Source organism: Rhodobacter sp., from assembly GCA_020637515.1.
Taxonomy (GTDB): domain Bacteria; phylum Pseudomonadota; class Alphaproteobacteria; order Rhodobacterales; family Rhodobacteraceae; genus Pararhodobacter.
On the sequence record JACKKG010000001.1, the window covers coordinates 168,311 to 224,364 of the forward strand.

General features: G+C 69.5%; 54 protein-coding genes and 1 tRNA gene (1 of these 55 cut by a window edge). 39 read left to right on the forward strand and 16 right to left on the reverse strand.

Going from position 1 to position 56,054, the window contains the following annotated elements; all coding sequences use genetic code 11:
* Window positions 1-181: 181 nt before the first annotated feature.
* A complete protein-coding gene (locus tag H6900_00835; GenBank protein MCC0071810.1) occupies window positions 182-1,213 on the reverse strand; it encodes a porin in 1,032 nt (343 codons plus the stop codon).
* Window positions 1,214-1,719: 506 nt separating this feature from the next.
* Between H6900_00835 and H6900_00840 the strand changes: the two genes are divergently transcribed.
* From H6900_00840 to H6900_00860, 5 genes are all read left to right on the forward strand, one after another.
* Complete coding sequence (locus H6900_00840; protein MCC0071811.1) at window positions 1,720-2,226, forward strand: DUF3576 domain-containing protein; 507 nt, start codon at window positions 1,720-1,722, stop codon at window positions 2,224-2,226.
* A gap of 99 nt (window positions 2,227-2,325) precedes the next feature.
* Complete coding sequence (locus tag H6900_00845) at window positions 2,326-4,884, forward strand: leucine--tRNA ligase (protein ID MCC0071812.1); 2,559 nt, start codon at window positions 2,326-2,328, stop codon at window positions 4,882-4,884.
* Complete coding sequence (locus H6900_00850; protein MCC0071813.1) at window positions 4,871-5,362, forward strand: hypothetical protein; 492 nt, start codon at window positions 4,871-4,873, stop codon at window positions 5,360-5,362. The genes H6900_00845 and H6900_00850 overlap by 14 nt, the downstream gene beginning before the upstream one ends.
* The gene (locus H6900_00855; protein ID MCC0071814.1) at window positions 5,359-6,384 is read left to right on the forward strand and encodes a DNA polymerase III subunit delta; all 1,026 of its coding nucleotides are present in this window, start codon (window positions 5,359-5,361) and stop codon (window positions 6,382-6,384) included. Before H6900_00850 ends, H6900_00855 begins: the two co-directional genes overlap by 4 nt.
* Window positions 6,385-6,548: 164 nt before the next feature.
* Complete coding sequence (locus tag H6900_00860) at window positions 6,549-7,145, forward strand: glutathione S-transferase family protein (protein MCC0071815.1); 597 nt, start codon at window positions 6,549-6,551, stop codon at window positions 7,143-7,145.
* A gap of 6 nt (window positions 7,146-7,151) precedes the next feature.
* On the opposite strand, the gene H6900_00865 is transcribed toward H6900_00860, so the two are convergent.
* Together H6900_00865 and H6900_00870 are read right to left on the reverse strand one after the other, a co-directional pair.
* Window positions 7,152-11,057, reverse strand: coding sequence for a translocation/assembly module TamB domain-containing protein (locus tag H6900_00865; protein ID MCC0071816.1), 3,906 nt, complete (start codon window positions 11,055-11,057; stop codon window positions 7,152-7,154).
* The gene (locus tag H6900_00870) at window positions 11,057-12,781 is read right to left on the reverse strand and encodes a BamA/TamA family outer membrane protein (GenBank protein MCC0071817.1); all 1,725 of its coding nucleotides are present in this window, start codon (window positions 12,779-12,781) and stop codon (window positions 11,057-11,059) included. Before H6900_00870 ends, H6900_00865 begins: the two co-directional genes overlap by 1 nt.
* A gap of 405 nt (window positions 12,782-13,186) precedes the next feature.
* On the opposite strand from H6900_00870, the gene H6900_00875 reads away from it, so the two are divergent.
* On the forward strand, window positions 13,187-14,398 hold the full coding sequence (locus H6900_00875; GenBank protein MCC0071818.1) for an MFS transporter: 1,212 nt from the start codon (window positions 13,187-13,189) through the stop codon (window positions 14,396-14,398).
* A gap of 6 nt (window positions 14,399-14,404) precedes the next feature.
* Here the strand turns inward: H6900_00875 and H6900_00880 are convergent, their stop codons facing one another.
* Window positions 14,405-15,283, reverse strand: a complete 879-nt coding sequence (locus H6900_00880) for a LysR family transcriptional regulator (GenBank protein ID MCC0071819.1) — start codon at window positions 15,281-15,283, stop codon at window positions 14,405-14,407.
* A gap of 331 nt (window positions 15,284-15,614) precedes the next feature.
* On the opposite strand from H6900_00880, the gene H6900_00885 reads away from it, so the two are divergent.
* Together H6900_00885 and H6900_00890 are read left to right on the forward strand one after the other, a co-directional pair.
* Window positions 15,615-17,015: an adenosylhomocysteinase gene (locus H6900_00885; GenBank protein ID MCC0071820.1), complete on the forward strand. Its 1,401-nt coding sequence runs from the start codon at window positions 15,615-15,617 to the stop codon at window positions 17,013-17,015.
* A gap of 139 nt (window positions 17,016-17,154) precedes the next feature.
* Window positions 17,155-18,150, forward strand: coding sequence for a ketopantoate reductase family protein (locus H6900_00890; GenBank protein ID MCC0071821.1), 996 nt, complete (start codon window positions 17,155-17,157; stop codon window positions 18,148-18,150).
* Here the strand turns inward: H6900_00890 and H6900_00895 are convergent.
* The gene (locus H6900_00895; protein ID MCC0071822.1) at window positions 18,108-19,151 is read right to left on the reverse strand and encodes a zinc-dependent alcohol dehydrogenase family protein; all 1,044 of its coding nucleotides are present in this window, start codon (window positions 19,149-19,151) and stop codon (window positions 18,108-18,110) included. The two genes, H6900_00890 and H6900_00895, sit on opposite strands and share 43 nt — an antisense overlap.
* A gap of 148 nt (window positions 19,152-19,299) precedes the next feature.
* Here H6900_00895 and H6900_00900 point away from each other — a divergent pair, with 148 nt between their 5' ends.
* Entirely contained in the window at window positions 19,300-19,752 is a 453-nt protein-coding gene (locus H6900_00900; protein MCC0071823.1) for a PaaI family thioesterase, read from the forward strand.
* A 24-nt stretch (window positions 19,753-19,776) separates the two neighbouring features.
* Window positions 19,777-20,538: a hypothetical protein gene (locus H6900_00905; GenBank protein MCC0071824.1), complete on the forward strand. Its 762-nt coding sequence runs from the start codon at window positions 19,777-19,779 to the stop codon at window positions 20,536-20,538.
* 33 nt (window positions 20,539-20,571) lie between these two features.
* On the opposite strand, the gene H6900_00910 is transcribed toward H6900_00905, so the two are convergent.
* From H6900_00910 to tsaD, 5 genes are all read right to left on the reverse strand, one after another.
* Entirely contained in the window at window positions 20,572-20,997 is a 426-nt protein-coding gene (locus H6900_00910) for an EamA family transporter (GenBank protein ID MCC0071825.1), read from the reverse strand.
* A gap of 22 nt (window positions 20,998-21,019) precedes the next feature.
* Window positions 21,020-21,415, reverse strand: coding sequence for a DUF1761 domain-containing protein (locus H6900_00915; GenBank protein MCC0071826.1), 396 nt, complete (start codon window positions 21,413-21,415; stop codon window positions 21,020-21,022).
* Between the two features lie 109 nt (window positions 21,416-21,524).
* Window positions 21,525-21,938 (reverse strand): EVE domain-containing protein, encoded by a 414-nt coding sequence (locus tag H6900_00920; GenBank protein ID MCC0071827.1) that lies wholly within the window; start codon window positions 21,936-21,938, stop codon window positions 21,525-21,527.
* A complete protein-coding gene (locus H6900_00925) occupies window positions 21,938-22,210 on the reverse strand; it encodes a YciI family protein (GenBank protein ID MCC0071828.1) in 273 nt (90 codons plus the stop codon). Before H6900_00925 ends, H6900_00920 begins: the two co-directional genes overlap by 1 nt.
* Before the next feature lie 10 nt (window positions 22,211-22,220).
* Complete coding sequence (gene tsaD, locus H6900_00930) at window positions 22,221-23,300, reverse strand: tRNA (adenosine(37)-N6)-threonylcarbamoyltransferase complex transferase subunit TsaD (protein MCC0071829.1); 1,080 nt, start codon at window positions 23,298-23,300, stop codon at window positions 22,221-22,223.
* Window positions 23,301-23,378: 78 nt separating this feature from the next.
* On the opposite strand from tsaD, the gene H6900_00935 reads away from it, so the two are divergent.
* The 9 genes from H6900_00935 (at window position 23,379) to H6900_00975 (ending at window position 32,241) form a co-directional block, all read left to right on the forward strand.
* Window positions 23,379-24,080 (forward strand): uroporphyrinogen-III synthase, encoded by a 702-nt coding sequence (locus H6900_00935; protein ID MCC0071830.1) that lies wholly within the window; start codon window positions 23,379-23,381, stop codon window positions 24,078-24,080.
* 69 nt (window positions 24,081-24,149) lie between these two features.
* Window positions 24,150-25,325, forward strand: a complete 1,176-nt coding sequence (locus H6900_00940; protein MCC0071831.1) for a hypothetical protein — start codon at window positions 24,150-24,152, stop codon at window positions 25,323-25,325.
* 14 nt (window positions 25,326-25,339) lie between these two features.
* The gene (locus H6900_00945; GenBank protein MCC0071832.1) at window positions 25,340-26,923 is read left to right on the forward strand and encodes a heme biosynthesis protein HemY; all 1,584 of its coding nucleotides are present in this window, start codon (window positions 25,340-25,342) and stop codon (window positions 26,921-26,923) included.
* A 103-nt stretch (window positions 26,924-27,026) separates the two neighbouring features.
* Window positions 27,027-27,102: transfer RNA gene (locus tag H6900_00950), tRNA-Thr, on the forward strand.
* 426 nt (window positions 27,103-27,528) lie between these two features.
* Complete coding sequence (phnC, locus tag H6900_00955; GenBank protein MCC0071833.1) at window positions 27,529-28,374, forward strand: phosphonate ABC transporter ATP-binding protein; 846 nt, start codon at window positions 27,529-27,531, stop codon at window positions 28,372-28,374.
* Window positions 28,375-28,408: 34 nt separating this feature from the next.
* Window positions 28,409-29,314, forward strand: a complete 906-nt coding sequence (gene phnD, locus H6900_00960) for a phosphonate ABC transporter substrate-binding protein (protein MCC0071834.1) — start codon at window positions 28,409-28,411, stop codon at window positions 29,312-29,314.
* A gap of 76 nt (window positions 29,315-29,390) precedes the next feature.
* Window positions 29,391-30,257, forward strand: a complete 867-nt coding sequence (gene phnE / locus H6900_00965) for a phosphonate ABC transporter, permease protein PhnE (protein MCC0071835.1) — start codon at window positions 29,391-29,393, stop codon at window positions 30,255-30,257.
* A 1-nt stretch (window position 30,258) separates the two neighbouring features.
* Window positions 30,259-31,587: a phosphonate ABC transporter, permease protein PhnE gene (gene phnE, locus H6900_00970; protein ID MCC0071836.1), complete on the forward strand. Its 1,329-nt coding sequence runs from the start codon at window positions 30,259-30,261 to the stop codon at window positions 31,585-31,587.
* A 36-nt stretch (window positions 31,588-31,623) separates the two neighbouring features.
* Complete coding sequence (locus tag H6900_00975; GenBank protein ID MCC0071837.1) at window positions 31,624-32,241, forward strand: chloramphenicol acetyltransferase; 618 nt, start codon at window positions 31,624-31,626, stop codon at window positions 32,239-32,241.
* A 147-nt stretch (window positions 32,242-32,388) separates the two neighbouring features.
* Here the strand turns inward: H6900_00975 and phnF are convergent, their stop codons facing one another.
* Window positions 32,389-33,096 carry a phosphonate metabolism transcriptional regulator PhnF gene (phnF, locus tag H6900_00980; protein ID MCC0071838.1) on the reverse strand — a complete coding sequence of 236 codons (708 nt, stop codon included), beginning with the start codon at window positions 33,094-33,096 and terminating at the stop codon, window positions 32,389-32,391.
* Window positions 33,097-33,179: 83 nt separating this feature from the next.
* Between phnF and phnG the strand changes: the two genes are divergently transcribed.
* The 7 genes from phnG to phnN all read left to right on the forward strand — a co-directional run bounded on the left by phnG (window position 33,180) and on the right by phnN (window position 38,222).
* A complete protein-coding gene (phnG, locus tag H6900_00985; protein MCC0071839.1) occupies window positions 33,180-33,617 on the forward strand; it encodes a phosphonate C-P lyase system protein PhnG in 438 nt (145 codons plus the stop codon).
* An 8-nt stretch (window positions 33,618-33,625) separates the two neighbouring features.
* On the forward strand, window positions 33,626-34,198 hold the full coding sequence (phnH, locus tag H6900_00990; protein ID MCC0071840.1) for a phosphonate C-P lyase system protein PhnH: 573 nt from the start codon (window positions 33,626-33,628) through the stop codon (window positions 34,196-34,198).
* The gene (locus H6900_00995) at window positions 34,198-35,268 is read left to right on the forward strand and encodes a carbon-phosphorus lyase complex subunit PhnI (protein MCC0071841.1); all 1,071 of its coding nucleotides are present in this window, start codon (window positions 34,198-34,200) and stop codon (window positions 35,266-35,268) included. Before phnH ends, H6900_00995 begins: the two co-directional genes overlap by 1 nt.
* On the forward strand, window positions 35,265-36,131 hold the full coding sequence (locus tag H6900_01000; GenBank protein MCC0071842.1) for an alpha-D-ribose 1-methylphosphonate 5-phosphate C-P-lyase PhnJ: 867 nt from the start codon (window positions 35,265-35,267) through the stop codon (window positions 36,129-36,131). Before H6900_00995 ends, H6900_01000 begins: the two co-directional genes overlap by 4 nt.
* Window positions 36,128-36,904, forward strand: a complete 777-nt coding sequence (gene phnK / locus H6900_01005) for a phosphonate C-P lyase system protein PhnK (GenBank protein MCC0071843.1) — start codon at window positions 36,128-36,130, stop codon at window positions 36,902-36,904. The genes H6900_01000 and phnK overlap by 4 nt, the downstream gene beginning before the upstream one ends.
* Window positions 36,905-36,996: 92 nt before the next feature.
* On the forward strand, window positions 36,997-37,674 hold the full coding sequence (gene phnL, locus H6900_01010) for a phosphonate C-P lyase system protein PhnL (protein ID MCC0071844.1): 678 nt from the start codon (window positions 36,997-36,999) through the stop codon (window positions 37,672-37,674).
* Window positions 37,671-38,222 carry a phosphonate metabolism protein/1,5-bisphosphokinase (PRPP-forming) PhnN gene (phnN, locus tag H6900_01015; protein ID MCC0071845.1) on the forward strand — a complete coding sequence of 184 codons (552 nt, stop codon included), beginning with the start codon at window positions 37,671-37,673 and terminating at the stop codon, window positions 38,220-38,222. Before phnL ends, phnN begins: the two co-directional genes overlap by 4 nt.
* On the opposite strand, the gene H6900_01020 is transcribed toward phnN, so the two are convergent.
* The gene (locus H6900_01020; protein ID MCC0071846.1) at window positions 38,195-38,857 is read right to left on the reverse strand and encodes a DUF1045 domain-containing protein; all 663 of its coding nucleotides are present in this window, start codon (window positions 38,855-38,857) and stop codon (window positions 38,195-38,197) included. The genes phnN and H6900_01020 overlap by 28 nt on opposite strands.
* A 92-nt stretch (window positions 38,858-38,949) precedes the next feature.
* Here H6900_01020 and H6900_01025 point away from each other — a divergent pair, with 92 nt between their 5' ends.
* The 12 genes from H6900_01025 (at window position 38,950) to H6900_01080 (ending at window position 51,297) form a co-directional block, all read left to right on the forward strand.
* Window positions 38,950-40,086, forward strand: coding sequence for an alpha-D-ribose 1-methylphosphonate 5-triphosphate diphosphatase (locus H6900_01025; GenBank protein MCC0071847.1), 1,137 nt, complete (start codon window positions 38,950-38,952; stop codon window positions 40,084-40,086).
* A 143-nt stretch (window positions 40,087-40,229) separates the two neighbouring features.
* The gene (locus H6900_01030) at window positions 40,230-41,780 is read left to right on the forward strand and encodes a benzoate-CoA ligase family protein (protein MCC0071848.1); all 1,551 of its coding nucleotides are present in this window, start codon (window positions 40,230-40,232) and stop codon (window positions 41,778-41,780) included.
* Entirely contained in the window at window positions 41,777-42,592 is an 816-nt protein-coding gene (locus H6900_01035; GenBank protein ID MCC0071849.1) for an alpha/beta hydrolase, read from the forward strand. The genes H6900_01030 and H6900_01035 overlap by 4 nt, the downstream gene beginning before the upstream one ends.
* Window positions 42,589-43,002 carry a DUF309 domain-containing protein gene (locus H6900_01040; protein ID MCC0071850.1) on the forward strand — a complete coding sequence of 138 codons (414 nt, stop codon included), beginning with the start codon at window positions 42,589-42,591 and terminating at the stop codon, window positions 43,000-43,002. The genes H6900_01035 and H6900_01040 overlap by 4 nt, the downstream gene beginning before the upstream one ends.
* Window positions 43,003-43,110: 108 nt before the next feature.
* A complete protein-coding gene (gene boxC, locus H6900_01045; GenBank protein ID MCC0071851.1) occupies window positions 43,111-44,769 on the forward strand; it encodes a 2,3-epoxybenzoyl-CoA dihydrolase in 1,659 nt (552 codons plus the stop codon).
* An 87-nt stretch (window positions 44,770-44,856) separates the two neighbouring features.
* Window positions 44,857-46,308: a benzoyl-CoA 2,3-epoxidase subunit BoxB gene (gene boxB, locus H6900_01050; GenBank protein ID MCC0071852.1), complete on the forward strand. Its 1,452-nt coding sequence runs from the start codon at window positions 44,857-44,859 to the stop codon at window positions 46,306-46,308.
* Window positions 46,309-46,417: 109 nt separating this feature from the next.
* Entirely contained in the window at window positions 46,418-46,585 is a 168-nt protein-coding gene (locus H6900_01055) for a hypothetical protein (protein MCC0071853.1), read from the forward strand.
* The gene (boxA, locus tag H6900_01060; protein MCC0071854.1) at window positions 46,582-47,763 is read left to right on the forward strand and encodes a benzoyl-CoA 2,3-epoxidase subunit BoxA; all 1,182 of its coding nucleotides are present in this window, start codon (window positions 46,582-46,584) and stop codon (window positions 47,761-47,763) included. The genes H6900_01055 and boxA overlap by 4 nt, the downstream gene beginning before the upstream one ends.
* A gap of 13 nt (window positions 47,764-47,776) precedes the next feature.
* Window positions 47,777-48,193, forward strand: coding sequence for an acyl-CoA thioesterase (locus tag H6900_01065; protein MCC0071855.1), 417 nt, complete (start codon window positions 47,777-47,779; stop codon window positions 48,191-48,193).
* A gap of 81 nt (window positions 48,194-48,274) precedes the next feature.
* Window positions 48,275-49,192: a helix-turn-helix transcriptional regulator gene (locus H6900_01070; GenBank protein MCC0071856.1), complete on the forward strand. Its 918-nt coding sequence runs from the start codon at window positions 48,275-48,277 to the stop codon at window positions 49,190-49,192.
* Entirely contained in the window at window positions 49,189-50,124 is a 936-nt protein-coding gene (locus H6900_01075) for a hypothetical protein (GenBank protein ID MCC0071857.1), read from the forward strand. Before H6900_01070 ends, H6900_01075 begins: the two co-directional genes overlap by 4 nt.
* Before the next feature lie 27 nt (window positions 50,125-50,151).
* On the forward strand, window positions 50,152-51,297 hold the full coding sequence (locus H6900_01080; protein MCC0071858.1) for an amidohydrolase: 1,146 nt from the start codon (window positions 50,152-50,154) through the stop codon (window positions 51,295-51,297).
* On the opposite strand, the gene H6900_01085 is transcribed toward H6900_01080, so the two are convergent.
* Both H6900_01085 and H6900_01090 read right to left on the reverse strand, forming a co-directional pair.
* Window positions 51,294-51,617, reverse strand: a complete 324-nt coding sequence (locus tag H6900_01085) for a DUF202 domain-containing protein (GenBank protein MCC0071859.1) — start codon at window positions 51,615-51,617, stop codon at window positions 51,294-51,296. The two genes, H6900_01080 and H6900_01085, sit on opposite strands and share 4 nt — an antisense overlap.
* Window positions 51,614-52,567, reverse strand: coding sequence for a UPF0104 family protein (locus H6900_01090; GenBank protein ID MCC0071860.1), 954 nt, complete (start codon window positions 52,565-52,567; stop codon window positions 51,614-51,616). The genes H6900_01085 and H6900_01090 overlap by 4 nt, the downstream gene beginning before the upstream one ends.
* Window positions 52,568-52,685: 118 nt before the next feature.
* Between H6900_01090 and H6900_01095 the strand changes: the two genes are divergently transcribed.
* Complete coding sequence (locus tag H6900_01095; GenBank protein ID MCC0071861.1) at window positions 52,686-54,143, forward strand: cobyric acid synthase; 1,458 nt, start codon at window positions 52,686-52,688, stop codon at window positions 54,141-54,143.
* Between the two features lie 31 nt (window positions 54,144-54,174).
* Here the strand turns inward: H6900_01095 and H6900_01100 are convergent, their stop codons facing one another.
* Both H6900_01100 and H6900_01105 read right to left on the reverse strand, forming a co-directional pair.
* On the reverse strand, window positions 54,175-55,155 hold the full coding sequence (locus H6900_01100) for a tetraacyldisaccharide 4'-kinase (GenBank protein MCC0071862.1): 981 nt from the start codon (window positions 55,153-55,155) through the stop codon (window positions 54,175-54,177).
* Window positions 55,152-56,054: the 3' portion of a hypothetical protein gene (locus H6900_01105; GenBank protein MCC0071863.1), read on the reverse strand. It continues 219 nt past the right edge of the window; the window shows 903 of its 1,122 coding nt (coding positions 220-1,122); its start codon lies off the right edge, out of view; its stop codon occupies window positions 55,152-55,154. Before H6900_01105 ends, H6900_01100 begins: the two co-directional genes overlap by 4 nt.

Sequence of the window (56,054 nt, forward strand, 5' to 3'; positions counted from 1 at the left end):
GGTGCGAACTTACTGAAATTTGGCCAAAAAATCAGGCATCGCGCGCATGGTCGATGCCGGCGCCGGACCGCGTTCGCGCGAATCACTGCCCGGGCGGGCGCCCCGCCCATCCAGGGCCGGACCGTCAAAACGCAAAAGAGCGGGCCGAAGCCCGCTCTTCGCTGATTGACCCGAGGGTCTATCAGAACGTGAAGGCAACGCCGACCGAAGCCGTGGTCAGGTTCGCGGTGCCGCCGGTGCGCTCGGCACCGACCATCAGGGTGGCGCCGCCGCCCAGGCCGTAGCCGTAGTTCAGACCGTAGGTGCCGTTGCCCCAAGCGCGGCCAACATAGCCATACAGGTTGCCACCGCCGAGAGCGGCGCTAGCCGAAACCGAGTAGTTGGTGAAGCTGTTGTTCGGAGCAGCAGCCGAGGTCGTCACGCGAGCGACGAGCGCGCCAACGGTCCACGAACCGCCATTGTAACGGCCCGACAGAGCCAGGGTGCCGGTCGGACGAGCACCGCCCAGAGCGGCGATCGGCGCGTAGGGGCCAGCGGGAGCCGGAGCGGCGACCCAAACGGCCGAGCCGCTGTTGTTCGACCAACCCAGAGCGACGGTGAACGCGTCGAAGGTGCCGCGGATACCGATTTCGGTCGCGCCGCCACGATCGTGCGACAGGGCGAAGCGCATGTCACCCATGGTGTAGGTCAGCTGAGCGCGCTGGCCACCGGCAGCGCCGGTCGAAATGTTCAGGTGCGAAACCGACAGCAGGCCGGCCGAGTCACCGCACTGCTGGCCACCTTCGTAGCCGACGGCGCAGCCACCGAAGTAGCCCATCGCCACGCCGGCCGTCTGGATGGCGCCGTCCTGGTTACCGAAGGTCAGGCGCAGGCCGTTGGCTTCGACCCAAACGCGCGAGCCCGAGAACACGCCGGTCTGGTTCGCGGCGAAAACGGCAGCAGCACCGCCACCCATCTGCATCCGGGCGCGGGTGAAGGCGCCGAACGACAGGCCGTGATCGGCTTCAACGGCGACGTTGAAGTTCAGGGTCAGGCGGTTTTCGATGCGATAGTTCGAACCGCCGTTCGACGACAGGCCGGTCACGGGCGAAATGAAGCCCATGCTGTCATACTGAATGCCCATACGGCCTTCACCGGTGATCGACACCGCTTGCGCATTGGCGATGCCCGCCGACAGGACCAGAGCGGTCGAAGCGAGAAGAATCTTCTTCATGGTTTCCCTCGTTGACTAAAATCATGCCCAGCTTGTCAGCAAGTTGGGTCACAGCCTGTTTCGTTCTTGCCGCTTCATTAAACAACCGCGAACCTCCAAAGCCGCGGAAACAATCTCCGGGGTGATGCAAAAAAGCCATATTGCTGCCCCGGAACCCTTTGCCTGGCCCGGCGAACCCCCGCCGATACCCTGAAAACTGGCTGAAAATGGCCTTGATCGGCGGGTTTCAACCGCTTTGCGTCGCAGCCCCTATCGCGCGCCCGCACGGGCGCGACACGCGCGATTCCCTGTTAACACCGGCGGCCGGCGGCGGGGCCGTGCCCTCGGCGCCGGGGCCCGCCGAGGCGACCCGGCGATGCGGGTTTCGGGCCGGAGCCGGCGGCGCACCGCCGGCGGTCCGCAAATTGCTTGTTCGCGCCGCGCCCCTCGGATAGACAGAACCGCGTTCGGAACGGCGTGCGCCCGCGCGCCACCGTGAGAAACCGCGATCTGGGGTGGAAGAACGGATGGCTGGAAAATCGGCGGCGATGACGATGCTGGCGCTGTGCGGCGCGCTGACCCTGTCGGGGTGCGGTGGCTGGCGGCCCTTTGGCAACGGGCCCGACGCGGGCGACCGCGCGACCGCGCGTGAGGAATCGCTGAACCAGCGCCAGGCCGACACCGGATCGACCGCGTCGATCTGGGACCTGTTTTCGAATCGGCAGGACCCTTCGACGCAGATTTCGGTGAACCGCTACCTGTGGACCGCCTCGCTCGAGGTGCTGGACTTCCTGCCCGTGGACACGGTCGATCCCTTCTCTGGGGTCATCACGACCGGCTTCGGCACGCCCCCCGGTGGCGGGCGGCCCTATCGCGCGACCATCGCGGTGACCGACGCGGCGCTGGACGCGCGGTCGCTCAACGTCGCGCTGATCACCCGCAACGGACCGGCCAGCGACGAGACCGTGCGCGCGGTCGAGAACGCGATTCTGACCCGCGCGCGCCAGATCCGCATCCGCGAACTGGGGCTGTAAGCCGACTGCGGCGATTCGGCGGGCTGGAATCCCCGCCGCGCCGCCTGTAAGACAACGCCGGGCGCCCTCGCCCGGCTTTTTCATTTGCAGGGAATACGCATGTCCTCCGATGCCCGCTATCAGCCGCAAGAGATCGAGCCCCGCTGGCAGGCCGCCTGGGATGCCGAGGGGTGCTTCACCGCCCGCATGGACCCGGCGCGTCCGAAATATTACGTGCTGGAGATGTTCCCCTATCCGTCGGGGCGCATCCACATCGGGCATGTGCGCAACTACACCATGGGCGACGTCGTCGCGCGCTACAAGAAAGCGCAGGGTTTCAGCGTCTTGCATCCGATGGGCTGGGACGCCTTCGGGATGCCCGCGGAAAACGCGGCAATGGCCGAGGGCGGCCACCCGGGCACCTGGACCTACAACAACATCCAGGTGATGAAGGGGCAGATGAAGCCCCTGGGCCTGTCCATCGACTGGTCGCGCGAATTCGCGACCTGCGATCCCGAATACTATGGTCAGCAGCAGGCGCTGTTCCTGGACATGATGCAGGCCGGCCTGGTCTATCGCAAGAACGCGGTCGTGAACTGGGACCCGGTGGACATGACCGTTCTGGCCAACGAACAGGTGATCGACGGCAAGGGCTGGCGGTCCGGCGCCGAGGTCGAGCGCCGCGAACTGACGCAGTGGTTCTTCAAGATCAGCGACTATTCGGCCGAACTGCTGGACGCCATCGACGGGCTCAAGGACTGGCCCGAAAAGGTGCGCCTGATGCAGGCGAACTGGATCGGCAAGTCGCGCGGGCTGCAATTCTCGTTCCAGCGCGCCGACGGCCAGGGCGCGATCGAGGTCTACACCACGCGCCCCGACACCCTGCTGGGCGCGAGTTTCGTCGGTATCTCGGCCGACCATCCGCTGGCGCGCGACCTGGCCGCGACCAACCCCGCATTGCAGGCGTTCCGCGAGGAATGCGCCAAGGGTGGCACCACCGCCGAGGCGCTGGAAACCGCCGAGAAGCGGGGCTTCGACACCGGGCTGACGGTCCGCCATCCCTTTGATCCCGATTGGGAACTGCCCGTCTGGGTGGCGAATTTCATCCTGATGGACTACGGCACCGGCGCCATTTTCGGCTGCCCTGGCCATGACCAGCGCGACCACGATTTCGCGCGCAAATACGGTCTGCCGATCCTGGACACGTTTTTGCCCGTGGCGCAGGACTGGGATATCCAGGCCGCGCCCTATGTCCCGATGAAATCCGAAAAGGTCCGCTGGACCCGCGCTTTTGGCTGGCCCGGGGATGCCTCGGCCGACGACGCCATCGCCGCCGCCATCGCGGAATGCGAATCGCGGGGCCTGGGCCAGGGCGTGACCAAATTCCGCCTGCGGGACTGGGGCCTGTCGCGGCAACGCTACTGGGGCTGCCCGATCCCCGTGGTGCATTGCGATGCCTGCGGCGTGGTCCCCGAGAAAAAGGAAAACCTGCCGGTCCGCCTGCCCGAGGACGTCAGCTTCGACAAGCCCGGCAACCCTCTGGACCGCCACCCCACCTGGCGCGACTGCCCCTGCCCGTCCTGCGGCGCGCCGGCCCGGCGGGAAACCGACACGATGGACACGTTCGTCGATTCGTCTTGGTATTTCGCGCGCTTCACCGCGCCCCATGCCGCCGCGCCGACCGACCTGGCTGAGGCCGACTACTGGATGAACGTGGACCAGTATATCGGCGGCATCGAACACGCGATCCTGCACCTGCTCTATTCGCGCTTTTTCGCGCGCGCGATGCACCGGACGGGCCACCTGCCCGCAAAATCCATCGAGCCGTTCAACGCGCTGTTCACGCAAGGGATGGTGACGCACGCGATCTTCCAGACCCGCGACGACAAGGGCCGCGCGGTCTATCACTTCCCCGAGGAGGTCGAACTGCGCGACGGCAAGGGCTATCTGGCCGACGGCACCGAGGTCGAGATCGTCCCCTCGGCCAAGATGTCGAAATCGAAACGCAACGTGGTCGATCCGGTGGCGATCATCGAACAGTTCGGCGCCGACACCGCGCGCTGGTTCGTGATGAGCGATTCGCCGCCTGAACGCGATGTCGAATGGACCGCCGCCGGCGCCGAGGCCACCCACAAGCACCTCGCCCGGGTCTGGTCGCTGGGTGAACGCATCGGCGCCCTTGCCGCGGATCACGCCGGCGAGGGGGACGAGGATCTGGCCCGTGCCATGCACCGCGCGATTGCCGACGTCACCGCGACCATCGAAGGGTTCGCCTTCAACAAGGCGATTGCCAAGTTGTTCGAGTTCACGAACGCGCTGAGCCGGTCCAGGGCCTCGGCCCGGGCACAGAAAGAGGCCGGCCGCGTGCTGGCCCAGCTCATGGCGCCGATGACCCCCCACCTGGCCGAGGACCTCTGGCACCGGCTGGGGGGCGACGGGCTGGTAACGCTGGCGCCTTGGCCGAAGGCCGACCCCGCGATGCTGGTCGAGGACACCGTGACGCTGGCCGTGCAGTTCAACGGCAAGCGCCGCACCGAGATCACCGTGCCCAGGGACGCCAGCAAGGAAGAGGTTGAAAAAGCCGCGCTGGCCGACGAAGCTGTGATTCGCGGGCTGGCGGGTGTCACGCCCAAGAAGGTGATCGTGGTTCCGGGGCGGATCGTGAATGTGGTTGTCTGACCGACGCGGATTTCTGACGGCGCTGGGGGCCTTTGGTCTGGCAGGCTGCGGCTTTCGCCCGGTCTATGGCGAGGGCGGCGCGGGCCGCGCCCTCAGGGGGGCGATTCGCGCCGACGATCCTGTCAGCCGCGCCGATTTCGATTTCGTCGCGGCGTTCGAGGATCTCCTCGGCCGCCCGGTGCAGCCCCGTTATGCGCTGGCCTATACCATCGCCACGCGCGAGATCGGCGGCGGCGTGGTGCAGAATTTCGGCGCCACCCGGGTGCAGGTCTTTGGCACGCTCGATTTCACGGTGACGGACCCGGGCAGCGGGTCCACGCTGGCCTCGGGTCGGGTTGAGGGGAATACCGTCTATTCCACCACCGGCACCCAACTGGCCAGTCATACCGCGCAAGAGGACGCGCAGCTGCGCCTGATGCGGATGCTTGCCGATTCGCTGGTCACGCGGCTTTACACCGAGCCGGGCCTCGCCTCGTGAAACTGTCGCCCCGGGATGCCGCGGGTTTCCTGAACCGGCCCGATCCGCGCTGCCCGGCCCTGCTGATCTATGGCGCCGACGCGATGCGCGTGGCCGAACGCCGGACCAAGGTGATCGCCGCCCGGATCGGCCCCCAGGGCGAGGGCGAGATGCGGTTGACGCGGATGCCCGGCGCCGACCTGCGCAAGGACGCCGCGGCCGCGCTGGACGCGGTCAAGGCGCAGGGCTTTTTCCCGGGTCCCCGCGCCGTGCTGATCGACGAAGCGACCGATGCGGCCACGGATGCGCTGAAGGCCGTGCTGGCCGATTGGGCCGAGGGCGACGCGCTGCTGGTGGCGACCGCCGGGGCGCTGACCCCCGGATCGAAGCTGCGCAAACTGTTCGAAGCGGACCGCCGCGCCTATGTGCTGGCCGTCTACGACGACCCGCCCGGCCGCGACGAGATCGAGGCGATGCTGCGCGCCGAGGGGCTGGAGGGCGCCCCCCCCGAGGCCATGCGCGACCTTGTGGCGCTGGCGCAAACCATCGAGCCCGGGGATTTCCGCCAGACCCTGACACGCATCGCGCTCTACAAGCTGAACGACCCCCAGCCGCTGACCCCGGCCGAAATCGCCATGCTGGCACCGCAAAGCACCGAGGCCGGCATCGACGACATCCTGAACGCGCTGGCCGAGGGGCGCATGGCCGATCTGTCGCCCTTGCTCGCGCGGCTGGCGGCGCAGGGTGTGCAACCCGTCGCCGTGGTCATCGGCGCCGCGCGCCATTTCCGCACGCTGCACGCGCTGGTCAGCGCGCCCGGCGGCCCGTCGCAGGGCCTCCAGGCGCTGCGACCGCCGGTGTTCGGCCCACGCCGCGACAGGTTGCTGAAACAGGCCCAGAACTGGACCCTTCCCCGGGTGGAAGAGGCGCTGCGCGATCTCATCGCCACCGACATGGCCCTGCGATCGAGCACCCGCGCCCCAACGCGCGCGCTGGCCGAACGCGCGCTGATCCGTCTGGCGCGGCTGGCCGGGCGGCGCTGACCCCAGGGCGTGGGTCCGGCACGATCCCGGGCCTTGGTCCGGCGTGAGGAATGCCGCGCGACGATGATGTCGCTGACCCGAACTTCGTGCCGCGCGCCGGTCCGGCGCTTGATCTGCCCCCGGAGCCGTGTCTTGATGCGCGCGAAACGAACGGGAGGGAACCCATGTCCAACTATACGCTGATCGGATCCGCCAGCACCCGCGCCGGACGCGCGCTCTGGATGCTCGAGGAACTGGGCGTGCCTTATGAACATCTGGGCGTGAAACCCCATGCCGAAGACGTGACCCGCCATTATCCGCGCGGCAAGGTGCCGGTGCTGCTGGTCGATGGCGAGCCGATCACCGATTCGGCGGCGATCATCCAGTATCTGGCCGATGCCCACGGACGTTTCACCCAACCCGCCGGCACGCTGGCGCGCGCGCGCCAGGATGCGCTGACGCAATGCGTGCTGGACGAGTTCGACTCGGTGCTGTGGACTGCCGCGCGCCATTCGTTCATCCTGCCGCCGGAACGGCGCGTCGATGGCGTCAAGGACTCGCTGCGCTGGGAATTTTCGGTGAACCAGGCCAGTTTCGTCAAGCGCATGGACGGCAACGAATTCGCCGCCGGCGACAGCTTTTCCGTGACCGACATCCTGCTGGCGCATTGCCTGCTTTGGGCCCGCGCCGCCAAGTTCGAGATCACCGAACCCGTGCTGGCTGACTATTTCGCGCGCATGACCGCCCGCCCGGCCTTCAAGCGGGCGATGGCCAAGGGCTGAGCGGCCTCAATAGTCGCGCTCGAAGAAGATGCCGATACCGGACCCGCCGTCGGTATCGGCACGCCCGCGCAGGGTGACGTTGGGGGTCAGGTCCAGGTTGATCGTCACCTCGCCCTGCCCGGCGCTGTCCACGCTGACATCGGTATAGACCCGCTCGCCGACATGACGCCCGGCCCGCAACTGGGTGTTGCCGGCCGCGTCCACGGTGAAATCCAGATCGTCCAGCCCCATCGCCTGCCGCGTGCGGCTGAGGATCGAATTCTCGGCCCGCCCGGTCAGCGTGGCCACCGACAACGCCAGTTGCGCCGCCTGGAACGGGCTGAGCGAGGCCAGGGACCGGCGGAAGATCAACCGCGCCAGAACCTCGTCCTGGGGCAGTTCGGGCACCGAGCTGAAGGTGATCTCGGGGCTGTTGGCCTGCCCCGACAGCGTGACCGAGGTCGTCACCCCCTCGGATTCCGTGGTCGCGGTCAGGCTGACGAAGGGGATGAAACTGCCGATCATGCTGGCCGATCCGTCGGTCAGCGTAAAGCGGTTGCCCAGCAGGTCCAGCCGCCCCCGGATCAGACCGAAACTGCCCGCCGGCACGACCTCGCGCGTGCTGCCGCCCAGCCGCAACTGGCCACCCAGTTCCGCATCCAGCCCGCGCCCGCGCACAAAGACGCGGTTGGGCGCATCCAGCGTCAGGTCCAGCCGCAGCGGGATCGGATCGCGCCCGTGGCTGGTGCCGCGCGCGATGCCTGCGTTGATGCGGGTCTCGCGGCTTGCCGCGCCCTCGCCGACATGGACCAGACCCGCCAGACCGACACCCTGCCGCGACAGGGGTGAATTGGGGATCTCGATTTCGGCCTGGTTGACGGTGACATGCCCCGACACCAGCGCGTTGTGGGCCAGCGCCCCGACCAGGCTGACGCTGCCGGTAACACGGGCCTGGAACAGGTTGGGTTGCTGCACGACCAGGTCCTGCGCGGTGACGCGCAGATCGGCGTCGCGCGCCGGGTTCAGGCGGATCGCGCCGTCGATGGTGCCGCGCCCGCCCGACAACGAGGTCCCCTCGACATGCACCACGGTATCCAGGCCGCGGATCTGCGCCGTGGCCTCGATGTCGCGAAAGGCGACGCCGGCGGGCGGCAGGACATAGCGCGCGTCACGGATCGACGCCGTCATGCGCAGCGAATCCAGCGCCGGGCGGCCGGTGATGGTGCCGCGCGCCACGATCAACCCCGCGACATTGGCCGGTTCGATCAGCGGATTGAACAGCGCGGCGCGCACTTGCCCGTCCAGCGTCAGCGCCAGGTCGCGCGTGTCGTGCACCTGCCCGCCGATCGTCAGGTTCAGGTCCGACGGCCCCGTCACCCGCGCGCTGACGCCATAGCCACTGTCGCCCGGTGCGCGTGTCACATCGGACCGCAGCTCCAGCGCGCCGGTCAGACCGGGTGCGATCCGGTCCAGGTTGTCCAGCGTGGCCTCGATCGCGAAGCGCGCGCGCCCGTCCGCCGCCTGCGCGCCGCTGATGCGCGCCGAAAGCCCCGTCGCATCGAGATGCGCGTTGTCGATGTCGAGCGCGCCGTCGGCCTGCGTCGTCACGCGCGCCGTCAGCGCGGCGCCCTGCCCGACCAGAGCATCCACCGCCCGAATCCCGGTCGCAACCGGCCGGGGCGCGCGCAGGTCCAGCGCATAGCGTGTCGTTGCGGCGTCGCCGGAGACCTCGGCCCGGCCGGCAATCTGGCCCTGCCCGCCGGCGCTGAGGGCGGCCATGTCCAGCCGGTTCAGCGTCACGGTCAGGTCGGGCGCCTCGGGGGACCACAGCCCGGCCGCCGCCAGATCCAGCCGCGGCCCCTGCACCGAGAACTGGTTGACATGCGTTCCCTGCCCGTCACGCACCAGATCGGCGCGCAGCCGGTTCGCGCCAAAGAACAGGCCCCGCACGACCGAGGACGCGGGCAAGTCGGCCAGTTGCAGGTCGATCACTGCGCCGTCCAGTTGCAGCCGCTGCACCGACCCCGTGGTGTTCAGCCGCGAATCCAGCGCCAGACGCCCACCATAGCCATCCCCCAGCCGCGACAGGTCCGCCACGTCGAACCGCAGGCTCAGGGCGCTCTGGTTCGGGTCGATGCGGCCCTGGGCGCGGATCTCGGCGGTGCCCGCGTTCAGCGTGAGATTGCGCAGCTCGGTGCCCTGGGTGTCGCGCATCACCGACAGCGCCAGCGTCGATTGCCCGGCCAGAAAGGCGTCGGCCTCGGGGATGTTGACCGACAGATCGGTGGTCGTCAGGTCCGCCGACAGGTCCAGCGCGCCGGTCAGCGGGTTGGCCTGCCCGCGCAGCGTCACCAGCGTGTCACCCGCCAGCGGCCGCCCCGCCAGGCCGGAAAAGGCGGACAGGTCGGGGGCCTCGAACTCGGCATAGCCGTCAAAGGTCAGCCCCTCGATCTGGCCATAGGCGGTCAGCGAGACCGTCTGCCCCTCCAGCGCCAGGCCGGTCAGGTCCAGCGGGGCGCCACCGCCTGGCCAACTGAGACTGGCCAGCCCGAAAACCTGTGCGCCGATCGCCTGCTGCATCGCCGGATCGTCGGCCTCGATCCCCTGGGCGGCGAATTCGAACGAGCCCTCCCACAGGGGCAGGGTGGCGTCGGGATGCGCCGCGACGTCGGCGGCGGCGTTCAGCCGCCCGCGCGCGTCCAGCGTCGTCGTGCCGATTCGCAGCCCGGGCAGTGCCAGCGTTTCCAGATCGCCGCGCACCGTCCAGTCGCGCGATTGCGCCTGATCGTAGCTGACCTGCAAGGTCGCGCGGTTGATCTGCGCCGCGCCCGAGGTCCCCGGCAGCAGCACCGGCTCGCCATCGCCCCGCGCGATCCCGGCGGTGACCTGCACGCGCAGGGGCAGCCCATCCGCCCCCAGCGCCGCGGTGCCGTTCACCCGCATCGCATTGGTCGAAATCAGCAGTTCGGGGATCTCGATCTCACCGGCTTCGGACCGCTGGCCCGTCGCCCGCAGGCGGCTGTTGGCACCAAAGAACGGGTGCAGGTTGTCGGGGATCAGCGACCGCAGATCGCCCTGGACATCCAGTGTGAACCCCCCGCCTTGCAGCACCCCGGTATCCGGCGTCTGGTCCACCAGCGAGAAGATCCCGGCGATCTGCTGGGTGCCGTTCGTGGTAACCCCGATCTGCGCGGTGAAGGTGCTGATCGGCCCCGTGCCGCGCAGCGTCATGCCCAGAGCCGGGCGGCCCGGGATCCCCAGCAGCGTGCTGGCGATGCCGTCCGGCCCCTCGGTCAGGTCGAAAGACAGCGCCAGTTCGCGTGAGCGGTTGTCGAACCCGCCGGAAAACCGGAACACGCCCGTGGTCCCGTCGGTGCGGTGGGCGTCGAACTGCGCGGTGCCCTGCCGCCCTTCGAGCTGGGCCGACCCGGTGAGGGTCAGCGTTGCCTGCCGGCCGGTCACCGCGGGCTCCAGCACCACCGCCTCGGCGCGGACCGTGCCGATCTGCACCGCGACTGGCAGCTCGGGCAGGCGGAACCCCTCGCTCGCGGTCGGGCTGGGCAGCGCCGTGGCGTCCTCGGCACCGCTGGAGGGCAAGCGCGACACGGTGATCCGCTGGGCACTGAGTTCGTTCACCTCGACCCGCCGGTCCAGCAGCGCCGCCCGGTTCCAGTCCAGCACCACGTCATGCAGGGTGATCCAGACGCCCTGGTCGTCGGCGATGGTCAATTCCTGGATCGTCGCGCGCGACGACAGCGCGCCGGAAAACCCGCGTATCCGCACCTCGCGCCCGGCGCCCGACAGAAGGTCCTGCAACATGCCGGCCAGAATGCCCTGGTCTTCCTCGGGCGAGGGGCGCGCGGGCGCGGCGGCCAGCAGCATCAGCGCCAGCAACAGCGCCAGCCAGCCGACGAACCGGGTGCGACGGGCCATCAGAACGCCTGGCCGATGCCGAAATAGATCTGCATGGCGTTGCTGGTCACCCCTGCGTTGCGCCGCAGCGGCGCGGCCAGATCCAGCCGCAGCGGCCCGATTGGGGTGGCGTAGCGCACGCCCAGCCCGGCCCCGGCCTGCCAGTCGTGACTGCCGGTAAACGCGCCCGATGACACAGCGCCCGCGTCGGCAAAGGCCACGATCGCGAAACTGTCGTTGACCCGCACCCGCAGCTCGCCCGAGAGCGCCGCAAAGCCGCGCCCGCCCGAGGCCGGCGGCCCGCTGACGCCCAGCGATTGATAGGGCATCCCGCGCACGCTGCCGCCGCCGCCCGAATAGAACAGGAAGCCACGCGGCGCCGCGTTCAGCGAAGGGCCGATCAGCGCCCCCAGTTGTGCCCGCCCGGCCAGCACCACGCGCCCCTCGGTTCCGATATCGGCGTAGGCGCGCGCATCGAACCGCAGCCTGAGACCGCTCGCCGCCTGGCCAAAGCCCGCATAGGGCATGGCCTCGACCCAAAGATAGTGGCCCCGGCTGGCATCGAGAGCCCGGTCGCGGGTGTCTTGGGTGACGGAAACGGGCAAGCCCAGCGTGCCGAAATCGTTGCGCGTGCCGGCATAGGTCGCGCGCTCATAGCGCAGGTTGACCCCGGCGGTGGCGCTGAGGGTCGGGGAATAGGTGCGGCGAAACAGGCCGTCGGCGGTGAAGGCGTCAGCCAGATAGTCGCGCTCGTTCTGGCGCACGGCATTGAGACCCAGTTCCAGGTCGGTGTCGCGGTTCGGCGTGGCAGGACGGACATAGCGCGCATCCAGCGAAAACCCCAGTCCGCCCGTGCGCGCGGCGATGCCGTCCACCGCCGCCTCGAGCCGCAGCCGGTCGGCGCCGCCGGTCAGGTTGCGGTGCATCCAGAAACCGCTCAACCGGCCGCCGGATTCGGAATCGATCTCGGCGCCAAAGCCGATGCGACGCGGCGGCGCTTCCTCGACTTGGGCGGCGATGTCGATGGTGCCGTCGGGGTTGGCCCGATCGGCGGTGCGCAACACCACCGAGGCAAAGGTGCCGGTCTGCCTGAGACGGGTTTCCGCCGCGCGGATCGCCGCCGGGTCATGCACGCTGCCCGGCTCCAGCCCGGCAATCGCCTGGATGCGTTCGGTGCGGGTGCGTTCGTTGCCTTCCGGCACCACCCGCCCGACATGCAATTGCGGGCCGGGCGCCAAGGTCAGGCTGATGTTCAGCCGGTTGGTGTCGTGATCGGCAACCACGCGCTGCCCGGACGGTTCGGCCAGGGCATGGCCCCGGGCCCGCCAGCCATCCAGCGCGGCCCCAAGCGCATCGCGCACCACGGTCGAGCGCGCGGGCAGGCCCGGTGCGAACCCGGCGGGCAGAACCGTGCCCGGCGCAAGCGGCGCAATCGTGGCGGTGCCAAAGGTGAATTGCGGCCCCAGATCGATCCGCACGGCAATCCGGTCGATCCGCGAGGGCGTCCTGAGCGGCGAGACATCCGCCGCCTCTTGCCCGTCCACCCGCACATGAATGGCCGGCGCGTAGCGCCCGTCCTCATAGAGCAGGTCGAGAAGTTGCCCGTATTCCGCCCGCGCCGCCGCCATCAGGTCGATCGGCGCGGTGTGCCCTTCGGCCTGGGCGGCCAGCAGCAGGGAACTTGCGCGCAGGTCGGCCAGCAGCTCAGCCGAGGCGCCGGGAACCGAGAACTCCAGCGATTCCAAAGCCCTGGATGGCAAGGGAACGACCCCGAGGGTCAGCGCGGCAACGGCAAGGCACAGGTACAGACCAGCGCGCGAACGGGCACGCATCCAGCCGCCGACCCCCGCTGTCGCAGGGCGCCCGGCGCCGCACAGGGGCTGTGTCCCGCCTGCCGTCGCGCGTGTCACGCTCGTCCTCGTCATACCGCCGTTTTTTCATATGTCTCACAATGTTCCCCGTGCCTCAACTCTTTAACGCCGGATCGGTGCGCGGGGGCCCGCGTGCGGCGAAATCACGCCCATGCGGGCGGCAGCCGGTCCGCGGGCCTCGGGCGTCGGCGCAGGCCTGTCCGGGGATGGATCGTCAGGCCGCTTGACAGGCGCGGGCGTAACGGGCAGGTGATCCCTGAACGTGTGAAGGACCGGATCATGGCCGACCAGACCGCCGCCCCCGCCCCCGCCCCCGCGAAAGACATCATCGCGACCCATTACGCGGTGCTTGTGTCCATCGCGCTGTGTCATTTCATCAATGACGTGATGCAATCCGTCCTGTCCGCCAGCTATCCGCTGCTGCATGACGAATTCGCCCTGTCCTTTACCCAGATCGGGCTGATGACGCTGGCCTTCATGGGCACGGCATCGGTGCTGCAACCGCTGGTCGGCACGCTGACCGACCGCCACCCGTTCCCGCAATCGCTGACCATCGGCATGGGCAGCACGATGCTGGGGCTGCTGCTGCTGGCGCACGCGCCCAGCTACCCGTTCCTGCTGGCCGGCGCGTCGCTGATCGGCATCGGCTCGGCGGTGTTCCACCCTGAGGCCAGCCGCGTCGCGCGCGTCGCCGCCGGGCGCCGGTTCGGCACCGCGCAATCGACGTTCCAGGTGGGCGGCAACCTGGGCAGCGCCGCCGGGCCCCTGCTGGCGGCCTTCATCGTCGTGCCTTCGGGGCGCGGGTCGGTCGCGTGGTTCGCGGCGCTGGCCCTGCTGGGGATGGTGATCTTGTCGCAGGTCGGGCGCTGGCACGCCAACCACCGCCGCACCGGCAAACGCGCCGTGGTGTTCAAGGACCACGGATTGCCGCGCCACCGCATCGTCCTGACCATCGGCCTGCTGGCGTTCCTGGTGTTCACCAAGAATGCCTATATGGCGTCGCTCGGGTCGTATTACACCTTTTTCCTGATCGAGAAATTCCATCTGACCACCCAGCAGTCGCAAGGGATGCTGTTCCTGTTCCTGGCCTCGGCGGCGGCGGGGGTGATCTTTGGCGGTCCGATCGGCGACCGGATCGGAACGCGGGCGGTGATCTGGGTGTCGATCCTGGGCGTGCTGCCCTTCACCTTGGCCTTGCCTTATGTGAACCTGTTCTGGACCGGGGTCCTGACGGTGTTCATCGGCCTGATCCTGTCCTCGGCCTTTCCGGCGATTGTGGTCTTCGCACAAGAGCTGGTGCCGGGCCGCGTGGGGCTGATCGCGGGGCTGTTCTTCGGCATGGCCTTTGGCATCGGCGGGCTGGCGGCGGCGGCGCTGGGGCTGCTGGCGGACGCCCACGGGATCGAATTCGTCTATCGGATGTGCGGATTCCTGCCGGCGTTGGGGATTCTGGCGGCCTTTCTGCCGCGCCTGCAACGGATCGAGGCCTGAGCCCCCTCAGGCCGCTTTCGCTGCCTTGCGCAACCAGGACCGGAACAGGCGCGCGCCCGGCGACAGCGGCCCGGGGCGCGTGACCAGGTAATAGCCCAGCCCCTCGGGGTCGCCCTCGTGCAGGGCCACCAACTGCCCCGAGGCGAGGTCCGGCGCGACCAGCGCGCGCGACTGGATCGACAGGCCCAGCCCGGCGCGGACCGCGCTGACGACCATGCCGTTGTTGGCCATCTCGCGCGCGCCGACCGTGTCGAAATCGACCCCGATCGCCTGCCCCCAGACCCGCTGTTCGGTGGCGGCACCGGAAAAGAACCAGTCGTGCGCCGTCAGCTTGCCCAGATCGGCCAGCGTGCGCGCCCGCGTGAACCCCGGCGCCGCCACCACCACGAACCGGCTGAGCGCCAGCGGCTCGGCCTCGATCCCCGGCCAGTCGCCCCGGCCAAAGCGGATGGCGATGTCGATCCCCTCGCGGCGCATGTCGGACAGGCCGGTGCTGGGCACCAGGCGCAGCTCGACCTCAGGGTGGGCGGCCCAGAAGGCGCCGATACGCGGCATCAGCCAGACCTCGGCAAAGGACGGCGTCAGCGCGACGACGACAGGGCGCGTCTCGCGCCGATTGCGCAGCGTCAGCACCCCCTCGGCGATGCGGGCGAACCCCTCGCCCAGCGCGGCCGCCAGTTCGTGGCCGGCCTCGGTCAGTTGCATGCCCTGCCCGTCGCGCCGTGCCAGCACCTCGCCGAATTCGGTTTCCAGATGCCGCAGGTGCTGCGACACCGCCGCGTGCGTGACGTTCAGTTCGCGCGCCGCCGCCGACAGGCTGCCCTGGCGCGCCAGCGCCTCGAAGGCGCGCAACGACGCCAGCGAGGGAAGATCCTTCCAGTCCATGCCCCATGTTAGCACCACTTACAGCCGCGAAACCATCCGAACTTCGCTTTGGCTGCGGAATGCGGCAAAGGGCGGCGCAGACAGGCCGCGAAAGGACCCCCCGCCATGTTGACCGTCATGAACGCGACCTTCCGCGTCGCCACCCGCAATGAAACCACCGGCGCCAAGCCCGTCACCGCGCACGACCCGAACGAGCGCGTCACCCTGAAGGCCGACCGCCGCAGCGACCAGGGCTGAGCGCCTCGGCGCCGGGTTTTCGGGCCGCCATTGCCGGTTTCCGCCTCTGGTGCTATCTGGGCCTCCAGATCAGGAATTCAGACAGGAGCCGGGCATGGCAACCGATTACATCGTCAAGGACATCAAACTCGCCGATTACGGGCGCAAGGAACTGGACATCGCGGAAACCGAGATGCCCGGCCTGATGGCCTGCCGCGAGGAATATGGCGCGTCGCAGCCCCTGAAAGGGGCCAAGATCGCCGGCTCGCTGCACATGACGATCCAGACCGCCGTGCTGATCGAAACGCTCAAGGCCCTTGGGGCGGATGTCCGCTGGGCTTCGTGCAACATCTTCTCGACCCAGGACCACGCCGCGGCGGCGATCGCCGCCAGCGGCACGCCGGTCTTTGCCATCAAGGGCGAAACACTGGTCGATTACTGGGAATATACCGACAAGATCTTCCAGTTCGGCGGCGAGGGCGGCATGTGCAACATGATCCTCGACGACGGCGGCGACGCGACGCTCTACATCCTGCTGGGCGCGCGGGTCGAGGAAGGCGAGGACGACCTCATCGCCGTGCCGAAATCCGAAGAGGAAGAGGCGCTCTTCGCGCAGATCCGCAAGCGGATCGCCGCAACCCCGGGCTGGTTCGTCAAGCAGCGCCACGCCATCCGCGGCGTGTCCGAGGAAACCACCACCGGCGTGCACCGTCTCTATGACCTGCACAAGAAGGGCCAGCTTCCGTTCCCGGCGATCAACGTGAACGACAGCGTCACCAAGTCCAAGTTCGACAACAAGTATGGCTGCAAGGAATCGCTGGTCGATGGCATCCGCCGCGCCACCGACACGATGATGGCCGGCAAGGTCGCGGTGGTCTGCGGCTATGGCGACGTCGGCAAGGGTTCGGCCGCGTCGTTGCGCGGCGCCGGCGCGCGCGTCAAGGTGACCGAGATCGACCCGATCTGCGCGCTTCAGGCCGCGATGGACGGGTTCGAGGTGGTGACACTGGAAGATGTGGCCGCCAGCGCAGACATCTTCATCACCACCACCGGCAACAAGGACGTGATCCGCATCGAGCACATGCGCGCGATGAAGGACATGGCCATCGTCGGCAACATCGGCCACTTCGACAACGAGATCCAGGTCGCGCAGTTGAAGAACCACAAGTGGACCAACATCAAGGACCAGGTGGACATGATCGAGATGCCCTCGGGCAGCCGCATCATCCTGCTGTCCGAAGGGCGCCTGCTGAACCTGGGCAACGCCACCGGCCACCCCAGCTTCGTGATGTCCGCCAGCTTCACCAACCAGGTGCTGGCGCAGATCGAGCTGTTTTCCAAAAAGGGTGAATACGCGCCGGGCGTCTACATCCTGCCCAAGCATCTGGACGAGAAGGTCGCGCGCCTGCACCTGGCCCGCATCGGCGTCAAGCTGACGGAACTGAAGCCCGACCAGGCGGATTACATCGGCGTCACCATCGACGGCCCCTTCAAGCCCGAGCATTACCGCTACTGACGCCGCGCCCCGGCGCGCCTGTGTCCGACAAAGGGCCGTCCGTTCCGGGCGGCCCTTTTTTCCGTTTCCGGGGGGCACTTTCGGCGCGCCTCGGATGCCGTTAGACAGGGGGCGAACCCGCGAACAGGAGGTCCCTTGCATGCGCATCATCGTCTACGGTCTGGGCGCGGTCGGCGGGATCGTGGCGGCGGCGCTGGTCCGCTCGGGCACCGAGGTGATCGCCATCGCCCGCGGCCGGATGCTGGAGGCGATGCGCGCCGGCGGCCTGCGTCTGCGCACGCCCGAGGTGGACGACACCGTCACCGTGACCACGGTCGCCCACCCCGCCGAGATCGCCTTTCGCCCCGATGACGCGATCTTGCTGTGCATGAAGACGCAGGACACCTTGCCCGCGCTTGAGGCGCTGCGCGACGCGGGCGTTACCGACCAGCCGGTGTTCTGCATGCAGAACGGCGTCGCGAACGAGGCCATGGCGCTCAGGCTCTTTCCCCGGGTCCACGGCGTCACGGTGATGATGCCCGCGACCTATCTGACGCCGGGCGAGGTCATCACCTACGCGCTGCCGCAGTTCGGCATGTTCGACATCGGCCGCTATCCGCAGGGCGCCGATGCCGACGACCACGCCCTGGCCGAGCGGCTGCGCGCGGCCAATTTCGCGGCCTTCGTGAAACCCGCGGTGATGGCTTCGAAATACGGCAAGCTTTTGTTGAACCTCGGGAATATCTCGGGTGCGGCCTTTGCCACGGGCACCGACGACACCGCGTTGCGCAAGGCCCTCAGGGCCGAAGGCGCGGCGGTTTTCGCCGCCGCCGGCATCGCGTGCGAGGACGTCTCGGACTCGGATCCGCGCCGAAAGATCCACAGCCGCCACGGCGACGTTCCCGGCGCCCCCGCGATGACCAACTCCACCCTGCAAAGCCTGCTCAAGGGCAGCGCGGTCGAGACCGACTGGCTGAACGGCGAGATTGCGCTGCTGGGCCGCAAGCACGGCGTGCCGACGCCCCTGAACGACGCCCTGATCGCGCTGTCGGTGCGGATGCGCCGCGAGGGGCTGGCGCCCGGCTCGCTGGATCTGGCGGCGTTCCTGGCCGATCAGGCGTCGAACCGGGTCACGACGGTCGCGCCCACCGACTGAAAGCGGTCCATCGTTACCAGCGCCTCGATCGATTCGGACAGCGCGATGCGCCGACCGATCAGCCGGTCGGGGTTCAACCGGCCCGCGCGGATCATGTCCAGCATCGCGTCGTAACGATGGGCCTGCATCCCGTGGCTGCCGCAGATTTCCAGCTCATGCGCGATGACCTGCGCCATGGGGATCTGCGGCGCCGTGTGGTCGCCCAGCATCAGGCCGACCTGAACATGCCGCCCGCGCCGCCGCAGGTTGGCGATCGAGTTGAAGCAAGTCGCCGGATGCCCCAGCGCGTCCAGCGACACATGCGCGCCGCCGCCCGTAACGTCGCGCACCGCGCCGATCACATCGACGCCCGCGCCGTTGACCGTGGCCACCGCCCCCAGGTCACGGGCAAGCGCCAGCTTGTCCTCGGCGATGTCCACCGCGACGACCTGCGCGCCCAGCGCGGCGGCGATCATGATCGCGGACAGGCCGACGCCGCCCGCTCCGTGCACGGCCACCCATTCGCCGCCCCGCACCCGGCCCTGATCGACCACGGCCCGGAACGCCGTGGCAAAGCGGCAGCCCAGGCTGGCGGCGGTGTCAAAGCCCATGTCCTCGGGCAGGGCGACAAGGTTCAGGTCGGCGTGGTGCAGGCTGACGTATTCCGCGAACGAGCCCCAGTGCGTGAACCCGGGCTGGAACTGGTCATGGCAGACCTGTTGATGGCCGGCGCGGCATTCGGGGCACACGCCGCAACCCGCGACAAAGGGCACCGTGACCCGGTCGCCCACCCGCCAGGTGCGCACCTCCTTGCCCACGGCCTCGATCGTGCCGGCCAGTTCGTGCCCGGGCACATGCGGCAGGGCGATATCGGCGTCGTGGCCGACCCAGCCGTGCCAGTCGCTGCGGCACACCCCCGTGGCCCCCAGTCGCACCACGACGCCGTGCGGCTGGGGCGCGGGATCGGGCACCGTGACCAGTTTGGGGCGCTGGTTGAAGGCTTCATAGAGAACCGCTTTCATGGCCCGACCCTTTCCTTTGCGATGGCGTCGGGCGTAGCGCGGCCCCGTCGCATTCGCAAGCGCGCGCTTGACCCCACGTCCCGATTGCCGGCTCTCGCCCGGGTCGGGCAAGATCGCAAGACGCAAGGACACCAGGGGAAGGGACGCCATGACCGAGATGCTGGACCAGGGACGCGCCGTGCTGGCCAAGCAGGGCTTCAGTCGCCTTCTGGGCACCGAACTGACCGCCTATGCGCCCGGGCTGGCCGAACTGCGCCTGACGCTGACCGCCGATCACACCCAGCAGCACGGCTTTGCGCATGGCGGGGTCATCGCCTATCTGGCGGACAACGCGCTGACGTATGCCGGGGCCTCGGCGCTGGGGACCGGGGTGCTGACGCTGGAGATGAAGATCAACTACACGCGGCCCGGCATCGGCCAGTGCCTTGTCGCCCGGGCCGAGGTCCTGTCCGCCGGCCGCCGTCAGGCCGTATGCCAATGCCGCGTCCATGCCCTGAACGCGGGGGTCGAAAAGCTGGTCGCGGTCGCACAGGGCACCATCGTGCCGGCCACGGCTGCAACCGACATGACCGCCAGCGACACGACTGACGGGGGCTCTTGACGCCCGGGGCACGCCGCTCGCAGGATGGCCGCAGCCCTTTCCAGCCACAGGCAGGCCCTCGTGACCCTACGCCCCATGCCCTTGTTGATCCTGTTGGCGACGCTGGCCTTTGTCGCGTCGCCCTTTTTCGTGACGAATTTCGCGGGCTTCGATCCGGCCCTGTTCCCCGTGCCGCAAGAGGACCCTCCGGTGCAACCCGCCGGCTGGGCCTTTGCAATCTGGGGGGTGCTGTATGCATGGCTGATCGTATCGGCGGGCTATGGCGTGCTGCGCCGTGCGGACCACCCGGCCTGGGCCGCGCACCGGCCCTGGCTGCTGGTCAACCTGGTGCTGGGCGCGGCCTGGCTGCCGGTTGCGGAACGCTCGGTCCCCGGGGCGACGGCGCTTTTGGGTGCGATGCTGGTGACCGCGCTGCCGGCCCTGTTCCGGACCCCGCGCCGCGATCGCTGGTGGTTGCAGGCGCCGGTCGCGCTGTATGCCGGCTGGCTGACGGCCGCGTTCAGCGCCTCGTTGGGGTTGGTGCTGGCCGGCTGGGGCTACCTGGCCGAGACGCCCGCCGCGCTGGTCGCGCTGGTCTTTGCGCTGGTGGTCGGGCTGGGCGTGCAGACCCGGCTGGGCCGCGCACCGGGCTATGGGCTGGCGCTGATCTGGGCGCTGGTGGCCATCGCCACCAAGAACGCCGCCGCCCCGGCAAACCTGCCGGTGGCGGCGCTGGCGGGCCTGGGGGCGGCGGCGGTTCTGGGTGTGGTGATCCTGCGCACCCGGCGCCGGTCCGGGGCGGAATAAGCCCCCCGGTTCAGCGTCTCGGTCGGCGCCCGCTCAGCCCAGCGCCATGAGGACCGCGCCCGAGGCGATCAGCCCGACACCCAGCCAGGACAGGCCCGACAGCCGTTCACCCAGGAACACCACGCCAAAGATCGCGACCAGCACCACGCTGAGCTTGTCCACGGGCGCAACCTGCGAGGCCTGCCCCAGCCTGAGCGCGCGGAAATAGCAGAGCCAGCTTGCGCCCGTGGCCAGCCCCGACAGCGCCAGGAAGAGCAGGCTTTTCGGCGCGATCCCCAGGGGCGAACGCATCTCGCCCGTGCCGATCAGGATCGCGCCCAGCACGACGATCACCACCAGCGTGCGCAGAAAGGTCGCATAGTCGGAGTTGACGGCCTCGACTCCGACCTTGGCGAAGATCGCGGTCAGCGCGGCGAAACCCGCCGCCAGCAGTGCCCAGAATTGCCAGGTTGTGGTCATGTCCCCCCCTTCCCGGACGATTTCAGAACAGCTCCAGCACGCCCCCCATAACCGCGCAGGCCACCGCGGCATAGCCGCCGTCGATCACCGCCAGCACCTTTGGCCGATGGGCGAACAGCACGTTCAGGGTGATCCAGGGCGCGATGAAGAACAGCCCGATCCCCAGCCCCGCCACCACGCCGACACCGAACCCCTGGACATGGGCCATGGCGAAGACGTGGCGCATCATGCCCGCGACCAGCAGGATACAGACATACGAGGCGGCGTAGAGCGCGGGGCTCGCCCCCTCGCGCGGGGCGCCGCGCTCGTTCGTCGGCACACCCGAGGCAGGCACCCAGACCCGCGAAAAGACGCCATACCAGACCGCCCCGATGCCGAAGCCGATCGCTGCGGTGATGATGACCGCGAAATAGTCCATGAAGTGCTCCCGTTGTGATGTTTTGCCGCACGCTAGCGCGGCATTCCGCCACAGGGAAGCAGTAATGAACATACGGGTTTTCCGGCCCCGGCGCGCGGCCTCGGCCGGGTTACAGCCCGCCCATGCGGCAGACGAGCTGCCATTCCGCATCGGTCACCGGCTGAACCGACAGGCGCATCGAGGTGACCAGCGACATCTGCGCCAGTTCGGGCGTCGCCTTGATTTCCTTCAGCGAGACCGGGCGCGGCAGCGGCCTGAGCGCGCGGATGTCCACGCAATCCCAGCGGGGATCGTCGGTGGTGGAATCGGGGTGCGACAGGGCGCAGACCTCGGCGATTCCCACCACCTCGAGCCCGATGTTGGAATGGTAGAAGAACACCGGATCGCCCAGCGCCATCGCCCGCATGTTGTTGCGTGCCAGATAGTTGCGCACGCCGTCCCATTCCTCGCCCGCCGCGCCCCTGGCGACGAGCTGGTCCCAGCTGAACTTGTTGGGTTCGGATTTCATCAGCCAGTGGGCCATCAGCCGATCACCTTTTTCCATTCCTCGATCCGGACCTTGGCGAACAGGCCCGCGCGGGCATAGGGATCGCCGGCGGCCCAGGTTTCGGCCGCCGCCCGGTCGGCCACGTCGATCACCACCAGGCTGCCGGTCATCGTGCCCGCGTCCAGGAACGGCCCGGCAAAGGTCACGCAGCCGGTGTCGTTCAGATAGGCCAGATGCGCGTCGCGGTTGGCCTTGCGCAGGGGTTCGTGGTCGGCCTTGTCGGTGCAGACGAGGGCAAACAGGGGCATGGGCGTTCCTTCAGGCTTTGGCGCCGCGCTTGCCTGATCCGATCAGGGGCGCGGCGGTTGAATCCAGCGGCCAGCGCGGCCGGGCGGACAGGGTCAGGTCATCGCTTTGACCGGCGCGGAACCGTTCAAGCCCGGCCCAGGCGATCATCGCGGCGTTGTCGGTGCACAGGCTCAGCGGCGGCGCCACAAAGGGCAGATCGCCCGCGACCTGCTCCAGCCGGGCCCGCAACAGCGCGTTCGCGGCCACACCGCCGGCCACGGCAAAGGCGCTGACGCCCGGGCTGACGGACAGGGCGCGGCGCGCCTTCTCGGACAGGACGTCGGCGATGGCGGCCTGGAACCCGGCGCACAGATCGGCCCGGTCGGCGCGCGTCAGCCCGCCTTTTTCCGCCACCAGCGCGTCGCGGGCGCGCATCAGGGCCGTCTTCAGCCCCGAGAAACTGAGATCGCAACCCGGCCGGTCAAGCAGCGGGCGCGGAAAGGCAAAGCGGCGCGGGTCGCCGTGGCGGGCCTCGGCCTCGACCGCGGGACCGCCCGGCTGGGGCAGACCCAGCAGCTTCGCGCATTTGTCGAAAGCCTCGCCCGGGGCGTCGTCGATCGTGCCGCCCAGGCGGGTGAAATCCTCGGGCCCATCGACGCGCAGGAACTGACAGTGTCCGCCCGAAACCAGCAACATCAGATAGGGAAACGCCACCTGCCCGGTCAGCCGCGGGGTCAGCGCGTGGCCGGCCAGATGATTGACCCCGACCAGCGGCTTGCCCGTCGCGACCGACAGCCCCTTGGCCAGCATCACGCCCGACAGCACGCCGCCGATCAGCCCGGGCCCGGCGGTGACGGCGATCGCGTCCACCTGCGCCAACGTCAGCCCGGCCTGGTGCAAGGCCTCTTCCACCACCAGGTCCAGCTTTTCGGCGTGGGCACGCGCGGCGATTTCAGGGACCACGCCGCCAAAAGCCGCGTGCAGGTCGGTCTGCCCGGCGACGACATTCGCCAGAACCTGCGGCCGCGCGCCCGGGGTGTGACGCACCAGCGCCGCGCCGGTATCGTCGCAACTGCTTTCGATGCCCAGAATGGTGAGGGGTCGCGCCATGGCCCGCCGGTTGCAGTTTGCGTCCCGGCGGGGGTAGCATCGGGGCGCGCCGCAAGCAATGGGCGCATGAGAGCCGCCATGCCCCCGTTTCTGCTGTTGACACGCCCCTTGCCGCAGGCCCGCCGTTTTGCCCGCGAGGCCGCCGCCGCGCTGCCGCCGCATGAGCCGATCTTCGCCCCCCTGTCGCAGGTGGTCGCCCTGCCCCATGACCGCGGCGTGTTCGATGGCGCCCGGGGGGTGATCCTGACCTCGGCCAGCGCGGTGCCGATGCTGCCGCCGCTGCCCGGACTGACCGCCTGGTGCGTCGGCCCCGCCACCGCCCGCGCCGCGGCCCGCGCCGGGCTGGTTCCGCGCCCGGGCGGCGGCGACGCGGCGGCGCTGATCGACACCTTGCGCCGCGAGGCCCCCGAAGGGCCGCTGGTCCACGCCCACGGCGTGCATCTGGCGCGCGATCTGGTCGCCGCGCTGCCCGGCCTGTCCCTGCGCAGCGTCGCCGTCTACGAGGCCCGGGCCTGCGACTGGCCCGACGACGTGCTGCCCGCGCTGGCCGGTCAACGGGTTTTTGCGCCGCTTTTTTCCCCGCGCGCCGCCGCGCGTCTTGCGGCACAGTCGGGCGTGCCGGACCTGGGCGGCCTGATCCCCGTGGCGATCAGCGCAGCCTGCGCCGCTGCGCTGCCGGGGCCGCTCGCGGCCCGCGCGCGGATCGCCGATACGCCGGATTCGGGCGGGATGTTGCGCGCGCTGGCGGAAGCGATGTCGCATCCCGGAACCGTGGGTTGAGGCGCCCGAGGTCAGAGGCTAAGTAGAAAGAGATGCGCCATTTTCCGGTGCAATGTGGTGGAGGTGACAATGGCCGGCACGGAAACGGGCACCGATCGCGACCCCAGGACGACGACCGGGGACGCGGCCCGGAGCGACCAGACCGGGCCCTTCGACACCGAGGTCGAGCCCCTGACCGACATCCCCTCGACCGAATCCGCGCCCGGCGAGGCGGCGGAACCCGTGACCGACGAACCGGCCGCCGAAACCGCGCCAGGCCTGCCCCCGCCCCCGCCGACCCCGCCCGCGCGGGGTGGCGCCGGCACCGGCAGCATGATCGCGGGCGGTGCGATCGCGGCGGCCCTGGGGGCGGCCGTGGTGCTGACCCTTCTGCCCGAGGGCTGGCGCGCCCCGCGAACCGACCTGGAAGCGCGCCTTGCCGCGCTCGAATCGCGCCCGCAGGGCCTTGCCCCGGGCGCGTTGCAGGCCGCGCTTGCCCCGCTGGAGCAGCGCCTGAGCGCGCTGGAAAGCACCCCGGCCCCAGCCCCGGCACCTGCGCCCGACCTGTCGGCGGTGGAGGCTCGCCTCGGCGCATTGGAAACCCGGGCCACCCCCAACGATCCCGCCGACGCGATTGCCGCGCTGGGTCAGCGGATCGACGCGCTCCAGGCCGACGTCGTCCAGCAGGCCCGCAGCGCGGTCGAGACCGCCCTCGCGCAGTCCCGCGCCGAGGTGCAAGCCCAGGCTGCCGCGCTGACCAGCCGCGAACAGGACGTTGCCGCGCAGCAAGCCCGCGTCGCGCGCCGCGCGGCGATCACCGATCTGGTCGCCGCCGCCGAAAGCGGCGCCCCGGCCGCTCAGGCCCTGGCCGCGCTGGGCGACGCCCCGGCGGCGCTGGCACCGTTGGGCGATGGGCTTGTGACACTGTCGCACCTGCAAGACAGCTATGCCCCCGCCGCCCGCGCCGCGCTGGCCGCGCAGCCGGTGGCCGCGCAGGGTGAATCGCTGGGCGACCGGATGCTGGGGTTCCTCAGGGCGCAGACCGGCGCGCGCTCGCTCACGCCGCGCGCGGGGGCCGATACCGATTCGATCCTGTCCCGGGCCGAGGCCGCGCTCAGGCAGGGGGACCTGCCCGGCACGATCACCGAACTGGACGCACTGACCGGCGATCCCGCCGCCGCGATGGCGGCCTGGCGCGCCCAGGCTGAAACCCGGCTGGCGGCGCTGGCCGCGCTGTCGGACCTGCAATCGCAAGCTCAGGACTGAGGCGGAGAGAAACGATGATCTGGACCATTCTCAAGATCGCCCTGTTCCTGGCCGCCGTTGCCGGCCTGACGCTGGGCGTGCAGACGCTGATGCAGCAAGAGGCCGGTCTGCGCGTGGCCTTCAACAGCGTCGAATTCACGCTGGGCCCGGTGCAGATGGCGATCGCCGCAATCCTGCTTCTGGCCGGCCTTTGGCTGCTGATGAAGCTGATGGGCCTGCTGGTGGCGTCGATCCGCTTCATCAATGGCGACGAGACCGCGATCAGCCGCTATTTCGCCCGCAATCGCCGCCAGCGCGGGCTCGAGGCCCTGACCGACGGCTTTCTGGCCCTGGCCGCGGGCGAGGGGGACAAGGCCCTGACCAAGGCGCGCAAGGCCGAAAAGCTGCTCGACGATCAGGCGCTCACGACCCTTCTGGTCGCGCAATCCGCGCAGGCGAAGGGCAACACCCAGCTGGCCGAGGAGTATTACAAGCGCCTGCTCGAGGACAATCGCGGCCGCTTTGTCGGCGTGCAGGGGTTGCTCAGGCAGCAGATCGACGCGGGCGACGCCACCAAGGCGCGCAAACTGGCTGAAACCGCGCTCAGCCTGCGCCCGGGCCACGCGCCCACCCAGGATATGCTGCTGGGGCTTCAGACCAAGGCGGGCGACTGGGCCGGTGCGCGCAAGACGCTGTTGGAAACCACGCGCGCGGGGCGTCTGCCCAAGCCGGTCTTTCAGCGCCGCGATGCCGTTCTGACCCTGCAACAGGCCGAGGCCGAGGCCACCAACCCGGCCCTGGCGCAGGACCTGTCGATCGAGGCCAACAAACGCTCGCCCGACCTGGTGCCGGCCGCCGTCATGGCCGCCCGGGCACTGGTCGCGCGGGGCAAGCGCAACGCCGCCGCCAAGGTGCTCAAACGCAGTTGGAAAACCCGGCCGCACCCCGATCTGGCGCAGGCCTTTGCCGCGATCCAGCCCGATGAGACCACGGCCGCGCGGGTGAAACGCTTCGATGCTCTGCTGGCGCTGCATCCCGGCCCCGAGGAACGCCAGACCCGCGCCGAACTGCTGATCGCGGCCGAGGATTTCCCCGCCGCGCGCCGCGCCATCGGCGATTTGCACGAGACCGCCCCCACGCAACGCGTCATGACCATCATGGCCGCCATCGAACGCGGCGAGGGCTCGCCCGATCAGGTGGTGCGCGGCTGGCTGGCCCGGGCGCTGACCGCGCCGCGCGGGCCGCAATGGGTCTGCGACAATTGCCACCATGTGCACGCCCATTGGCACCCGCTGTGCGACAATTGCGGCGGCTTTGACACGTTGGCCTGGAACGCGCCGCCCGATTCGTCCGGCGCCTCGGCCACAGGCACCGAAATGCTGCCGTTGATCGTCGGCGCCCTGCCCGCCGCGGACGACCTGGACGACGCGACCGCCGACCTCGACGACGACGACGCCGACCCGATCGACGCCACCGCCGAGGAGATCGACCCCGCGCCCGCCGCCGAACGCGCGGACGCGCCCACCGCCACGGCCGACCGGGCCCCCGAACCGCCCCCCGTTCCCGAGGACGAGCCCGAAGGCATCGACCTGGACCAGGCCCGCCGGATGGGCCTGTGACCGGCCCGTCCGGGCGGCGAGAAAGCCGAAAAAAGGGGCTGGATACTGCACCGACCCGGTGCTAAGAACCGCCCGACCTCAGCGGGGCAACCCGCTGCACCGTGCCGGTGTAGCTCAGCTGGTAGAGCACGTCATTCGTAATGATGGGGTCGGGGGTTCGAGTCCCTTCACCGGCACCACTTTCTTGTTCAGAGACTGTCAGAGACATTCAGAAAGCCCTGTTTTCAAGGCTTTGGTGGTGTCTCAGTGTCCGCGGTCATCCGATTTCATCCACGATGAGCCCCCGCGTCGGGGGCAATGTCGGGGGTATTGCGGGAGGCCCCCGGCGGAGTGACGACGCACAAGCGGATCGACGACCCTCAGCAGCGCAGCTTGGGCTACCGGGTGGACACCCCCGGGCGGACGAACCGTAGCACGCCACCGGACAAGCACCCCCTGCCGCGCCGGGACCGGCACCGCCGCATGTGCGTGGTGTGACGGTTTGGTGCGGGTCGCGCGCCGGGGACGGAAAACCGGGCCGGTCTTTTTACAGAACTGACGCGCAGCGGACACGTCGCTGTTACCACCGCGCCGCACAACGGCCCTGCAACTTCAGGGGGCCGGCGATGCTGGAAGTCCGCAATGTCTCGCGCGTGTTCGGTCAACGGACCGCGGTGGACGCCATCAGTTTCACGGTCGAAGGGCCGCAGTTCATCGGCATCATCGGCCGTTCGGGCGCGGGGAAATCCACCTTTCTCAGGATGGTGAACCGGCTGACTGCGGCCAGTTCCGGCCAGATCCTGGTTGACGGCCGCGACATACTGGCCCTGACCGGCGCCGAGGCCCGCGCCTGGCAGAGCCAATGCGCGATGATCTTTCAGCAGTTCAACCTGGTGCCGCGCATGGACGTGGCCTCGAACGTGCTGCACGGCAAGCTGAACAGCCGTTCGACGCTGGCGACGCTGTTCAACATGTGGTCGCGCGAGGACATCCTTCAGGCGCTGGACATTCTGGACCGCCTGGGCATCGCCGACCAGGCCCCCAAGCGGGCCGAGGCCCTGTCCGGCGGCCAGCAGCAGCGCGTCGCCATCGCCCGCGCGCTGATGCAGGACCCCCGGATCATCCTGGCGGACGAACCGATCGCCAGCCTGGACCCGATGAACGCGCAGCTTGTCATGGACACGCTCAAGCGCATCAACACCGAAGACGGCCGCATGGTCATCGCCAACCTGCACACGCTGGACACAGCGCGGCGCTATTGCGACCGGGTGATCGGCCTGCGCGACGGCAAGCTGGTGTTCGACGGCCCGGCCAGCGACCTGACCACCGACGCCGCGCGCGCGATCTACGGCGCCGACCACAGCTTCAACGAGGACGCGACATCGACCGCGATCCCGGCCATCGCGCCGGCCGCGATGGGGACGCGTCCCCGGCCGGCCCGCGCCGCCGCCATCGCGGCGTCGTTCCTCTGACCTTGCCCAACCTTCATCGCCACGGAGAACCCCGATGAAATCCCTTGCTGCCGCTCTGATCCTGACCACCGCGCTGACCGGCGTCGCCCAGGCCCAGGCGACGATCACCGAGTTCAACATCGGCCTTCTGGGCGGTGAGAACGCGCAGGATCGCCTGGCGTCGAACGAGTGCTTTCGCGCCTATGTCGAGGACGCCCTCGGCGTGCCCGTCCACCTGTTCACCCCGGCCGACTACAACGGCGTGATCCAGGGTCTGCTGGGCGGGTCGCTGGACTTTGCCTGGCTGGGGGCCTCGGGCTATGCGGCGACCTGGCTGGCCGATCCGAACGCCGTGGAACCCGTGCTGGTCAAGACCAACCTCGACGGGTCGTTCTCGTATTTCTCGATCGGGTTCGCGCGCGCCGACAGCGGCATCCAGTCGCTGATGGACCTGCAAGGGCGCCGCTTCGGCTTTGGCGACCCGAACTCGACCTCGGGCTATCTGGTGCCGTCGATCGAGATCCCGCGCGTCACCGGGCATTCGATGGACTCGGGCGATTTCTTTGGCGAGGTGGTGTTCACCGGCGGCCATGAGCAAACCATCATCGCCGTAAACAACGGCGACGTGGACGCGGGCGTGACCTGGGCCGACGGGCTGGGCAACTGGGAAGACGGCTACAACTCGGGCGCGCTGCGCCGGGCCGTGGACGCGGGCCTGGTGGACATGAACGACCTGGTCGAGATCTGGCGCTCGAACCCGATCCCCGAGGGCCCTGTGGTGCTGCGCAGCAGCCTGCCGCAACAGGTCAAGGACACCGTCACCGACCTGCTGCAACACCTGGGCGAGCGCGACCAGGCGTGCCTCTATGGCGTTGCCGCGGGCGAGACCGCGGGCTTCGCGCCGATCACCCACGAGGCCTATCAGACCATCATCGACGTGCGTCGCGCGCAGATGAACTGATCCGCGGCCGGTCCGATCCTTTCGACATCGCCGGGCCCCGCCATCGCGCCGGGGCCCGGCCCTTGTGGACGCTGCCATGACCGTGACACCGATCGCCCCGCCGGGCCCCGATACGATCCGCCGCGCGTATCTGGCGCTGACCCGGCGGCGGCGGCTCTATTCCGGGCTCATGCTGCTGGTTTTCGCGCTGCTGATGATCGCCGGGTTCCGCACCGCCGAATCGCGCAACGCCGGGGGCTTTGTCGAAGGTCTGGCGCATTTGCCCGATTTTCCCGCCGCCATCCTGTCCGAAGCCTGGGACAAGGCCGAAAACCTGCCCGGCCACATGCGGGATGCCCTGCCCGCGCTGGTGGAAACGCTGAACGTCGCCGCCGTGGCCACGCTGACCGGCACGCTGGGCGGCATCCTGCTGTCGCTGCTGGCGACCCGGGGGCTGGCCCCGCTGCCCGCGCTGGCGGGCGTCTTTCGCCGGATCGCGGATATCCTGCGCGCCGTGCCCGAGATCGTGGTGGCGCTGGTGCTGATCTTCCTGCTGGGCGCGGGTCCGGTGCCCGCGGCCATCGCCATCGGCCTGCACACCGCCGGCGCGATGGGCAAGCTGTTCGCCGAGGTGAACGAGAACATCGACCCCAAGCCGGTCGAGGGGCTGGCCTCGGTCGGGGCGCGATGGAGCCAGCGGATGCTGTTGGGCGTGGTGCCGCAGGTCGCGCCCAATTACTTCAGCTATGCGTTGCTGCGGTTCGAGATCAACGTGCGCGCCTCGGCCATCCTGGGGTTCGTGGGCGCGGGCGGCATCGGCTATGACCTGAAGAACGCCATGACCTTTGGCCAGGGCAAGCTGGACGAGGCCGCCGGCATCTTCATCGTGCTGTTCCTGACCATCGTCGTGCTGGACCAGGCGTCCAGCCTGGTCCGCCACCGCCTGACGCAGGGGAGGGCCTGACATGGCCGATATCGCGCTGCAAACCGCCGTTCTGGGCGATTTCCGCCGCAAACGGCTGTGGGCTTTCGCCGCACCCGCGCTGGTTCTGGTCTATCTGGCCTATGTGTTTGTCGCCTTTGACGTGCCCGGCCTGGCCCAGCGCGCGCGGCTGGACAATGCGGCGACTCTGCTGGGCGATGCCATCCGCTACAAGGTGCATGTCACCCGGGACAACCGCACCGACGCGGTTTCGGTCGCCATCGAGGGCTCGCGCCGCATGACCCTTGCGGCGGACGAGACCCCAGCCTGGGTCCATCGCGACGGCACCCGCACGGTCATCGACCTGCCGCAGGGTCACCGTGTGATCTATGACGGCCCGGTCGCGCTGTATGACCTGCCCGGCTACGGCCAGATCCGCATCACCAACACCGGAACCGCCATCGACCTGTCGCTGCCCGGTCCCGTGGTGCCCGATTTCATCAACGCCTCGGGCACGCGCGTCAGCGTCAACACTGTCGCGGGGCGGCTGACGGTCACCCGCGCGCGCACCGAAACCATGCGCTATTTCCCGGGGTGGGAGCTGTTCTTCTTTGACCTGCACAGCCCGTTTCACCGCATGAGTTGGGCCGAAATCGCGGAAAGCCTGGCCTGGGGGCCGCGCCTGAACCCGGCGCAGACCAACCTGTCGCTGATGATCTCGAACATCTGGACCAACGAAATCTGGCGCCACGGGGATGTCGCCTGGGCCATGGGCGAGACGATCCTCATGGCGTTCCTGGGCACCTTTGGCGCGGCGATGATCGCGCTGCCGCTGGCCTTTCTGGCGGCGCGCAACTTCACCCCCGCGCGGTGGCTGCGGTTTGCCGTGCGCCGGGTGCTGGACTTCGTGCGCGGCGTGGATGCGCTGATCTTCACCATCGTTCTGTCGCGCGCCTTTGGCCCCGGGCCGATGACCGGCGCGCTGGCGATCCTGATCACCGACACCGGCAGTTTCGGAAAGCTGTTTTCCGAGGCCCTGGAAAACGTGGACAGCAAACCGATCGAGGGGATCCGCGCCACCGGCGCCCGGCCGGTGCAGCGCTATCGCTTTGGCGTCATGCCGCAGGTGCTGCCGGTGATCCTGAGCCAGGTCCTGTATCTGTTCGAATCGAACACCCGATCCGCGACCATCGTCGGCGCCATCGTCGGCGGCGGGATCGGCCTGCTGTTGACCCAGGCGATCCAGACCACGCAAGATTGGGAAAAGGTGACGTATTACATCATCCTGATCGTGCTGATGGTGGTGGCACTGGACGCGGTCTCGGCCAAACTGCGCGACCGGCTCATCAAGGGGGACGGCAGCGGCCGCTGAGCCCTGCCCCCCGAACCCGCCCGAGGAGACCCCGACATGCCGCGCCTGTCCGCCGACACCCCCCTGATCCACCCCGACTGCGAGATCCACAACAGCACCTTTGGCGCCTGGTGCGAGGTGGGGCGCGGATCGCGCGTGCTGAATTCCGAATTCGGCGACTATGCCTATTGCGACCGGATGGCCGATATCGCGAATTGCACGGTCGGCAAATTCGCCAATATCGCCGCGATGACGCGTATCGGGCCGACCGATCATCCGTGGCAGAACGCGGCGCAGCATCACTTTCTCTATCGCAGCGCCGCGTATTGGCCCGAGGAACCCGACGATGCGGAATTCTTTGCCCGGCGCGCGGCGCGGCGCTGCACGCTGGGGCACGATTGCTGGATCGGCCACGGCGCCATCGTCAAGCCCGAGGTGACGGTCGGCATCGGCGCCGTCGTGGCCTCGGGCGCGGTGGTGACAAAGGATGTCGCGCCCTTCCTGATCGTCGCCGGGGTGCCCGCGCGCCCGATCCGCGCGCGGTTTTCCGACGCGGTGGCCGAACGGCTGCTGGCGCTGGCCTGGTGGGACTGGCCGCACGACCGTCTGCGCGCCGCGCTGAGCGATTTCCGCACCCTGGGCGCCGAGGCGTTTCTGGACGCCTGCGGCGGCTGATGCCCGCCGCTCATTGCGCCGCGCGTGCATCCCGCGCCCTGCGCATGGGCCAGCCGGCCACCGGCCGACACCAGTTAGCCCCCGAGGTCGATCGCGGTCGCCGGGCCGTCGTCGATCAGGACGCCGTCGCGCGGAACGTGGGCGCACTCACTCGGGCGCGACGGTCAGCGTGACGCGCGCCCCGGCGAAATGAGTGATGCCGTATTCTAGGGGCTGACCGGCGGGATCCTGGTTCATCGATTCCAGCCGCATCACCGCCTCTGCGGGCCTGAGTTGCAGATGCCCCGCCAGGATCGCATCGGCGTTGCACGCGGTCAGCCGGGTCCAGGCGCGGGTGTAATCCGCAACCCCGCAGGCGGCGAGGGATTCGGTCACGCCCTTGCCCAGGCGAATATGCTGCGCCAGGCCCGGCAGCCGCGCCATCGCAAAGGCCGAGCGGAAATGGCCGATCACCTGCCCGTCGGACAACGAGACCCCCTCGACCCGCAGCACGGGCTCGCCGGGGGCCAGGGCCAGCACCTGCGCCTCGACCTGGGACGCGGTCGCGGACTGCACGCTCAGCACCCGCCGCCCTGGCACCCGCCCGGTCGCGGACAGCGCCTCGTGGAACCGGGTGCGCCGGGTCAGCGGATACTCTGTCGGGCGCGCGGCGACAAAAACCCCCGCGCCGCGCCGGGCGTGGACGGTGCCGGCCTCGGCCAGCGCAGCCAGTGCCCGGCGCACCGTATGGCGGTTGACGCCAAAGCGCGCGGCCAACTGCGCCTCGCTCGGCAAGCGGTCGCCGGGGCGCGCGTTGGCGATATCCTCGTCCAGGGACCGCGCGATCTGCCGCCAGAGGGAAAGCTGGTCCGTCATCGAAATTTCATGTGCATCGGACAATCTTGGGTGCTATTGGATGTCTAGTTGTATAGTAATCTAGACAAATCGACAAGATGTCCATGACCCAGATCTTTGACAGACCGGCGGCCATGGGGCTGCTGGCGCGGGCCCTGCCGGAAAGGCTGGCCGCGCTGCTTCCCGACCTGCCGGCCCATGCCGTGCTGCGCGGACCCGAGATCGGCGCGGTGATGGTGCGCGGCCGGCAGGGCGGCACCGGCGCCCCCTTCAACCTGGGCGAAATGACCGTGACCCGCTGCACCGTCCGGCTGGATGACGGCGCCATCGGCCACGCCCATGTGCAGGGCCGCGACAAGGACCACGCGCGCCGCGCCGCCGTCGTGGACGCGCTGTTGCAGGGCGCCCAGGCCGACAGCGTGACGCGCGACGTGCTGGCCCCCCTCGGGGCCGAGGAAGCGGCAAGACGCGAGGACCGCGCCCGCAAGGCCGCCGCCACGCGGGTCGAATTCTTCACCATGGTTCGGGGAGAGGACGGATGACAGACCCCATGCTGACCCCGGCCGCGATGGCGGGCGGCTTTGCCGCCGCACCCACGCAATCGGCCGTGGCCTTTCGCGCGATCCTGCACGCGCTGTCGCGTCCCGGCTGCATCGTCGGATTGACCGGCGCCACCCCGCCCGCGCCGATGCCGGTTGCCGCCGGGGTGGCGGCGCTGGTGCTGCTGGACAACACCACGCCGGTGCACCTGGCCGGCGCGCTGGATTGCGCGGCGGTGCGCGACTGGATCACCTTTCACACCGCCGCGCCGCTGGTGCCGGCCGGCGAGGCCGTCTTTGCCTTTGGCAGATGGACCGATCTGGCGCCGGTGTCGCGCTTTGCCATCGGCACGCCGGATTACCCCGACCGCGCCGCCACGCTGGTGGTCGTCACCGACCGCCTGGACGACACCGGCGCGACGCTGCGCGGCCCCGGCATCGACGGGGCGGCCCGTCTCAGTCTGCCCGAAATCGCCGCGTTCCGGGCCAATCGCGCGCTGTTCCCGCTGGGTTTCGACACGCTGCTGACCTGCGGCGACCGTCTCGCCGGCCTGCCGCGCAGCACCAGGGTGGAGGCCGCCTGATGTATGTCGCCGTCAAGGGTGGCGAACGCGCCATCGACAACGCCCACGCCTTTTTGGCCGAGGAACGCCGCGGCGACCCGGCGATTCCCGAACTCGGCGTCGCGCAGATCCGGGCGCAGATGGCGCTGGCGGTGAACCGGGTGATGGCCGAGGGGTCGCTTTATGATCCCGACCTGGCCGCGCTGGCGATCAAGCAGGCGCGCGGCGACCTGATCGAGGCGATCTTCCTGATCCGCGCCTATCGCACGACCCTGCCCCGGCTGGGCCACGCGCGCCCCGTCGATACCGGAGCGATGGCGGCGGTGCGGCGGATCTCGGCCACCTACAAGGATCTGCCGGGCGGGCAGGTGCTGGGGCCGACCTTCGACTACACGCACCGGCTGATCGACTTTGCCCTGGCGGCCGAGGGCGCGCCCCCCCGCGCCCCGCAGGCCGCGCCGCTGGGGCCGGTCCCCCGCGTCACCGGCTTTCTGGACCGCGAGGGCCTGATCGAGGACGAGCCCGCCGGCGACTCCACGCCCCGCGACCTGACGCGCGAGCCGATGGAACTGCCCGCCGACCGTGCGCTGCGCCTTCAGGCGCTGACCCGCGGCGACGAGGGGTTCATCCTGTCGCTGGCCTATTCCAGCCAGCGCGGCTACGGGCGCACGCATCCTTTCGTGGGCGAATTGCGCATCGGCGAAGTCACGGTCGAGATGGACATCCCCGAGCTGGGATTCGCCGTCGCGATCGGCGAGATCACCGTCACCGAATGCGAGACCGTGAACCAGTTCACCGGCTCCAGGTCGCAGCCGCCGCAGTTCACCCGCGGCTATGGCCTGGTGTTCGGCCAGTCCGAGCGCAAGGCGATCTCGATGTCTCTGGTGGACCGCGCCCTGCGCTGGGAGGAGTTGGGCGAGGATCACACCGGCGCCCCGGTGCAAGACGCCGAATTCGTGCTGATGCACGCCGACAACATCCAGGCGACCGGCTTCCTGGAGCATATCAAGCTGCCGCATTACGTCGATTTCCAGTCCGAACTGGAGCTGGTGCGCCGGTTGCGCGCGGCTCAGCGGGAGGCCGCCGAATGAGCGCCTACAATTTTGCCTATCTCGACGAACAGACCAAGCGGATGATCCGCCGCGCGATCCTGAAAGGCGTCGCCGTGCCTGGCTACCAGGTGCCCTTTGCCAGCCGCGAGATGCCGATGCCCTATGGCTGGGGCACCGGCGGCGTGCAGGTGACCGCCGCCTGCCTGACGCCGGACGACACGCTCAAGGTCATCGACCAGGGCGCGGACGACACCACCAACGCGGTGAGCATTCGCAAGTTCTTTCAGCGCACCGCCGGGGTCGCCGTGACCGAACGCACCGCCGAGGCAACCGTGATCCAGACGCGCCACCGCATTCCCGAAACGCCCCTGACCGCCGGGCAGATCCTGGTCTACCAGGTGCCGATCCCGGAACCGCTGCGCTTTCTGGAACCGCGCGAAACCGAGACCCGGCGCATGCACGCGCTCGAGGATTACGGCCTGATGCATGTGAAGCTCTACGAGGACATCGCCCGAAACGGCGCCATTGCCACCAGCTACGCCTATCCCGTCAAGGTCGAGGGGCGCTACGTCATGGACCCGTCACCGATCCCCAAGTTCGACAACCCCAAGCTCTCGGACTCGCCCGCGCTGCAACTGTTCGGGGCCGGGCGCGAGCAGCGGATCTACGCGGTGCCGCCCTTTACCCGTGTCGTCAGCCTCGACTTCCAGGATTACCCGTTCGAGGCCTCGAAAGCGCCGCACGCCTGCGCCCTGTGCGGCGACCCGGGCAGCTATCTGGACGAGGTCATCACGGACGACGCCGGCGGGCGGATGTTCGTCTGTTCGGACACCGACCACTGCGCCGGACGGCAGGCGACAGGCCACCGCGGGCGCCTGTCCGCGCAGGAGGACGCCGCATGAGTGACCAACCGCTTCTGAGGGTCGAGGGCATCACCCGGACCTACGGCGGCCGGGTCGGCTGCACGGACGTGTCGTTCGATCTGTGGCCCGGCGAGGTGATGGGGATCGTCGGCGAATCGGGCTCGGGCAAATCCACGCTGCTGGGCTGTCTGGCCGGCCACCTGACGCCCGACACCGGGCGCGTGGTCTTCGACACGCGCACCGAGGGGCCGCGCGACGTGCTGGCGATGACCGAGCCCGAGCGCCGGATGCTGGGCCGCACCGACTGGGCCTTTGTCCACCAGAACCCGCGCGACGGGCTGCGCATGGGGGTCAGCGCCGGCGGCAACGTGGGTGAACGGCTGATGGCCGTGGGCGCGCGCCACTACGGGCAGATCCGCGCCGAGGCGCTGGACTGGCTGGGCCGGGTCGAGATCGCCGGCGACCGCATTGACGACCGGCCGCGGCAGTTCTCGGGCGGGATGCAGCAACGGTTGCAGATCGCGCGCAACCTGGTGACCGGGCCGAGGCTGGTGTTCATGGACGAGCCGACCGGCGGGCTGGACGTCAGCGTGCAGGCGCGGCTGCTGGACCTGTTGCGCGGGCTGGTGCGGTCGATGGGGTTGAGCGCGGTGATCGTCACGCACGACCTGGCGGTGGTCCGCCTGCTGGCCGACCGGCTGATGGTGATGAAGGATGGCCGGGTGATCGAGCAGGGGCTGACCGACCAGGTTCTGGACGACCCGCAGCAGGCCTATACGCAGTTGCTGGTCAGTTCGGTCCTGCAGGTCTGAAGGCGTCGGGGGGCTGCCGCCCCCCGAACCCCCCGCCCAAAGGGGGCCTTCTGCCCCCTTTGGAAACCCCCGAGGATATTTGGAGCACAAAGATGATCGCGGTTCGGGATGTGTCCAAGAGTTTCACACTGCACAATCAAGGTGGCGCGGTGTTGCCGGTGATGACCGGGGCCAGCCTGCGGGTTGCGCCGGGGGAATGCGTCGGGCTGGTCGGGGCCTCGGGGTCCGGAAAATCGACACTGATGCGGATGATCTGGGGCAATTACCGTGTGGACGGAGGGTCGATCCGCGTGGGCGAGACGGAAATCGCGGGCGCCGAGCCGCGGCGCATCATCGCGCTGAGGCGCGGCACGCTGGGCTATGTCAGCCAGTTCCTGCGCGTCGTGCCCCGCGTGGCGACGCTGGCCGTGGTGGCCGAGCCGCTGCTGGCGCTGGGTGTGCCCGAGGCCGAGGCGCGCGGCCGTGCGGCGGCGATGCTGGCGCGGCTCAACATCCCCGAGCGCCTGTGGCCACTGTCGCCGACCACCTTTTCCGGCGGCGAACAGCAGCGGGTGAACATCGCGCGCGGGTTTGTCCACGCCTGGCCGGCGATGCTGCTGGACGAGCCGACCGCCAGCCTGGACGCCGGCAATCGCGCCGTCGTGCTGGCCCTGATCGCCGAGGCCAAGGCGCGCGGCGCCGCCATCCTGGGGATCTTTCACGACGAGGCTGCACGGGCGCAGGTCTGCGACCGGGTGGTCGATGTCACGGGCTTTTCGGTGCCGTCGTGACGGGCCGGTTGTTCACGGTCGTCGGCCCTTCGGGTGCGGGCAAGGACACGCTGCTGGCCGGCGCCTGTGCCGCGCCGGGCGGGCCGCACTGGGTGCGGCGCGTCATCACGCGGCCCTCGGGCGACGGGGGCGAACCCTTCGAGGGCGTGGCGCAAAGCGAGTTCGCGCTGCGCGAGGCCCAGGGCGCCTTTGCCCTGACATGGCGCGCGCATGGGCTGTGCTACGGCATCCCCCACAGCGAGCTGGCGCCGCTGCGGGAGGGGCGGGACGTGGTCTTCAACGGCTCGCGCGCGGCGCTGGCCAGGGCCGGGGCGGTGTTTCCCGCGCTGACCGTCATCGTCATCACTGCGCCGCCCGATCTGCTGGCGCGGCGGCTGGTGGGGCGCGGGCGCGAAAGCGTGGCACAGATCGCCCAGCGGCTGGCGCGCGACGTCACCGCGCAGCCCGCCGACCTGCCGGTGATCGAGATCGTCAACGACGGCACGCCAGAGCAGGGCATCGCGTGCCTGCGCGCGGCCTTTCAGCCCAGCGGTGCGCGGTGCAGATGACGAAAGTCGCCCTCAACCCCCTCGCCGAACACGCAAAGCGCATCCATCACGAAGGGTTGCGGCAGCAGCGGCGCGAACAGGTCCTCGGCCATGGGGCGAAAGCGGGTTTGCTGCGCCTCGGTCAGCGGATCGCTGAGGGTCAGGTGAAAGCGGAAGTCATCGAAGATCCAGGGATACCCCCAGCGGTCCAACTGCGCGCGCTGGCGGGGTGGCAGGCTGTCCGGATGGCGCCGGGCGCGGTCGCGGTCGGTCAGCGGCGCGCGGAACCGATCGAAGCGGCGCACCACCTGCGCGGCGAAATCCCGCAGCGGCCCCGTGTCGCCGATCGGCGTGAGCGCGAGAAAGCGGCCCAGCAGATCGACGCGCAATCCCCCGATGGCAAAGGGCGCGACACCGGCGGCAAAGGCATCGACGGCGGCCAGAAGGGCCTCCTCGTCGGTTCCCTCGGCCAGCGCGAAGGGCGCCTTGAGCGTGGCATGGAACCCGTAGCGGCGGGCGCTGGCCGTCAGCGCCGGCAGCCCGGGATCGGGCTGCGCCAGCGACTGGCCGGTGACGGCGTCGCGGCCCAGCCACTGCGCCCCGGCCCGGGCCAACGGCCCCGGGGGCGGGGCAAAATAGAGCGCATAGCGTTTCATGGCGGCACCCTGCCCCAGCATCGTCACGGTTCCGTGACGGTTTTCCCGATTCTGCCGGCGCGACGGCCGACCCCAGACAGACAGGATGCCCGATGACCACGATCCTTGCCAATGCGACCCTTGTGCTGCCCGACCGCGTGATGACCGGCGCGCTGGTGATGGACCAGGGGCGGATCGCCCGGATCGACGCCGGCGCCGATGTGCCCGCCGGGGCCGAGGATTGCGGCGGCGACCTGGTGATGCCCGGCCTGATCGAGCTGCACACCGACAATCTTGAGCGCCACATTCAGCCACGGCCTGGGGTGGACTGGCCCCATGCCGCCGCCATCATTGCCCATGACGCCGAACTGGCGGGCGTCGGCATCACCACGGTTTTCGACGCGCTGCGCGTCGGTAGCCTGATCTCGCGCAGTCAGGGGGCGCGGGAATACGCGCGCGGCATGGCGGACGAGATCCTCGCCGCGCGCGAGGCGGGCATGTTGCGCATCAGCCACCGCCTGCATCTGCGCGCCGAGGTCTGTTCGGAAACCCTGACGCAGGAGCTGGAGCGGTTCGGCCCGGCGGACCGCGTCGGCATCGTCAGCCTGATGGATCACACCCCCGGGCAGCGGCAGTTCGCCGATCTGGCCCAGTATCGGCGCTATCTGCGCGGCAAATACGGTCTGAGCGAGGACGAGTTCCTGGCCCATGTGGAGGCCCAGCGCGCCCTGGGCGACCGCGTGCGATCCGCGCATGAAGCCGCCGCCGTTAGCGCCGCGCGCCGCTTTGGCGCGGCTTTGGCCAGCCATGACGACACCACCGAGGGGCATGTGGCGGCCTCGGCCGCGCAGGGGGTTGCCCTGGCCGAATTCCCGACGACCGCGACCGCCGCCGGCGCCTGCGTGGCGCAGGGCATCGCGGTGATGATGGGGGCGCCCAACCTGATCCGCGGCGGGTCGCATTCCGGCAATGTCGCGGCGCGCGATCTGGCCGAGGCCGGGCTGCTGGACATCCTGTCGTCGGATTACGTCCCCTCGGCGTTGCTGGGGGGCGCGCTGATGCTGGGCGATCAGTGGGGCGATACCGCACGCGGGATCGCCACCGTCACGCAGGGGCCGGCGCGGGCGGTGGGCCTGAACGACCGGGGCACGCTGACCGAGGGCTTGCGCGCCGACGTGATCCGCGTGCGCCGCTTTGGTGCCGCCGGCGCGGTGCGCGGCACCTGGGTTGCGGGGGTGCGCGTCGCCTGAGGGCGTGAGGTGCAGGAAAATGCATCGAGGAAACTCTTTCCTTGCCAAACCCGCCGAAGATTGCACTATAACGCACATGCGGCGGTGCGAATCCGCGCCCGGCCGGGGAGGATGGCCGCGCCCGCGACGGGAGGAGATCAGCCGTGAATGAGAACGCAGCCGTCTATTTCGTGGACCGCCACCTGTCCGAGGGGCGCGGCGACAAGACCGCATTCCGCGAGGCCGACGGCGCGCGGCGCAGCCTGACCTATGGCGGCCTGGCCGATCAGAGCGCGCGCTTTGCCGGGGCATTGACCCGCCACGGTGTCCGCCGCGAGGAACGCATCGCGATGATCGTGCGCGACCAGCTGGAATTTCCCGTCGCCTTCTGGGGCGCGATCAAGGCCGGCGCGATTCCGGTGCCGCTGAACACGCTGCTGTCGGCCTCGGTTTACGAAGCGATCCTGAACGATTCCCGCGCCTCGATCCTGATTGTGTCGGACCAGTTGTGGGACACGGTGAAGCCCGCGATCGACGGCAACCGCTTTTTGCGCGCCGTGGTGGTGATCGGCACCGCGCAGACCTGCGACGGCACCGAATGCATCGGCTGGGACGCGTTCATGGATGGCGCGCAACCTCAGGACACGGTCGAGGCCGAGGGCGACGAACTGGCCTTCTGGCTCTATTCCTCGGGGTCCACGGGCGTGCCCAAGGGCGTGCGCCACATCCATTCCAGCCTCAAGGCCACCGCCGACACCTTTGGCGCGCAGGTGCTGGGCATCCGCGCGGACGACACCGTCTTTTCCGTCGCCAAACTGTTCTTCGCCTATGGGCTGGGCAACGGCATGACCTTCCCGCTTTCGGTTGGGGCTACCGCGGTTCTGTTCGGCGGGCGCCCGACCCCTGACGCGGTGTTCGACATCATGGCACGCGAACGCCCGACGATCTTTTGCGGGGTGCCGACGCTCTACGCCGCGCTGGTGGCCGAGCAGGAAAGGAAAGGCACCCGGCCCGACCATTGCGTCCGGCTGTGCACCTCGGCCGGCGAGGCCTTGCCGCGCGACATCGGCCAGCGGTGGGAAACGCTGTGGGGCGCAGAAATCGTCGATGGCGTCGGTTCGACCGAGATGCTGCACATCTTCCTGTCGAACCGTCCCGGCGAGATCGTCTATGGCACCTCGGGCGTGGCGGTGCCGGGCTACGAGGTGCGGCTGGTCGATGAACACGACGAGGACGTGACCGAGGGCGAGGTCGGCGAACTGCTGGTGCGCGGCCCCTCGAGCGCCGAAGGCTACTGGAACCGCCGCTCGAAAAGCCTGAGCACCTTTCAGGGCCACTGGACCCGCACCGGCGACAAATACGAGCGCACACCCGAGGGGCGCTTCGTCTACTGCGGCCGCACCGACGACATGTTCAAGGTCTCGGGCATCTGGGTCTCGCCGTTCGAGGTCGAGCAGGCGCTGGTCGAATATCCCGGTATCCTCGAGGCGGCCGTGGTCGCCCGCGCCGATGACAAGGACCTGCTGAAACCCGCCGCCTTCGTCGTGCTGAAAGAGGGCGCCGCGCTGGATACCGAGGCGCTGAAAGCGCACATCAAGTCCCGCATCGGCATGTGGAAATATCCACGCTGGATCACCGTTGTCGCCGACCTGCCAAAGACCGCGACCGGCAAGATCCAGCGCTTCAAGCTGCGCGATCCGGGGGCGGGCGCATGATCGACTGGGCGGCGGGCCAGGGTTGGCTGACGGCCGGCGGCAAGCGGCTGGAATGGGCTTGCTGGGGCGACCGCGCGGCCGGGCCGGTCCTGGTGTTGCTGCACGAAGGGCTGGGGTGCCTGGCGCTTTGGCGTGACGTGCCCGCGCGGCTGGCACAGGCGACGGGGCTGCCCGTCTTTGCCTATTCGCGCGAGGGCTATGGCCAGTCCGATCCCGCCGATCTGCCCCACCCCGTCGATTACATGACCCGCCACGCGACCGGCGTCCTGCCGGCGGTGCTGGATGCCATCGGTGCGCCCGCCTATGTGCTGATGGGCCATTCCGACGGCGCCACGATCGCGCTGGAATACGCCGGCCGGGTGGCGGATTTCCGCGTGCGCGGCCTCGTGCTGATGGCGCCCCATGTCTTTACCGAACCCCTGGGCCTGGCCGAGATCGCGCGCGCCCGCGTGGCGTTCGACAGCACCGACCTGGCGGCCAGGATGGGCCGATATCACCGCGACCCGGTGGCGACCTTTCGCGGCTGGAACGACGCCTGGCTGAACCCTGCATTCGCCGACTGGGATGTGACCGACGCCATCGGCTACCTGCGCGTGCCCGCGCTGGTGATCCAGGGGCGGCAGGATCAATACGGCACGCTCGCGCAGGTGCAGGCGATCGCCGATCAAAGCTATGCGCCGGTCGATACGCTGGTGCTGGACGATTGCCGGCACGCGCCGCAATTCGAACAGCCGGACGCCGTTCTGGCGGCGGTGCGGGCCTTCACCGGGCGGCTGATCGCGCACGAGGCTGCCCGCCCCGAGGGCGCGTGATCCCGCTGCCGGCCGCGCCGCACCAGCCGGGCCGCACCCCGCGCCCCGACCCCGCGCTGTTCGCCGGGTTGTCGGGACCAGAGGCCTTGGCGGCGGGTCTCCAGGCTTTTCGCCGCGGCTATTTCTGGGAGGCGCACGAATGCTGGGAACGGATCTGGGCGGCGCTGCCCCCGGCCTCGGCCGAGCGTGAGGTGATGCGCGGCGCGATCCAGTTGGCAAACGCCGGGTTGAAGCACCGCATGGGCCGGCCCACGGCCCGCGACCGGATTCTGGCCCTCGCCACCGCCGCCCTGCATGAGGGCGAAAGGCGCGGCGCCCGCGTCGCCGGCCTCGATCCCGGGGGCTTGCAGGCCGATCTTGACTTGTTTTTGCAAAATAATGCACTATTTGCGCCGGAGTCGCCCTGGTGAATGTGCAATATACACCTCACCGCCGGAACATTAGCTATTTACCGGCCCTCGCATCTGCACTATTGTGCACGCAGCGAACAGGACCGATGATTCAAGGAGAACCCTCCAGTGACCAAGCGCATCGATTTTCAGACCGACCCGTCGCGGTATCGTCACTGGCGCGTCACCTATGACGGCGCCATCGCCAACCTCACCATGGACGTGGACGAGAACGGCGGCCTGTTCGACGGCTACCAACTGAAGCTGAACAGCTACGATCTGGGCGTGGATATCGAACTGGCCGATGTCGTGCAGCGGATGCGGTTCGAACACCCCGAGGTGAAGGTGGTGGTGATGCGCTCGGGCAAGGACAAGGTGTTCTGCGCCGGCGCGAACATCCGGATGCTGGGCGGCGCGACGCACGCGCACAAGGTCAATTTCTGCAAATTCACCAACGAGACCCGCAACACCTTCGAGGCCGCCGAGATCGACTCGGGGCAGAAATACATCGCCGCCGTGAAGGGCGCCTGCGCCGGGGGTGGCTATGAACTGGCGCTGGCGTGCAACCACATCATGCTGACCGACGACAGCAGCACCACCGTGGCCCTGCCCGAGGTTCCGCTGCTGGCCGTGCTGCCCGGCACCGGCGGGCTGACCCGCGTCACCGACAAGCGCAAGGTGCGCCGCGACCTGGCGGATGTGTTCTGTTCGCTGGAAGAGGGGGTCAAGGGCAAGCGCGCCAAGGATTGGCGCCTGGTGGACGAGGTGATCGCGAATTCGAAATTCGACACCACGGTGGCGGAACGGGCAAGGGAATTCGCCGCCGCCTCGGACAAGCCGACGGGCCAGGGCATCGCGCTGACGCCTCTGCAAAAGACCATCGGCACGGATGGCGCGATCCAGTATTCGCTGGTCGAGGTCGCCGTAGACCGCGCCGCGCGCAAGGTCACGGTCACGCTGAACGGTCCGGACCAGCCGGTGCCGGCGACGATCGAGGACCTTCATGCGCAGGGCGATCAGTCGTGGATGCTGCGGCTCGCGCGGGAATTCGACGACGCGATCCTGGAGCTGCGCCTCAACGAAATGGACCTGGGCCTGATGGTGTTCCGCACCCAGGGCGACCCGCGGGCGGTTCTGGCGCACGAGGCCTTCTTGCTGGGCAACCCGGGCGACTGGCTTGCGCGCGAGATCGTGCAATACTGGAAACGGGTGCTGAAGCGGGTCGATGTGACCTCGCGGTCGCTGGTGGCGCTGGTCGAGAACGGCTCGTGCTACGCCGGGTTCCTGGCGGAACTGCTGTGGGCCTCGGACCGCAGCTACATGATGCAGGGCGCGTTCGAGGGCGACAACCGCCCGGAAGCCACCGTCGCGCTATCGGCCGGCAACTTTGGCCCGTTCCCGATGGGCAACGCCCTGACGCGCCTGCAAACCCGCTTCCTGGCCGAGCCCGAGACCGTCGATGCGCTGAAGAACCGCATCGGCGAGGCGCTCGACGCCGAGGCCGCGATGGACGCCGGCTTGATCACCTATGCCTATGACGACATCGACTGGGACGACGAGATCCGCATCTTCATGGAAGAACGCGCCAGCTTCAGCCCGGACGCGATGACCGGGATGGAGGCGAACCTGCGCTTCGCCGGACCCGAGACGATGGAGACCCGGATCTTCGGGCGCCTGACCGCCTGGCAGAACTGGATCTTCAACCGCCCGAACGCCACCGGCGAAACCGGCGCCTTGCAACGCTATGGCACCGGGGTGCGCGGCGACTATTCGATGCAACGCGTGTGACCGACCCTGGGGTGCGCAACGACTGCGCGCCCCCGCTGTTTCCGTAGGGTGCGCAGGTCCCGCGCACCGTCCCCAGGAGGAGAATTCATGATCGACCTCATCAATGTCAGCTATGACACGCAGATCCCCAACAACGTCGGCCTGTCGTCCGACAAGCGCGTGCTCAAGGCGCTGGAGAAATGGCACCCCGGTTACATCAACTGGTGGAACGACCTGATCCCGCAGAACTTTCAGAAATCGCTGGTCTATCTGCGCACCGCCGTGTCGGTCGATCCCAAGGGCTGGGCCAAGTTCGACTATGTGAAGATGCCCGAATACCGCTGGGGCGTGCTGCTGGCGCCCCAGGTCGAGGACCGGCGCATCCCCTGCGGCGAGCACGCCGGCGAACCCGCCTGGCAAGAGGTGCCCGGCGAATACCGCTCGCTCATGCGCCGGCTGATCGTGATCCAGGGCGACACCGAGCCCGCCTCGGTCGAGCAGCAGCGGTTCCTGGGCCTGACCGCGCCCTCGCTCTATGACCTGCGCAATCTGTTCCAGGTCAACGTCGAGGAAGGCCGCCACCTGTGGGCCATGGTCTACCTGCTGCACAAGTATTTCGGCGCCGACGGCCGCGAGGAAGCCGACGACCTGCTGCGCCGGCAATCGGGGTCCGAGGAAGCGCCGCGGATGCTGGGGGCGTTCAACGAGGAAACGCCGGACTGGCTGTCCTTCTTCATGTTCACCTATTTCACCGACCGCGACGGCAAGATGCAGCTCGAAGCCCTAGCGCAATCGGGTTTCGACCCGCTTTCGCGCACCTGCCGCTTCATGCTGACCGAGGAAGCGCACCACATGTTCGTGGGCGAAACCGGCGTCGGGCGCACCATCGAACGCACCTGCGAGGCGATGAAAGCCGCCGGCATCGATGATCCGCATGACATCGACCGTATCCGCGCGCTGGGGGTCATCGACCTGCCGACGATCCAGAAGAAGCTGAACCTGCACTATACGCTCAGCCTGGACCTGTTCGGGCAGGAAGTCTCCACAAACGCGGCCAATGCCTTCAACGCGGGCATCAAGGGCCGCTATATGGAGCACCGGCTGACCGACGACCACAAGCTGACCAGCGACACCTATCCCGTGTGGGATTTCGTCGATGGCACGCTGGTGCGCCACGAGGTCCCGGCCCTGACGGCGATCAACATGCGCCTGCGCGACGACTACAGCCGCGACGCGGCCGGCGGCGTCGGCCGCTGGAACAAGATCATCGAGAAATCGGGTGTCCAGTTCGAGTTGCGGCTGCCGCACGAAGCCTTCCACCGCCAGATCGGCGTCTTCGCGGGCAAGACCTTTGCCCCGGACGGCACGCTTCTGTCGGGGGCCGAGTATGACGCGCGGCGCAAGGACTGGCTGCCGACACATGCCGACGGGGATTTCATCCAGTCGCTGATGAAGCCGGTGACCGAACCGGGTCAATACGCGGGCTGGATCAACCCGCCCAAGGTCGGCATCGACAACAAGCCCGGCGACTTCGAGTATGTGAAGCTCTACATGGCCTGACGGCCCGCCGTAGGGTGCGTGCTAGCACGCACCCTACCTGCCGCGCGCGTGACATCCCGGCGCGCCCCGATTACCGTGTCCTTTGCCAGACACCCAGGGAGGACCCGCCATGCCCCTCGAACAGCCCGCCGCGCCGTCGCCGCGCCCGGCCCCCACCCTGACCGATCGCCCGCACTGCCTGGACTGCCCGGATTGCGCCGGCACCTGCTGGAGCGTCATCGAACTCTGTCATCTGCCCGAGATGATCCTGCACAGCCCCCGAAAGCCGCGCGCATGACCCTGCCCCTGAAACAGCACCTCATCGACCCGGAAATCTGCATCCGCTGCTATACCTGCGAGATGACCTGCCCGGTGGGCGCCATCGTCCACGACGACACCAATGTCGTGGTCGATGCCGAAACGTGCAACTTCTGCATGGACTGCATCCCGGTCTGTCCGACCGGTTCGATCGACGAGTGGCGCGTGGTCCAGACCCCCTATTCGCTGGACGAGCAATTCTCGTGGCAGGACCTGCCCGCGCAACAGGACATCGGCACCTCGGGCGGGGTGGAGGCGCTGGACGATGCGATGGAGGCCCTGCTGGCCGAGGCCCACCAGGGCGCCGGCGGCAAGTCGCGCGCGCCCGCCACGGCGTCGAAACCCACCGTCAACCTCTATACCCTGGGCAAGCCCGCGACCGCTCGGGTGCAGGGAAACTACCGGCTGACCAGCGCCGAATCCGGCGCGGACGTGCGGCACATCATCCTCGATTTCGGCGGCCAGCCGATGCCCGTGCTCGAGGGTCAGTCGATCGGCATCATCCCGCCCGGCACCGACGCCCAGGGCAAGGCGCACCTGCCGCGGCTCTATTCCGTATCCAGCCCGCGCGATGGCGAGCGGCCGAACTACAACAACCTCTCGCTGACCGTAAAGCGCGAGGACCGGGGCCTGTGCTCGAACTATGTCTGCGATCTGGCGATCGGCGACGCGGTGCAGGTCACCGGCCCCTTCGGCGCGACCTTCCTGATGCCGCAAGACCCCGAAGCGCGGATGCTTCTGGTCTGCACCGGCACCGGCTCGGCGCCCTTCCGCGGCTTCACCATGCGCCGCCAGCGCGCCGCCCTGGCCGGCCCCGGCGACATGGTCCTGTTCTTCGGTGCGCGCACGCCGGATTCGCTGCCCTATTTCGGCCCCCTGAACAAGGTTCCCGACCGGCTGCTGAAAAAGCACCTGGTGTTCAGCCGCATTCCCGGTGCGCCCAAGGAATACGTCCAGGACCGCATGATGGTCGAACAGGAGGACGTCGCCGAGATGCTGGCCGATCCCAGGACGCATATCTACATCTGCGGCCTCAGAGGGATGGAACAGGGCGTCGAACTGGCGTTTCGCAACATCGCGGAAAGCACCGGCCTGCCCTGGGAGGCGACCCGCGACGCCATGCGCGAGGATGGCCGCTATCACGTCGAAACCTACTGACCGGAGGCACGCCATGGCCTTTACCCACACCATTCGCGTCGGCTGGGGCGATTGCGACCCGGCAAAGATCGCCTATACCGGCCGCCTGCCCGCCTTTGCGCTGGAGGCGATCGATGCGTTCTGGGAACACAGCATCGGTGCCGGCTGGTTCGCGATGGAGATGGACCGCGGCTACGGCGGTCCCTTCGTGCACCTGGACCTGGATTTTCGCGCCCCCGTCACCCCGCGCCACCCCCTGATCTGCGAGGTCGTTCCGGTCAAGCTGGGCGGAACCTCGGTCCGGTTCCGGGTGCGTGGGCGGCAGGATGGCGTGCTTTGCTTCGAGGGGCATTTCGTCAGCGTCTTTTCCAGGGTCGGGGCGCTGGAGACCATCCCGATCCCGCCCGAGGTCCGCACCGCGCTGGAGCCTTTCGTCGAATCCGACGCATGATACTGCATCGTTGCGGTTAATGTGTTGGCACCGCGCCAGCGATCCCCTAGGCTTGTGCACTATTGTTCCTAGACGGTCGCCATGTCCGAGATCACGAATTTCCGGGGAGAAACCCTGGCAACCCAGGCCGAGACGCGCGGCGACGCCGCGGTGCGCGCGCTGATCCTGCGCGTGGGGGAACGGGTGCGCAAGGCGCGCGAACTGAAAGGCATCCCGCGCCGCGTGCTGTCGGACATGTCCGGCGTCTCGCCGCGCTATCTGGCGCTGCTCGAGGCCGGCGAGGGCAATATCTCGATCGGGTTGTTGCAGCGCGTGGCCGAGGCGCTGGACCACCGGATCGAATGGCTGGTGGGCGAGGACGACCCCTGGACCTCGGACGCGCTGCGCGTGGCCGATCTGTTTCGCAGCGCCCCCGGCGACACCCGCCAAAAGGTGCTGGACATGCTGTCGCCGCAGCCCGAGACCACCGCGCGCCGCCATCGTATCGCGCTGATCGGCCTGCGGGGTGCGGGCAAGTCCACGCTGGGCCATCTTGCCGGGCAGGCGCTGGGCATCCCCTTTGTCGAACTCAACCGCGAGATCGAGGATCAGGCCGGAATGCCCGTGAACGAGGTCATGGCCTTTTACGGGCAGGAGGGTTACCGGCGGCTCGAGGCGCAGGCGATGAGCCGCATCATCGCCACGCATGACCAGATGATCCTGGCCGTCGCCGGGGGCATCGTGTCCGAGCCCGAGACCTTCAAGACCCTGCTCGCGCATTTCCACACGATCTGGGTCAAGGCCGCACCGACCGAGCACATGGGGCGTGTGCGCGCGCAGGGCGACACCCGCCCCATGGCCGGCAACCCCGAGGCCATGGATCAGCTCAGGTTCATCCTGACCAGCCGCGAGACGCTCTATGACCAGGCGCGCGCAAAGCTGGACACGACAGGGCGCAGCGTGGACGAATCGCTGGGCGATCTGCTGGCGCTGATCCGCGAGCACGGATTCCTGGATTGAGGCCGCGCGCCGCCGTGGCGGGTGGCGGCCCGCGCGCGCTGACGCTGGCGCTGGCGCTGGGCGACTGCGGCCACCAGGTCACGCTGATCCTGGACGATGCCCACGACCTGGCGCGCACCGCCGACCTGCTGGCCCGCGCGGGCAGGACCGGCGCGGTTGGGCTGGCTGTCGGCGCCGGCGCCGCGGCCGGGGCGCATCTGGTGATCGAAACCGAGGGCCGCGTGCCGGTGCTGGACGCCGTCGCCCGGCCCGGGGTGTTGGCGGTCGGTCTGGACGCGGGCCTGCCGCCGGGACCGGGCCGGGCGGTGATCGCCATCGCCGCACCGCCGCCGGACCTGGGGGTGATCGAAATCCTCGCCGGCTCTGACCCCGGGGCCGCGGCCCTCGTCCGCCGTCTGGGCGCGACCCCGGTGACGGTCCCCCGCTTCATCGCCCCCGGCTTGCTGGCCGCGGTCGAGGACGCGGCCGAGGCGCTGATCTTCGAGGGTTCGACCCCGTGGGAGGTGGACGCCGCCGCCGAGGCCCTGGGGTTCGCCCCCGGCCCGTGCGCGGCGCAGGATCGGCGCGGACTGGATCAGGCGCACACCCGCCACCGCCGCGACGGGCACCCCCTGCCGGTGCTGGCCCGGATGGTCGCCGAGGGGCGTCTGGGCCGCAAGGCCGGGGTCGGCTGGTATCGCTATCCCGGCGGCGGCGGGCACGTCATCGACCCGCTGATCGAGGATCTGGCGCGCGAAGAAGCCCATTTCGCGGGCCTCGCGCCGCGCGCTTTCACCGACACCGAGATCCGCCAGCGCCTGCGCGCTTCGCTTGGGCAGGCGGCGCGGGCCACGGGCGCCGAACCCGGCGCGCTGGCTTTGGTCGCCAAGGCGGCGCTGGGCTTGACCCCGGGGGCCGTCGCAGAGTGGCTGGACCCCGCCGCGCCCGGGTGACAGGATGCCCGCACAAGGAGCCCTCGCATGTCCCTGACCAACGCCGATATCGTCGAACTGACCGACTTTCGCCACGCCCTGCACCGCCGGCCCGAGGTCTCGGGGCACGAGAGGCAGACCGCGCGCAGCGTCGCCGCCGCCCTGCCCAGCCCCGACCGCGTGGTGACGGGACTGGGCGGACACGGGGTCGCGGCGGTCTATGACAGCGGCCAGCCCGGCCCCACGGTGATGGTGCGCAGCGAACTGGACGCGTTGCCGATCGTGGAACTGGGCCGCGTCGAACACGCCAGCGAAATCCCAGGTGTCGGCCATTTGTGCGGCCATGACGGGCATTCGACGATCCTGCTGGGGCTGGCGCGGCTGCTGGCGCGCCGGCGGCCGGCGCGGGGGCGGGTGGTGCTGATGTTCCAGCCGGCGGAGGAGGACGGCTCGGGCGCCGCCGCAGTGCTGGCAGACCCGGCCTTTGCCCCGCTGATGCCCGACTGGGCGCTGTCGCTGCACAATTTCCCGGGCATCCCCCTGGGGCAGGCCTGGCTGGCGCCGGGGCCGGTGAACTGCGCCTCGCTGGGCCTGCGGATCACGCTGACGGGCGGCACGGCCCACGCCTCGATGCCGGAAACGGGCCACGCGCCGACCCCCGCGCTGCCGGCACTGATCGACGGGCTCAGGGCGATGGGACCGGGCGGCGCGATGGGGCCGGGCTTCCGGCTGGCAACGATCACGCATCTCAGAATGGGCGAGCCCGCCTTTGGCATCGCCCCCGGCGAGGCCGAGTTGTGGGTCACCCTCAGGGGTCTGTCGGACACCGATCTGACCGACCTGCTGACCCAGGCGCAGGACCTGGCCCGCGCCCAGGCGCAGGCGGCGGGTCTCGATGTCGCCTTTGCGGTGCACGATCATTTCCACGCCTGCGCGAACCACCCTGAGGCCACCGCCGTTCTGGCGCGCGCGCTGGACAGCGCCGGCATCGGCCACGATCCGGGCGATCTGCCGATGCGCGGGTCCGAGGACTTCGGCCGTTTCGGCGGCGCCGGGGCGAAATCGGCGATGGTGCTGCTGGGCGCGGGGGCGGACCATCCGCAGTTGCACACCCAGACCTACGATTTTCCCGACGCGCTGATCGCCCAGGGCGTGGCGATCTTTCACCACGCCGTGCGCGAGTTGCTGGGCTAGGTGGCCAGGTGCCAGCCGAACAGGGCCAGCACCCCCATCAGCACCGCGACCAGGACGAACAGAAAGATGTCGGCCGCAAGCCCCCCGTCATCCAGCGTTTCGCTGCGCTCGATCCGGCGGCGCAGCCAGACCATCCGCCCGAACGCCACCACCACCAGCAGAAACCCCGAGGCAAACAGCGCAAGCTCTGTCCACAGCGGCGGCACCGCGCCCCCGATGCGCCCCGCCGCCAGGCCGAACCCGACGATCGTCGTCGCCGTGCGCACCCAGGCCAGAAAGGTGCGTTCGTTGTTCGCGTGGTCCTTGAAGTTGCGGATCATCGGCCCCTCCCGGATTGGCGGCGCATCGCCATCAGCGCCGGAATGAACAGAACCACGAAGGGCAGCAGGTAGTAAATCAGCCGATAGACCAGCAGGGCCGCCAACACGTCGGACCGCCCCGCGGCGCCCAGGCCGGCCACCAGCGTCGCCTCGAACACCCCCAGCCCGCCGGGCGCGTGGCTGGCGACGCCCAGCCCAAGTGCCGCGACAAAGACCACGAAGAACACCGCGAAGCTCGTGGTCACCTCGGCCGGCAGCAACCCGTATAGCGCGACCGCGGCGCCCAGCACATCGGCCAGCGCCAGCGCCATCACCCGCAGCACCTGGCCCCGCCCCGGCAAGGTGATGGACCAGTGACCCAGCGGCACCTTGCGGCCATCGGGTCCGCTCAGCGCCACCCCGGCCGCGACGATCGCCAGCAGGACCGCGCCCAGCGCCCGGGCAGGCAGCCCCTGCAATCCGAACACCCCGCGCGGCATGTCAAAGGCGCTGAGCAGGATCAGGCCGATCAGCGTCAGGATCGCCAGCCAGAACCCGAACCACACCGCGCCGATCATCGAGGCCACGCGCACCGCGTCGATGCCCCTGGGCGCATAGATCCGGTGCCGCAGCAGGCCGCCCGTCAACCAGCTGACGCCGAACAGGTTCGACACCGCGTAGCCGGCCGCGCCCCCCAGCATCGCCAGCCGGCGCGGCAACAGCCCGGGCGGTGCGGTCACCACGTCGTAGCCACCCAGCGCCAGAAAGCTGATCGCCGTCGCCGCCAGCGCCAGCAGGATGTCGCGCAGCGGCGTGGCGGCCAGGTCGCGGGCGATGTCCTCGGGGCGGACCTCGGCCGCGAGGTGGCGCAGCACGCTGAGCCCCAGCGCCGCCAGCGCCAGCCCCAGGGCGCCCCGGATCACGGTGCTTTCCGCCAGGGCTTCCAGTGTTTCGGTCCAGCGGCGGGGCATTCGGGGTCTCTCGGTCGGACTCGGTGCCAAACTAGACGCGCACGGGCGCGCTGCCAACCGCTTCCCTCGGCAATCCGGCTGGGTTAGGGGTTGGGCCCTGCGACGACCGGAGGCTTCGATGACGGCAAGCGTGATGATCCAGGGGGCGGGCTCGAACGTCGGCAAGTCGATGTTGGTCGCCGGGTTCTGCCGGGTCTTTGCCCGGCGCGGCCTGACGGTGCGCCCGTTCAAGCCGCAGAACATGTCGAACAACGCCGCCGTGACACCCGACGGGGCCGAGATCGGCCGCGCCCAGGCCATGCAGGCGATGGCCTGCGGCGTCGCGCCGTCGGTGCACATGAACCCGATCCTGCTGAAGCCCGAAAGCGAGACGGGTGCCCAGGTGATCGTGCAGGGCAAGCGGATGACCACCGCCCGGGCGCGCGACTATGCGGCGCTGAAGCCGCAGCTCCTGGGCGCGGTGCTGGACAGCTTCCGGCGGTTGCAGGCCGAGGCCGATCTGATCCTGGTCGAAGGCGCCGGCAGCCCGGCCGAGGTCAACCTGCGCGCCGGCGACATCGCCAACATGGGCTTTGCCCAGGCCGCGCGGGTGCCGGTGGTTCTGGCGGGCGACATCGACCGCGGCGGGGTGATCGCGCAGATGGTCGGCACCCAGGCGGTGCTGGACGCCGGCGACGCTTCCCTCATCAAGGGGTTTGTCATCAACAAGTTTCGCGGCGATCCTCGGCTCTTTGACGACGGCTATGCGCTGATCGCGGCGCGCACCGGCTGGACCGGGCTGGGGGTGATCCCCTGGTTTCCCCTGGCCCACCGCCTGCCGGCCGAGGACGCTGCCGATCTCAGGCGCAAAAGCGGCGCGGGCGGGTTCCGTGTCGCCGTGCCGCAACTGGACAGGATCGCCAATTTCGACGATCTGGACCCGCTGATGGCCGAACCCGGTGTCAGCGTCGAGATCATCCCCCCGGGCCAGCCCTTGCCGGTCGAGGCCGATCTGATCCTCATCCCGGGGTCGAAATCGACCATCGCCGACTTGGCGCGGTTCCGCGAACAGGGCTGGGACGTGGATCTGGCGGCGGCGCTGCGGCGTGGGGCGCGGGTGATGGGGCTGTGCGGCGGCTATCAGATGCTGGGCCGCACGATCAGCGACCCCGACGGGATCGAGGGCGCGCCGGGAACGGTGCAGGGGCTGGGCCTGCTGGCGGTGGATACGGTGATGACGCCCGAAAAGCGCGTGACGCTGACGCGGGCGGTGCACGCGGCCTCGGGCGAGGCCGCGCTGGGCTACGAGATCCATATCGGCCGCACCGAAGGGGCGGACCGCGCGCGACCGCTGTTTCTTGTGGACGGCACCGACGAGGGAGCGATGCGCGCCGACGGGCGCGTGATGGGCAGCTATCTGCACGGACTCTTCAGCGCGGACGGGTTTCGCAAGGCGTTCCTTCGCGGACTCGGCGCAGGGGGCAGCGACCTTGCCTATGCCCAGGGGGTCGAGGAAACGCTCGAAGCCCTGGCCGATCACCTTGAAGCGCACGCGGATTGCGAGGCCCTGCTGCGCATCGCGAGGGCCGGCGCGTAAGGTGCGTGCTTGCACGCACCCTACGGTGCCCTTACAGGCCCAGCGCCGTCAGCAGCCCGCCCTCGTCGTCCAGCGCCAGCCGCACCGGCAGCGTCAGCACCTTGCGCCGCTGCCCGGGCGGCAGACGCACTGCGTCCTTTTCGGTCGTCACCAGTTGCGCGTGGTGGCGCACCGCCTCGGCTTCAAGCCGCGCGAACAGCGCCGGCGTCAGCGGCTGGTGGTCGTCCAGCGCCTGGGTCCGGATCACCCGGGCGCCGGTCTCGCGCAGGGTGTCAAAGAACTTTTCCGGACGGCCGATCCCGGCAAAACCCAGCGCGCGCACCTGGCCCCAGGGCATTCCGGTATCCAGCACCCGCAGCTGTCCGGTGAACAGCGGCACGTCCAGCCGCCCCCGCCACTGCGCCGCGAAGCGGGTTTGCGCATCTTCGGGTCCGATCACCAGCACCGCGCGGGCGCGCGCCAGGCCCACCGCCACAGGCTCGCGCAGCGGGCCTGCGGGAATGCAGCGCGCGTTGCCGAAGCCGACGCCCGCGTCAACCACCACGACCGAGGCCGACTTGGCCACGCCCGGGTTCTGGAACCCGTCGTCCAGCAACACGACCGCGGCGCCGGCGGCCTCGGCCGCGCGCACGCCCGCGGCGCGATCCCGGGCCACCCAGACCGGGCCGAACGCAGCCACCAGCAGCGGCTCGTCGCCCACCTCGGCGGCGGTGTGGCGGCGCTCGTCCACCCTGAGCGGCCCCGCCGCCGTCCCGCCATACCCGCGCGACACGACATGCGCTGAGACCCCGCGCGCCGCCAGCGCCTGCATCAGCGCGATCACCGTCGGCGTCTTGCCCGCGCCGCCGGCGTTGAGATTGCCGACGCAGATCACCGGCACCGATGCACGATACCCCGCTCGCGTCAGGCGTCGGGCGGTGGCGCGCGCATAGAGCCAGCCCAGCGGCGCCAGCAACCGGGCCTGCCAGCCGGGGCGGCCCGGCGGGTTGAACCAATAGGCCGGCGGCCTCATGATGGGCCTCCGGCGTTCAGGTCCAGCCAGTCGCAGATCGCCCGCGCCACGGTGTGCGTGGCCTCGGAGCCTTCGGTCGCCAGGGTCCAGGCCCTGAGCGCCGCTTCCGCCCCGGCTTCGGGGGACAGCAGGGTGCTGATCGCCTCGCCCAGGTCCGCCGCCGTGCCGATCTGGCGCCCGCCGCCCAGCCGGCGCAGCGCGTCCAGGAACACCCGGTCCCCGGCCGAGGCCTGCGGCCCGAAGACCAGCGCCGAGCCCAGCGCCGCCGCGCTCACCGGCGACGGGGTCGCGGCCTGGGGCGACAGCGACCCGCCCAGATAGGTGACCGGCGCCAGCCGCAGGAACAGGCCGGGGTCGTCCTCGGTATCGGCCAGATAGACCTGCGACGTTTCGGCGATGTCCTCGTCCTGGGACCGGCGCGCGCGCACGAATCCCACATCCGCCGCGCGCGCGGCCATGCCGGCGCCCAGCCCCGGATCGGCGGGCTGAACGATCAGCAACAGGCGCGGCGCGCGGCGCAATGCATGGGCATGGGCTAAAAAGACCGCATCGGATTCGGACTCGGGCAGGGCATGGGCGAACCAGACCGGCCGCGCACCCAACGCCTGGCGCAGCGCATCGAGTTCCGGCGCATTGCAGCCGCGCACCGGCGCATGGCGCGCCAAGGCGCCCGTCACCAACACCGGCACCGCGCCCTTGACCGTGCGCGAGATCGCAGCCGCGGCCGCGGTGTCGCGCGCGTGGATCTGCTGGAACTGGGAAAGCACCCCGCGCGCATAGCCGGGCAGGATGCGCCACCCGGCCGAGGGCACCGGGTTCACCGCGTCCACCAGCACCAGCGCCACCCCGCGTGCCCGCGCCCGTTCGATCAGCGGGACCGGCAGCACGCCGCCCGCCAG

Excerpts from the sequence above, each read along its gene's own strand:
- H6900_00995 (MCC0071841.1), top strand. The coding sequence starts at position 34,198 with ATGTATGTCGCCGTCAAGGGTGGCGAACGCGCCATCGACAACGCCCAC.
- phnC (MCC0071833.1), top strand. The coding sequence starts at position 27,529 with ATGCTGGAAGTCCGCAATGTCTCGCGCGTGTTCGGTCAACGGACCGCG.
- H6900_00875 (MCC0071818.1), top strand. The coding sequence starts at position 13,187 with ATGGCCGACCAGACCGCCGCCCCCGCCCCCGCCCCCGCGAAAGACATC.
- H6900_00850 (MCC0071813.1), top strand. The coding sequence starts at position 4,871 with ATGTGGTTGTCTGACCGACGCGGATTTCTGACGGCGCTGGGGGCCTTT.
- H6900_00865 (MCC0071816.1), bottom strand. The coding sequence starts at position 11,057 with ATGGCCCGTCGCACCCGGTTCGTCGGCTGGCTGGCGCTGTTGCTGGCG.
- H6900_00975 (MCC0071837.1), top strand. The coding sequence starts at position 31,624 with ATGCCGCGCCTGTCCGCCGACACCCCCCTGATCCACCCCGACTGCGAG.
- H6900_00860 (MCC0071815.1), top strand. The coding sequence starts at position 6,549 with ATGTCCAACTATACGCTGATCGGATCCGCCAGCACCCGCGCCGGACGC.
- H6900_01055 (MCC0071853.1), top strand. The coding sequence starts at position 46,418 with ATGCCCCTCGAACAGCCCGCCGCGCCGTCGCCGCGCCCGGCCCCCACC.
- H6900_01090 (MCC0071860.1), bottom strand. The coding sequence starts at position 52,567 with ATGCCCCGCCGCTGGACCGAAACACTGGAAGCCCTGGCGGAAAGCACC.
- phnE (MCC0071836.1), top strand. The coding sequence starts at position 30,259 with ATGGCCGATATCGCGCTGCAAACCGCCGTTCTGGGCGATTTCCGCCGC.
- phnL (MCC0071844.1), top strand. The coding sequence starts at position 36,997 with ATGATCGCGGTTCGGGATGTGTCCAAGAGTTTCACACTGCACAATCAA.
- H6900_00900 (MCC0071823.1), top strand. The coding sequence starts at position 19,300 with ATGACCGAGATGCTGGACCAGGGACGCGCCGTGCTGGCCAAGCAGGGC.
- boxA (MCC0071854.1), top strand. The coding sequence starts at position 46,582 with ATGACCCTGCCCCTGAAACAGCACCTCATCGACCCGGAAATCTGCATC.
- H6900_01020 (MCC0071846.1), bottom strand. The coding sequence starts at position 38,857 with ATGAAACGCTATGCGCTCTATTTTGCCCCGCCCCCGGGGCCGTTGGCC.
- H6900_00890 (MCC0071821.1), top strand. The coding sequence starts at position 17,155 with ATGCGCATCATCGTCTACGGTCTGGGCGCGGTCGGCGGGATCGTGGCG.
- H6900_00845 (MCC0071812.1), top strand. The coding sequence starts at position 2,326 with ATGTCCTCCGATGCCCGCTATCAGCCGCAAGAGATCGAGCCCCGCTGG.
- H6900_00880 (MCC0071819.1), bottom strand. The coding sequence starts at position 15,283 with ATGGACTGGAAGGATCTTCCCTCGCTGGCGTCGTTGCGCGCCTTCGAG.
- H6900_01000 (MCC0071842.1), top strand. The coding sequence starts at position 35,265 with ATGAGCGCCTACAATTTTGCCTATCTCGACGAACAGACCAAGCGGATG.
- H6900_00915 (MCC0071826.1), bottom strand. The coding sequence starts at position 21,415 with ATGGACTATTTCGCGGTCATCATCACCGCAGCGATCGGCTTCGGCATC.
- phnK (MCC0071843.1), top strand. The coding sequence starts at position 36,128 with ATGAGTGACCAACCGCTTCTGAGGGTCGAGGGCATCACCCGGACCTAC.
- H6900_00895 (MCC0071822.1), bottom strand. The coding sequence starts at position 19,151 with ATGAAAGCGGTTCTCTATGAAGCCTTCAACCAGCGCCCCAAACTGGTC.
- H6900_00925 (MCC0071828.1), bottom strand. The coding sequence starts at position 22,210 with ATGCCCCTGTTTGCCCTCGTCTGCACCGACAAGGCCGACCACGAACCC.
- tsaD (MCC0071829.1), bottom strand. The coding sequence starts at position 23,300 with ATGGCGCGACCCCTCACCATTCTGGGCATCGAAAGCAGTTGCGACGAT.
- H6900_01070 (MCC0071856.1), top strand. The coding sequence starts at position 48,275 with ATGTCCGAGATCACGAATTTCCGGGGAGAAACCCTGGCAACCCAGGCC.
- H6900_00935 (MCC0071830.1), top strand. The coding sequence starts at position 23,379 with ATGCCCCCGTTTCTGCTGTTGACACGCCCCTTGCCGCAGGCCCGCCGT.
- boxB (MCC0071852.1), top strand. The coding sequence starts at position 44,857 with ATGATCGACCTCATCAATGTCAGCTATGACACGCAGATCCCCAACAAC.
- H6900_00885 (MCC0071820.1), top strand. The coding sequence starts at position 15,615 with ATGGCAACCGATTACATCGTCAAGGACATCAAACTCGCCGATTACGGG.
- phnF (MCC0071838.1), bottom strand. The coding sequence starts at position 33,096 with ATGACGGACCAGCTTTCCCTCTGGCGGCAGATCGCGCGGTCCCTGGAC.
- H6900_00835 (MCC0071810.1), bottom strand. The coding sequence starts at position 1,213 with ATGAAGAAGATTCTTCTCGCTTCGACCGCTCTGGTCCTGTCGGCGGGC.
- H6900_00840 (MCC0071811.1), top strand. The coding sequence starts at position 1,720 with ATGGCTGGAAAATCGGCGGCGATGACGATGCTGGCGCTGTGCGGCGCG.
- H6900_01085 (MCC0071859.1), bottom strand. The coding sequence starts at position 51,617 with ATGATCCGCAACTTCAAGGACCACGCGAACAACGAACGCACCTTTCTG.
- H6900_01065 (MCC0071855.1), top strand. The coding sequence starts at position 47,777 with ATGGCCTTTACCCACACCATTCGCGTCGGCTGGGGCGATTGCGACCCG.
- phnG (MCC0071839.1), top strand. The coding sequence starts at position 33,180 with ATGACCCAGATCTTTGACAGACCGGCGGCCATGGGGCTGCTGGCGCGG.
- H6900_01035 (MCC0071849.1), top strand. The coding sequence starts at position 41,777 with ATGATCGACTGGGCGGCGGGCCAGGGTTGGCTGACGGCCGGCGGCAAG.
- H6900_00905 (MCC0071824.1), top strand. The coding sequence starts at position 19,777 with ATGGCCGCAGCCCTTTCCAGCCACAGGCAGGCCCTCGTGACCCTACGC.
- H6900_01080 (MCC0071858.1), top strand. The coding sequence starts at position 50,152 with ATGTCCCTGACCAACGCCGATATCGTCGAACTGACCGACTTTCGCCAC.
- H6900_01100 (MCC0071862.1), bottom strand. The coding sequence starts at position 55,155 with ATGAGGCCGCCGGCCTATTGGTTCAACCCGCCGGGCCGCCCCGGCTGG.
- H6900_00945 (MCC0071832.1), top strand. The coding sequence starts at position 25,340 with ATGATCTGGACCATTCTCAAGATCGCCCTGTTCCTGGCCGCCGTTGCC.
- H6900_01095 (MCC0071861.1), top strand. The coding sequence starts at position 52,686 with ATGACGGCAAGCGTGATGATCCAGGGGGCGGGCTCGAACGTCGGCAAG.
- H6900_00910 (MCC0071825.1), bottom strand. The coding sequence starts at position 20,997 with ATGACCACAACCTGGCAATTCTGGGCACTGCTGGCGGCGGGTTTCGCC.
- phnE (MCC0071835.1), top strand. The coding sequence starts at position 29,391 with ATGACCGTGACACCGATCGCCCCGCCGGGCCCCGATACGATCCGCCGC.
- H6900_01025 (MCC0071847.1), top strand. The coding sequence starts at position 38,950 with ATGACCACGATCCTTGCCAATGCGACCCTTGTGCTGCCCGACCGCGTG.
- phnH (MCC0071840.1), top strand. The coding sequence starts at position 33,626 with ATGCTGACCCCGGCCGCGATGGCGGGCGGCTTTGCCGCCGCACCCACG.
- H6900_00940 (MCC0071831.1), top strand. The coding sequence starts at position 24,150 with ATGGCCGGCACGGAAACGGGCACCGATCGCGACCCCAGGACGACGACC.
- phnD (MCC0071834.1), top strand. The coding sequence starts at position 28,409 with ATGAAATCCCTTGCTGCCGCTCTGATCCTGACCACCGCGCTGACCGGC.
- H6900_00920 (MCC0071827.1), bottom strand. The coding sequence starts at position 21,938 with ATGGCCCACTGGCTGATGAAATCCGAACCCAACAAGTTCAGCTGGGAC.